Origin of the sequence: Kineococcus halophytocola, assembly GCF_041276425.1 — a bacterium.
GTDB lineage: Bacteria > Actinomycetota > Actinomycetes > Actinomycetales > Kineococcaceae > Kineococcus > Kineococcus halophytocola.
Genome location: NZ_JBGFTU010000006.1, coordinates 171,349 through 223,504 on the forward strand (window position 1 = coordinate 171,349; position 52,156 = coordinate 223,504).

The 52,156-nt window shown below is 74.7% G+C and carries 51 protein-coding genes (1 of these 51 cut by a window edge); 16 read left to right on the top strand and 35 right to left on the bottom strand.

What is annotated here, in order from left to right:
* The 3 genes in view from iolB to iolC are tightly spaced (at most 8 nt apart) and all read right to left on the bottom strand, a layout consistent with a single transcriptional unit that may run on beyond the window.
* Positions 1 to 617 carry the 5' portion of a 5-deoxy-glucuronate isomerase gene (iolB, locus tag AB2L27_RS06990; RefSeq protein ID WP_370440747.1) on the bottom strand. It extends 277 nt beyond the left edge of the window, so the window shows 617 of its 894 coding nt (coding positions 1-617); it begins with the start codon at positions 615 to 617; the stop codon falls past the left edge of the window.
* Positions 618 to 625: 8 nt separating this feature from the next.
* Complete coding sequence (locus AB2L27_RS06995; protein ID WP_370440748.1) at positions 626 to 1,513, bottom strand: Cgl0159 family (beta/alpha)8-fold protein; 888 nt, start codon at positions 1,511 to 1,513, stop codon at positions 626 to 628.
* Complete coding sequence (gene iolC / locus AB2L27_RS07000; protein ID WP_370440804.1) at positions 1,506 to 2,450, bottom strand: 5-dehydro-2-deoxygluconokinase; 945 nt, start codon at positions 2,448 to 2,450, stop codon at positions 1,506 to 1,508. The genes AB2L27_RS06995 and iolC overlap by 8 nt, the downstream gene beginning before the upstream one ends.
* 241 nt (positions 2,451 to 2,691) lie before the next feature.
* On the opposite strand from iolC, the gene AB2L27_RS07005 reads away from it, so the two are divergent.
* The gene (locus tag AB2L27_RS07005; protein WP_370440749.1) at positions 2,692 to 3,429 is read left to right on the top strand and encodes a GntR family transcriptional regulator; all 738 of its coding nucleotides are present in this window, start codon (positions 2,692 to 2,694) and stop codon (positions 3,427 to 3,429) included.
* Positions 3,430 to 3,477: 48 nt separating this feature from the next.
* Here the strand turns inward: AB2L27_RS07005 and AB2L27_RS07010 are convergent, their stop codons facing one another.
* Positions 3,478 to 4,947, bottom strand: coding sequence for a sugar porter family MFS transporter (locus AB2L27_RS07010; RefSeq protein ID WP_370440750.1), 1,470 nt, complete (start codon positions 4,945 to 4,947; stop codon positions 3,478 to 3,480).
* Positions 4,948 to 5,122: 175 nt separating this feature from the next.
* Here AB2L27_RS07010 and AB2L27_RS07015 point away from each other — a divergent pair, with 175 nt between their 5' ends.
* Together AB2L27_RS07015 and AB2L27_RS07020 are read left to right on the top strand one after the other, a co-directional pair.
* A complete protein-coding gene (locus AB2L27_RS07015; protein WP_370440751.1) occupies positions 5,123 to 5,923 on the top strand; it encodes a hypothetical protein in 801 nt (266 codons plus the stop codon).
* Complete coding sequence (locus AB2L27_RS07020; protein ID WP_370440752.1) at positions 5,920 to 6,483, top strand: hypothetical protein; 564 nt, start codon at positions 5,920 to 5,922, stop codon at positions 6,481 to 6,483. The genes AB2L27_RS07015 and AB2L27_RS07020 overlap by 4 nt, the downstream gene beginning before the upstream one ends.
* A gap of 48 nt (positions 6,484 to 6,531) precedes the next feature.
* Here AB2L27_RS07020 and AB2L27_RS07025 read toward each other — a convergent pair whose 3' ends face one another.
* Both AB2L27_RS07025 and AB2L27_RS07030 read right to left on the bottom strand, forming a co-directional pair.
* Complete coding sequence (locus AB2L27_RS07025; RefSeq protein WP_370440753.1) at positions 6,532 to 7,248, bottom strand: copper homeostasis protein CutC; 717 nt, start codon at positions 7,246 to 7,248, stop codon at positions 6,532 to 6,534.
* Positions 7,249 to 7,274: 26 nt separating this feature from the next.
* Entirely contained in the window at positions 7,275 to 8,168 is an 894-nt protein-coding gene (locus AB2L27_RS07030) for an NAD-dependent epimerase/dehydratase family protein (RefSeq protein WP_370440754.1), read from the bottom strand.
* Between the two features lie 81 nt (positions 8,169 to 8,249).
* Here AB2L27_RS07030 and AB2L27_RS07035 point away from each other — a divergent pair, with 81 nt between their 5' ends.
* On the top strand, positions 8,250 to 8,819 hold the full coding sequence (locus AB2L27_RS07035) for a TetR/AcrR family transcriptional regulator (protein WP_370440755.1): 570 nt from the start codon (positions 8,250 to 8,252) through the stop codon (positions 8,817 to 8,819).
* Between the two features lie 46 nt (positions 8,820 to 8,865).
* On the opposite strand, the gene purL is transcribed toward AB2L27_RS07035, so the two are convergent.
* From purL to purS, 3 genes are read right to left on the bottom strand one after another with little or no spacing between them, the layout of a single operon-like run.
* The gene (gene purL / locus AB2L27_RS07040; RefSeq protein WP_370440756.1) at positions 8,866 to 11,169 is read right to left on the bottom strand and encodes a phosphoribosylformylglycinamidine synthase subunit PurL; all 2,304 of its coding nucleotides are present in this window, start codon (positions 11,167 to 11,169) and stop codon (positions 8,866 to 8,868) included.
* Entirely contained in the window at positions 11,166 to 11,843 is a 678-nt protein-coding gene (gene purQ / locus AB2L27_RS07045; protein WP_370440757.1) for a phosphoribosylformylglycinamidine synthase subunit PurQ, read from the bottom strand. Before purQ ends, purL begins: the two co-directional genes overlap by 4 nt.
* Positions 11,840 to 12,124 (bottom strand): phosphoribosylformylglycinamidine synthase subunit PurS, encoded by a 285-nt coding sequence (gene purS / locus AB2L27_RS07050; RefSeq protein ID WP_370440758.1) that lies wholly within the window; start codon positions 12,122 to 12,124, stop codon positions 11,840 to 11,842. The genes purQ and purS overlap by 4 nt, the downstream gene beginning before the upstream one ends.
* 203 nt (positions 12,125 to 12,327) lie before the next feature.
* Between purS and AB2L27_RS07055 the strand changes: the two genes are divergently transcribed.
* The gene (locus tag AB2L27_RS07055; RefSeq protein ID WP_370440759.1) at positions 12,328 to 13,230 is read left to right on the top strand and encodes an alpha/beta hydrolase; all 903 of its coding nucleotides are present in this window, start codon (positions 12,328 to 12,330) and stop codon (positions 13,228 to 13,230) included.
* Between the two features lie 6 nt (positions 13,231 to 13,236).
* On the opposite strand, the gene AB2L27_RS07060 is transcribed toward AB2L27_RS07055, so the two are convergent.
* Genes AB2L27_RS07060 through AB2L27_RS07070 form a run of 3 tightly spaced genes read right to left on the bottom strand, consistent with a single transcriptional unit; the run spans position 13,237 to position 16,521 of the window.
* Positions 13,237 to 14,079: a MurR/RpiR family transcriptional regulator gene (locus AB2L27_RS07060; protein WP_370440760.1), complete on the bottom strand. Its 843-nt coding sequence runs from the start codon at positions 14,077 to 14,079 to the stop codon at positions 13,237 to 13,239.
* 7 nt (positions 14,080 to 14,086) lie between these two features.
* The gene (locus tag AB2L27_RS07065; RefSeq protein WP_370440761.1) at positions 14,087 to 15,343 is read right to left on the bottom strand and encodes an allantoate amidohydrolase; all 1,257 of its coding nucleotides are present in this window, start codon (positions 15,341 to 15,343) and stop codon (positions 14,087 to 14,089) included.
* Entirely contained in the window at positions 15,340 to 16,521 is a 1,182-nt protein-coding gene (locus AB2L27_RS07070) for a pyridoxal-phosphate-dependent aminotransferase family protein (RefSeq protein WP_370440805.1), read from the bottom strand. Before AB2L27_RS07070 ends, AB2L27_RS07065 begins: the two co-directional genes overlap by 4 nt.
* A gap of 154 nt (positions 16,522 to 16,675) precedes the next feature.
* Between AB2L27_RS07070 and AB2L27_RS07075 the strand changes: the two genes are divergently transcribed.
* Positions 16,676 to 17,728 carry an acetamidase/formamidase family protein gene (locus AB2L27_RS07075; protein ID WP_370440762.1) on the top strand — a complete coding sequence of 351 codons (1,053 nt, stop codon included), beginning with the start codon at positions 16,676 to 16,678 and terminating at the stop codon, positions 17,726 to 17,728.
* A 99-nt stretch (positions 17,729 to 17,827) separates the two neighbouring features.
* On the opposite strand, the gene katG is transcribed toward AB2L27_RS07075, so the two are convergent.
* The 3 genes from katG to AB2L27_RS07090 all read right to left on the bottom strand — a co-directional run bounded on the left by katG (position 17,828) and on the right by AB2L27_RS07090 (position 22,021).
* Positions 17,828 to 20,068: a catalase/peroxidase HPI gene (katG, locus tag AB2L27_RS07080; protein ID WP_370440763.1), complete on the bottom strand. Its 2,241-nt coding sequence runs from the start codon at positions 20,066 to 20,068 to the stop codon at positions 17,828 to 17,830.
* A gap of 1 nt (position 20,069) precedes the next feature.
* On the bottom strand, positions 20,070 to 20,555 hold the full coding sequence (locus tag AB2L27_RS07085) for a Fur family transcriptional regulator (protein ID WP_370440764.1): 486 nt from the start codon (positions 20,553 to 20,555) through the stop codon (positions 20,070 to 20,072).
* Positions 20,556 to 20,620: 65 nt separating this feature from the next.
* Positions 20,621 to 22,021, bottom strand: coding sequence for an aspartate aminotransferase family protein (locus AB2L27_RS07090; RefSeq protein ID WP_370440765.1), 1,401 nt, complete (start codon positions 22,019 to 22,021; stop codon positions 20,621 to 20,623).
* Positions 22,022 to 22,181: 160 nt separating this feature from the next.
* Here AB2L27_RS07090 and AB2L27_RS07095 point away from each other — a divergent pair, with 160 nt between their 5' ends.
* The gene (locus AB2L27_RS07095; RefSeq protein WP_370440766.1) at positions 22,182 to 23,738 is read left to right on the top strand and encodes a helix-turn-helix domain-containing protein; all 1,557 of its coding nucleotides are present in this window, start codon (positions 22,182 to 22,184) and stop codon (positions 23,736 to 23,738) included.
* On the opposite strand, the gene allB is transcribed toward AB2L27_RS07095, so the two are convergent.
* From allB to uraD, 7 genes are read right to left on the bottom strand one after another with little or no spacing between them, the layout of a single operon-like run.
* A complete protein-coding gene (allB, locus tag AB2L27_RS07100) occupies positions 23,707 to 25,059 on the bottom strand; it encodes an allantoinase AllB (protein WP_370440806.1) in 1,353 nt (450 codons plus the stop codon). The genes AB2L27_RS07095 and allB overlap by 32 nt on opposite strands.
* A gap of 37 nt (positions 25,060 to 25,096) precedes the next feature.
* Complete coding sequence (locus AB2L27_RS07105; RefSeq protein WP_370440767.1) at positions 25,097 to 27,850, bottom strand: molybdopterin-dependent oxidoreductase; 2,754 nt, start codon at positions 27,848 to 27,850, stop codon at positions 25,097 to 25,099.
* Positions 27,847 to 28,677 (bottom strand): FAD binding domain-containing protein, encoded by an 831-nt coding sequence (locus AB2L27_RS07110; RefSeq protein ID WP_370440768.1) that lies wholly within the window; start codon positions 28,675 to 28,677, stop codon positions 27,847 to 27,849. Before AB2L27_RS07110 ends, AB2L27_RS07105 begins: the two co-directional genes overlap by 4 nt.
* 11 nt (positions 28,678 to 28,688) lie before the next feature.
* Positions 28,689 to 29,174 carry a nucleoside deaminase gene (locus tag AB2L27_RS07115; RefSeq protein WP_370440807.1) on the bottom strand — a complete coding sequence of 162 codons (486 nt, stop codon included), beginning with the start codon at positions 29,172 to 29,174 and terminating at the stop codon, positions 28,689 to 28,691.
* Between the two features lie 5 nt (positions 29,175 to 29,179).
* The gene (gene pucL / locus AB2L27_RS07120) at positions 29,180 to 30,106 is read right to left on the bottom strand and encodes a factor-independent urate hydroxylase (protein ID WP_370440769.1); all 927 of its coding nucleotides are present in this window, start codon (positions 30,104 to 30,106) and stop codon (positions 29,180 to 29,182) included.
* Positions 30,107 to 30,110: 4 nt separating this feature from the next.
* A complete protein-coding gene (uraH, locus tag AB2L27_RS07125; protein WP_370440770.1) occupies positions 30,111 to 30,428 on the bottom strand; it encodes a hydroxyisourate hydrolase in 318 nt (105 codons plus the stop codon).
* Positions 30,425 to 30,913: a 2-oxo-4-hydroxy-4-carboxy-5-ureidoimidazoline decarboxylase gene (gene uraD / locus AB2L27_RS07130; RefSeq protein WP_370440771.1), complete on the bottom strand. Its 489-nt coding sequence runs from the start codon at positions 30,911 to 30,913 to the stop codon at positions 30,425 to 30,427. The genes uraH and uraD overlap by 4 nt, the downstream gene beginning before the upstream one ends.
* A 42-nt stretch (positions 30,914 to 30,955) precedes the next feature.
* Here uraD and AB2L27_RS07135 point away from each other — a divergent pair, with 42 nt between their 5' ends.
* Positions 30,956 to 31,525, top strand: a complete 570-nt coding sequence (locus AB2L27_RS07135) for a nucleotidyltransferase family protein (protein WP_370440772.1) — start codon at positions 30,956 to 30,958, stop codon at positions 31,523 to 31,525.
* A gap of 8 nt (positions 31,526 to 31,533) precedes the next feature.
* Here the strand turns inward: AB2L27_RS07135 and AB2L27_RS07140 are convergent, their stop codons facing one another.
* From AB2L27_RS07140 to AB2L27_RS07160, 5 genes are all read right to left on the bottom strand, one after another.
* Positions 31,534 to 32,673: an XdhC family protein gene (locus AB2L27_RS07140; protein WP_370440773.1), complete on the bottom strand. Its 1,140-nt coding sequence runs from the start codon at positions 32,671 to 32,673 to the stop codon at positions 31,534 to 31,536.
* Positions 32,666 to 33,547, bottom strand: a complete 882-nt coding sequence (locus AB2L27_RS07145) for an ABC transporter permease (protein ID WP_370440774.1) — start codon at positions 33,545 to 33,547, stop codon at positions 32,666 to 32,668. Before AB2L27_RS07145 ends, AB2L27_RS07140 begins: the two co-directional genes overlap by 8 nt.
* Positions 33,547 to 34,362 (bottom strand): ABC transporter permease, encoded by an 816-nt coding sequence (locus tag AB2L27_RS07150; RefSeq protein ID WP_370440775.1) that lies wholly within the window; start codon positions 34,360 to 34,362, stop codon positions 33,547 to 33,549. The genes AB2L27_RS07145 and AB2L27_RS07150 overlap by 1 nt, the downstream gene beginning before the upstream one ends.
* The gene (locus AB2L27_RS07155; RefSeq protein WP_370440808.1) at positions 34,362 to 35,225 is read right to left on the bottom strand and encodes an ABC transporter ATP-binding protein; all 864 of its coding nucleotides are present in this window, start codon (positions 35,223 to 35,225) and stop codon (positions 34,362 to 34,364) included. Before AB2L27_RS07155 ends, AB2L27_RS07150 begins: the two co-directional genes overlap by 1 nt.
* 87 nt (positions 35,226 to 35,312) lie before the next feature.
* A complete protein-coding gene (locus tag AB2L27_RS07160; RefSeq protein WP_370440776.1) occupies positions 35,313 to 36,446 on the bottom strand; it encodes an ABC transporter substrate-binding protein in 1,134 nt (377 codons plus the stop codon).
* Positions 36,447 to 36,703: 257 nt separating this feature from the next.
* Here AB2L27_RS07160 and AB2L27_RS07165 point away from each other — a divergent pair, with 257 nt between their 5' ends.
* A complete protein-coding gene (locus tag AB2L27_RS07165; RefSeq protein WP_370440809.1) occupies positions 36,704 to 38,104 on the top strand; it encodes an NtaA/DmoA family FMN-dependent monooxygenase in 1,401 nt (466 codons plus the stop codon).
* On the opposite strand, the gene AB2L27_RS07170 is transcribed toward AB2L27_RS07165, so the two are convergent.
* Positions 38,077 to 38,664: a TetR/AcrR family transcriptional regulator gene (locus AB2L27_RS07170; RefSeq protein ID WP_370440777.1), complete on the bottom strand. Its 588-nt coding sequence runs from the start codon at positions 38,662 to 38,664 to the stop codon at positions 38,077 to 38,079. The genes AB2L27_RS07165 and AB2L27_RS07170 overlap by 28 nt on opposite strands.
* Before the next feature lie 31 nt (positions 38,665 to 38,695).
* On the opposite strand from AB2L27_RS07170, the gene add reads away from it, so the two are divergent.
* From add to AB2L27_RS07185, 3 genes are read left to right on the top strand one after another with little or no spacing between them, the layout of a single operon-like run.
* On the top strand, positions 38,696 to 39,712 hold the full coding sequence (gene add, locus AB2L27_RS07175; protein WP_370440778.1) for an adenosine deaminase: 1,017 nt from the start codon (positions 38,696 to 38,698) through the stop codon (positions 39,710 to 39,712).
* An 11-nt stretch (positions 39,713 to 39,723) separates the two neighbouring features.
* Positions 39,724 to 40,368 (top strand): MBL fold metallo-hydrolase, encoded by a 645-nt coding sequence (locus AB2L27_RS07180; protein ID WP_370440779.1) that lies wholly within the window; start codon positions 39,724 to 39,726, stop codon positions 40,366 to 40,368.
* A 28-nt stretch (positions 40,369 to 40,396) separates the two neighbouring features.
* A complete protein-coding gene (locus AB2L27_RS07185) occupies positions 40,397 to 41,269 on the top strand; it encodes an aminotransferase class IV (RefSeq protein WP_370440780.1) in 873 nt (290 codons plus the stop codon).
* Positions 41,270 to 41,372: 103 nt separating this feature from the next.
* Here the strand turns inward: AB2L27_RS07185 and AB2L27_RS07190 are convergent, their stop codons facing one another.
* The gene (locus tag AB2L27_RS07190; RefSeq protein ID WP_370440781.1) at positions 41,373 to 42,815 is read right to left on the bottom strand and encodes a dihydrolipoyl dehydrogenase family protein; all 1,443 of its coding nucleotides are present in this window, start codon (positions 42,813 to 42,815) and stop codon (positions 41,373 to 41,375) included.
* Between the two features lie 65 nt (positions 42,816 to 42,880).
* On the opposite strand from AB2L27_RS07190, the gene AB2L27_RS07195 reads away from it, so the two are divergent.
* Entirely contained in the window at positions 42,881 to 44,032 is a 1,152-nt protein-coding gene (locus AB2L27_RS07195) for a glutamate--cysteine ligase (RefSeq protein ID WP_370440782.1), read from the top strand.
* Between the two features lie 195 nt (positions 44,033 to 44,227).
* Here the strand turns inward: AB2L27_RS07195 and ald are convergent, their stop codons facing one another.
* Positions 44,228 to 45,343, bottom strand: coding sequence for an alanine dehydrogenase (ald, locus tag AB2L27_RS07200; protein ID WP_370440783.1), 1,116 nt, complete (start codon positions 45,341 to 45,343; stop codon positions 44,228 to 44,230).
* Between the two features lie 100 nt (positions 45,344 to 45,443).
* Here ald and AB2L27_RS07205 point away from each other — a divergent pair, with 100 nt between their 5' ends.
* Positions 45,444 to 45,953, top strand: coding sequence for an Lrp/AsnC family transcriptional regulator (locus AB2L27_RS07205; protein ID WP_370440784.1), 510 nt, complete (start codon positions 45,444 to 45,446; stop codon positions 45,951 to 45,953).
* Positions 45,954 to 45,977: 24 nt separating this feature from the next.
* Here AB2L27_RS07205 and AB2L27_RS07210 read toward each other — a convergent pair whose 3' ends face one another.
* The 5 genes from AB2L27_RS07210 to purD are packed head-to-tail and all read right to left on the bottom strand — an operon-like array spanning position 45,978 to position 50,322.
* Entirely contained in the window at positions 45,978 to 46,673 is a 696-nt protein-coding gene (locus AB2L27_RS07210; protein ID WP_370440785.1) for an LrgB family protein, read from the bottom strand.
* Positions 46,670 to 47,089 carry a CidA/LrgA family protein gene (locus AB2L27_RS07215; protein WP_370440786.1) on the bottom strand — a complete coding sequence of 140 codons (420 nt, stop codon included), beginning with the start codon at positions 47,087 to 47,089 and terminating at the stop codon, positions 46,670 to 46,672. Before AB2L27_RS07215 ends, AB2L27_RS07210 begins: the two co-directional genes overlap by 4 nt.
* A 52-nt stretch (positions 47,090 to 47,141) precedes the next feature.
* Positions 47,142 to 48,158: a hypothetical protein gene (locus AB2L27_RS07220; protein WP_370440787.1), complete on the bottom strand. Its 1,017-nt coding sequence runs from the start codon at positions 48,156 to 48,158 to the stop codon at positions 47,142 to 47,144.
* Positions 48,155 to 49,045 carry a phosphoribosylaminoimidazolesuccinocarboxamide synthase gene (locus tag AB2L27_RS07225; protein WP_370440788.1) on the bottom strand — a complete coding sequence of 297 codons (891 nt, stop codon included), beginning with the start codon at positions 49,043 to 49,045 and terminating at the stop codon, positions 48,155 to 48,157. Before AB2L27_RS07225 ends, AB2L27_RS07220 begins: the two co-directional genes overlap by 4 nt.
* A complete protein-coding gene (purD, locus tag AB2L27_RS07230) occupies positions 49,042 to 50,322 on the bottom strand; it encodes a phosphoribosylamine--glycine ligase (protein ID WP_370440789.1) in 1,281 nt (426 codons plus the stop codon). The genes AB2L27_RS07225 and purD overlap by 4 nt, the downstream gene beginning before the upstream one ends.
* Positions 50,323 to 50,407: 85 nt before the next feature.
* Between purD and AB2L27_RS07235 the strand changes: the two genes are divergently transcribed.
* Positions 50,408 to 51,499, top strand: a complete 1,092-nt coding sequence (locus AB2L27_RS07235) for an FUSC family protein (protein WP_370440790.1) — start codon at positions 50,408 to 50,410, stop codon at positions 51,497 to 51,499.
* 51 nt (positions 51,500 to 51,550) lie between these two features.
* Entirely contained in the window at positions 51,551 to 52,030 is a 480-nt protein-coding gene (locus tag AB2L27_RS07240) for a DUF4383 domain-containing protein (RefSeq protein ID WP_370440791.1), read from the top strand.
* Positions 52,031 to 52,156 lie beyond the last annotated feature (126 nt).

Below are 52,156 nucleotides of genomic sequence, written 5' to 3' on the forward strand. Positions count from 1 at the left end.
CCGGGGGTCGTGGGAACCCCCTCGGGGGCCAGCGCCCGGAACTCGTAGTAGTAGATCTCCTCCAGCTCGCTCTCCACGTCGCTGGAGCGGTCGTGCCGGTGCGGCGGGTAGGACGACCAGTTCCCACCGGGAGTCAGCACCTCGCAGGCGATGAGCTTGTCGGTCTCGAACGCCGCGGGGGTGGCGAAGTTGTTGACCTGCCGGCTGGCCTGACCGGCGCCCCGCAGTTCCACGGGGACGCCGGTGGCCGGGCCGTAGCGGTGAGGCAGGCGGCGCGCCGCCCGTGCGCCCGGGAACGAGAACACGCCGCCTGCGGCACTGTGGACCGTCAGCTCGCTGTCACGGCCGACGTAGGCGAAGTCGGTGACGCCGTCGAAGACACCCGTCCGCCCGGTGAGCTCGAACTCCTCGTCGTCAGCACGCACGGTGCACGACCCCGACAGGGGCAGGACGAGGACCTCGTCCTGCCCCGTCGCGAACGAGATCGAGCCACCGGGCTCGAGCGTCACGACGCGCAGACTGGAGTACCCCCAGCCCGCGGACTCCGGAGTGACGACGAGGTCGAAACCGTCGGCCGCCGAGGAACCTGCGGGGAGGTACAGGCCCAGATCGCTCACGCCGGCCCTCACCGCACCAGCGAGACGGCGGTCTTGACGGCCGCCTCGACGTCGCCGTCCGGCGGGTACAGCAACGTCCGGCCGACCGTGAGACCGCGCACCGACGGCAGGGCCAACGCCTTGCGCCACGTCGCGAACGTTTCCTCCGGGGAGGTCGTCGGGTCCCCGCCCAGCAGCAGCGTCGGGAACGTCGTGGACTCCATGACGCGTTCCATGTCGTCCACCACGGGGATCTTCAGCCACGTGTACGCGGTCGTGCGGCCGAGGGCCTGCGCGACGTTGATGGACTTCACAACGCCCTCGGCGGTCAGGTCGTGCACGACCTTGCCGCCCTGGTTGCTGGACCAGAACGGCTCGATGAGCGCGACGAGCTTGCGGGCGGCCAGTTCGCTGATCGCGTCGGCCGAGGCCGTCAGCGTGGGCAGCGTGCCGGCGTCGTCGAGGGCGATGCGGGTGAGGAACTTCCCGCCGTCGAGGTTCATGTCCTCGATCGCCTGCGCGTCGTAGCCGGTGAACCGGTCGTCGAGCTCGAAGCTGGCGCCCTGCAGGCCGCCGCGGTTCATCGACCCGAAGACGACCTTGCCCTCCAGGGCCCCGAGGAGCGTGAGGTCCTCGATGATGTCGGCCGAGCCGAGCAGCCCGTCGACACCGGGGACGGCGAGCGCCACCCGGAGCCGTTCGAGCAGCTCGGTGCGGTCGGCCATCGCCATCGGGTTCGACCCGACGCCGTTGGCGCCGCGGGCGGGGTGGTCGGCGGCGACGACCATGAGCCGGCCGTCGCCCTCGAGCAGCGGGCGCCGGCGGCGGGCGCGGGACAGCTCGGCGATCCGTTCGGGCTGGCGGGCCCGGATCTCGGCGACCTCCGCCAGGTCCTTGGCGAACTGGGGCTCAGGCACGGGACGCGACCTCCTCGAGCAGGGCTTCGACCTCGGCGGTGGTCGGCATGGCGGTGGAGCACTCGCGGCGGGTGGCCACGATGGCGCCGGCGGCGTTGGCGAAGCGCAGGATCCGCTCGAGCTCCCAGCCCGAGAGCAGGCCGTGCACGAGGGCCCCGCCGAAGCCGTCCCCGGCGCCGAGGCCGTTGATGACGGACACCGGCGTCGGCGGCACCTCGACGAACTCGGTCGGGCCGCCGTCGGCGCGGGTCGCGCCCAGGACGCCCTTCGGTCCCTGCTTGACGATCGCGATCTCGACGCCGGCGTCCAGCAGCGCCTCGGCGGCGCGGCGGGGTTCGGTCTCGCCGACGGCGACCTCGCACTCCTCCTTGTTGCCGACGGCGACCGTCACGTGCGGCAGGGCCTTGCGGACCTGCTCGGTCGCCAGCTCCGGGGACTCCCAGAACATGGGCCGGTAATCGAGGTCCAGCACCGTGAAGGACTTCCGGGCCCTGGCCTCCCAGGCCGCGAAGTGCGCCCCGCGGCTGGGTTCCTCGGACAGGCCGGTCACGGTCGCCCAGAACACCCCGGCCGCGCGGATCGCGTCGAGGTCGAGCTCGTCGGCGCGGATCTGCAGGTCCGGCGCCGTGGGCAGCCGGTAGAACAGGAGCGGGAAGTGGTCCGGCGGGTACATCTCGCAGAAGGCCAGCGGCGTGTTGAGACCGTCGACCCCGGAGACGAACGCGTCCGAGACGCCGAACTCCGCGAGCGCCTTGTGGATGAACGTGCCGAAGGCGTCGTTGCCGGTGCGGGTGACGACGGCGGCGGACCGGCCGTGCCGGGCGGCGGCCACCGCGACGTTGGTCGCGCTGCCGCCCAGGTACTTCCCGAAGGTCTCGACGTCCTCGAGCCCCACGCCGTCCTGCAGCGGGTACAAGTCGACGCCGACCCTGCCCATGGTCACCACGTCCAGCGCGGCTGTGCTGCTCACGCGAGGTCCTCCCCAGTCAGGTGGTCTGCTCAGCTGATCCGGGCCGCAGCGGCGCGGAGGCTGGTACGAGCGTGCTCCGTGACGGGCGACCCTGTCAAGCTTTGTCAGGACAAATGTACCTCCTGACGTATGACCCTCACCCCGGCTACGATGACCACTCGGCGGAGCAGCGACGTGGCCGGCCCGCCCCCGGACCCCAGGAGCAGCCGTGAACGACCTGTTCGTCGACCTCGACCGGTCGAGCCCCGTCCCCCTGTACTTCCAGGTGGCCCGGCAGATCGAGCAGGCGATTGAGCACGGCGAGCTGACGCCGGGCTCCCGCCTCGACAACGAGATCCACCTCGCCGACCAGCTCGGGCTGTCCCGGCCGACCATGCGCCGCGCGATCCAGCAGCTCGTCGACAAGGGCCTGCTCGTGCGCAAGCGCGGCGTGGGGACGCAGGTCGTCCACGGCCAGGTGACGCGCCCGGTGGAGCTGACGAGCCTGCACGACGACCTCGTGCAGTCCGGGCAGCTGCCCGCCACGCAGGTGCTGCTGCACGAGATCGACGAGGCCGCCGACGACGTCGCCGGGAGCCTCGCGATCAGCCCCGGCACGCCCGTCCTGCACCTGCGCCGCCTGCGGATGTCCGGCGGCGAACCGCTGGCCCTGCTGGAGAACTGGCTGCCGGCCCCCTACACGGACCTGTCCGCGCAGGCGCTCACCGAGCGCGGCATGTACCAGCTGCTGCGCAGCCGGGGCGTGGGGATGCGGGTGGCCCGCCAGCGCATCGGCGCCCGCCGGGGCAGCGGCGAGGAGTGCACGCTGCTCGACGAGCGCCGCGGCGCGCCCCTGCTGACGATGGAGCGGACGACGCACGACGACTCCGGCCGCGTCGTGGAGTACGGCCGCCACGTGTACCGGGCCAGCCGGTACGCCTTCGAGGTCACGCTCGTCGACCGCTGACCCGGCTGACCCCGCACGGAGAGCGGGGTCAGCCGGGGTCAGTCGGGGTCACGCGAAGTCGCGGATCTCCTTGTCGAAGATGCGGCCCGAGGTGACCGCCTCCTCCAGCTCCTCCAGCGTCCGGCCGCGGGTCTCGGGCACCTGCGTCTTCACGAACACCAGGGCCAGCAGGTTGACGCCGGCGAACCCGAAGAAGCACCCGGTGATGCCGATGGCGCTCACCAGCGTCGGGAAGTACAGGCCGAGGAAGGCGTTCGCCAGCCACAGCACGAACACCGACGTGCCCATCCCGAAGGCGCGCATCCTCAGCGGGAAGATCTCCGACAGCGTCACCCAGACGGCGACGTTGAGGAACGTCTGCATGGAGCCCACGAACGCGACGACGAGGGTCAGGATGACCCACGGCCGCAACGGGTTCCCGACGGGAAGCACGAGCGAGCCGATGCCGATGAGCAGGTGGCAGACCGTCGTGAGGCTGAACCCGATGATGAACGTCTTGCGCCGGCTGAGGCTGTCCATCATCCGCAGGGCGATGAACGCCCCGACCACCGCGATGACGCCGGGAGCGATGTTGACGATGAGCGCCATGCTCTGGTCGAACCCGGCCTCGCGGAGGATGGACTGACCGTAGTACATGATCGAGTTGATCCCCGTGAGCTGCTGCGCCACGCCCAGCCCGATGCCCACGAGCAGGATCCGCCGCAGCCACCGGTTCGACAGGACGCTGCGCCAGTCGAGGTCCTGGCGCTTGGACTCGGCGTGCGTCAGGCCGGCGATCTGCCGGGCCTCGATCTCGGCGCGGCCCTCGGGCCGGACCTGGCCCAGGACCGCAACGGCCTCGTCGAAGTGGCCGTGGTCGATGAGCCAGCGCGGCGACTCGGGCACGCGCAGCATGCCGACGAACAGCGCCACCGCGGGCAGCGTCACGACGGCCAGCATGATCCGCCAGACGCCGCCGTACTCGCCCCAGACGTTCCCGACGATCGCGTTGACGACGAACGCCGCGAGCTGGCCGACGACGATCATCATCTCGTTGCGACCCGAGAGCGATCCGCGGATCTCGTACGGGGCCAGTTCGGCCAGGAACACCGGGACGACCGTCGAAGCCGCCCCCACCGCGAGGCCGAGGAGGACGCGACCGACGACCATGACCTCGAAGGCCGGCGCGAAGACGCAGACGAGGGCCCCCAAGAAGAAGAAGCCCGACATGAGCAGGATGGTCTTGCGCCGGCCCCAGGCGTCGGAGAGGCGGCCACCGCTGATGGCGCCGACGGCCGCCCCGAAGAGCAGCGAGCTGGTGACGACGCCCTCGGTGAGGTCCGTGAGGCCGAGCTCGGCCTTCATGGGTTCCAGCGCGCCGTTGATGACGCTGGTGTCGTAGCCGAACAGCAGGCCGCCGAAGGTGGCGACGAGGGCGACGACCCCGAGGCGGGACCGGTAGGGGCCGGGGGTCAGCGGCGGCAGGGCGTCGCGCAGACCGGCACCGGGCGAGCCTGGGTGACCGTGGGAGGTGGACAAGAGAACTCCTTCGTCCGTCCGGGACCACCGCCCGCCCGGGCGGCGGTGACACCCGGGACCGTAGGGTGGCGTGGTAAGCATGTCAAGACAAAGGTGCCGGGGTCGGACCGGCACGCGGACCCGCGCGGCGGCACACCTCCCGGAACCGCAGGGTCCGGACCCCTACGTTCGCAGGGTGGACGCGACTGCGCAGGACCGAGACCGCCCCGGTGACGGACCGGACGGGGCCCGGGCGGTACCGCGGGGGGTCCGGGTCGTCGTCCCGGTCCTGGCCCTCACCGCCCTGGGGGCGGCGCTCACCGCGGCGGCCGCGGTGGTGCTCGTGCTCTCCGGCGGCGTCGACGAGCAGTACTTCGCCTCGTACACCTCCGACGGGGCGGGCAACGAGACGTCCTTCGTCGACCCCGGTGTGGACCTCGCCTACCGGTGGGAGGCGTTGCGGTACATCGTCCCGGCCGACCAGCGACTGCTGGGCCCGGTCCTGCTGGTGGCCGTCCTCGCCGCCCTGCACGTCGCGGGCCACCGGTTCCTCGGCGCGGGCCGGCCCACGGTCCCCCGCGGCGCCCGGGTCGTGGCGGTCGCCGCCGCGGTGGTCTCCACCCTCCTCGTGGTCGCCACGGTGGGGGTCCCGGCGGTCCTGCGGCACAGCGGCGGTTCGGACGTGGTCTTCCCCGACCGGGTGCCGGCCCTCGTCGACGTGGCGGCCCCGGTCGCGTTGAGCGCGGTGCAGGTCCTCCTCGCGGTGGCCTCGGCCGTCCTGCTGCTCGGACGCCCCCTGGCGGGACCGGGCCACGACGAGCCGGACGACGAGCCGGACGAGGGGGTGGACGCCGCCGGCGGGGGCGGCACCGTCCCGGCAGTCGGGACGGCTGCCCGGGCCCCCGAACCCGCCCCCGAGCCCGCCCCCGCCGAGCCCCCACCGGTACCGCGCCTGGCCGAGGAGGACCGGGCCCTGTACCGGCGGCCCACCCCGTGAGGCGCTCGGCGTGGGCGGTGCGGATCGCCCTCCTGGTGGTGCTGGTGCCGCTGCTCGCCTCGGTCGTCGTGACGGCCGGGATCGTCAGCGCGGACGACGTGGTGCGTTCCACCGGTGACCTGCCGGCGACGACGCCGCTGCTGTGGAGGGACCGGTGGCAGGCCGTCCTCCTGTTCGGCCCGCAGTTCAGCGATCCGAGCCTGCCGTCGCTGACGGCCCTCGGCTGCCTGGCGCTGGCCCTGGTCACGTCCGGACCCCGGGTCGCGCCCCCGGTCCGCGAGCTGCGGGCCGCGCTGCCACCGGTGGCCGTCGCCGGGGCGACCTGGGCCGCGGCCACCGTCGCGGTCACCGTCTGGTTCCAGCTCAGCGCGAGCCGGGCCGACGAGGACCCCGCGAGCGGTTTCCGGCTCGTGGGTCAGCCGTCGCTGGGGTGGCCCGGCGGGCTGCTCGGCGTCTCCGAGACCGTCCTGTGCGTCGGGGTCGCCGTGGCCGTCACCCTCTGGTGCCGCCGGGCCCGCTCGTCCGAGCGGGACGCGCGCACGGGGGTGCGAGCCGGCTGACCCCGTCCGCGGGCGGTCGGCCGCGGGGCACCCGACGGCGCCGCCGGCTCACGACGGCACCTCCGGCGCCGCGGCCACCGCAGCCACCGCGGCCCGGACGAGGGCGGGGTCCACGACGTGACGGGCCCCGAACCCGGTGTCGGGCACCGCGAGCCGGCGGGCCGAGAGGTGCACGCCGTTCACCCCGGTCCGCGCCAGGAACTCCGGGACCCGGCCGGGTCGCACTCCCCCGCCGGCGGTGATGGTGAGCCGGCCGCCCGCCGCCGCGACGGTGCGGGCGAGGCGGGCGGTCCCGTCGTGCGCGCACGCGGCCCCACCGGAGCTGAGGACCCCGTCCACGCCCGCCGCGACGAGCGTCTCCACGTTCCCCTCGACGTCCGGGTGCACGTCGACACCCCGGTGCGCGGTGAGCTGCGCGGAGCCGGCGACCTCGCGCAGCGCCCGCAGCGCGAGGTCGTCGAAACGCCCGTCGGGTCGCAACGGCCCGGCGACGAGACCGGCCGCCCCGGCCTCCAGGGCGCACCGCGCGTCCCGCAGGACCGCGGCCAGGTCGTCCTCGTCGTGGACGAAGTCCCCCGGCCGGGGCCGCAGCAGGACGTGGACCCCGAGCGGGCCGGCGGCCGCCACGACCCGTTCGACGAGGCCGGTCGAGGGGGTCAGACCGCCCACGTCCAGGGCGACGCACAGTTCGAGGCGGTGGGCGCCGGCCGCGGCGGCGACGCGCGCCCCCTCGGGGTCGGTGACGGCGATCTCGACGGTGGGCACGGCCCCAGCCTGTCTGAGGAGACCCGTCAGGCGAAGTAGCTGCCCCCGGCGAGATCGTCGGCCAGGGTCGGACCGGTGGGTTCCCACCCCAGCAGGGCGCGGGTGCGGTCGTTCGTGGCGGAGACGTCCTGCCCGAAGAAGGAGCCGATCCAGCCGAGTTCCGCGGCGTACCGGGCCGGGTCGACCGCGTCGACCGGCAGGTCGAGCCCACGGCCGATGGCGGCCGCGATGTCGCGGGTCGGCACGCCCTCCTCGGCGACGACGTGCAGGACGCTGCCCGCCGGGGCGCCCTCGACCGCCAGGCGGACGGCGCGCGCGGCGTCGGTGACGTGCACCGCGGCCCACCGGTGGCTGCCGTCACCCACGTACCCCGCGGCGCCGCGGGCGCGGGCCGTGGCGACGAGGGCGGCCACGAACCCGCGGTCCCCCGCTCCGTGGACGGTGGGGGCGAACCGCGCGACCAGGGGCCGGACCCCGCGCCCGGCGAGGCCGAGGACGAGACGCTCGGCCCCACCGCGCGGCGAGTCGGGGCCGACCGCCGGGTTGACGTCCGTCTCGGTGACGGGGCGCTCGAGCCCGAACCCGGCGAGGCCGCCGGCGATGAGCAGGGGCCGGTCGGAACCGACCAGCACGTCGCCGATGGCCTGCACCGCAGCCCGTTCGGCGGCGTTGCTGACCTCGGGGTGGGCGAAGTCGTGCTTGTTGGCGAGGTGGACGGTGCCGTCGGTCGACTCCGCGCCGCGGCGCAGCACGTCGAGGTCGTCGAGGTCGCCGCGCAGGACCTCGGCCCCCTCGGCCGCGAGCGCCGCGGCGGAGGCGTCGGAGCGGGCGAGGCCGAGGACCTGGTGGCCGGCGGCGAGGAGCTCGTCGACGGCGTGGGAGCCGATCCAGCCGGACGCACCGGTGACGAAGACGCGCATGGGGAACCTCCAGTAGTGATGTCAGGATGTGACATCACAGTAGACCCGATGTCAGGATCTGTCATCACCTAGGATGGCCCCATGACGAGGTGGGCACCGGGAGCACGGGAACGGCTGCAGGCCGCCGCCCTCGACCTCTTCGTCGAGCAGGGCTACGACGAGACGACCGTCTCCCAGATCGCCGCCCGCGCCGGGGTCACCGACCGCACGTTCTTCCGGCACTTCGCCGACAAGCGCGAATCGCTCTTCGCCGGCAGCGACCGGCTCGTGGACCTGTTCACCGGCGCCGTCGAACGGTCCACCGCGCACGACCCCCTCGACCTGGCGTCCGAGGCGCTGGCCGCGAGCGCGGAGTTCTTCCCGCCGGAGCGCCTCGCGTGGTCCCGGACGCGGACGGCCGTCGTCCTGGCGAACCCGGCTCTCGCCGAACGCGAGCAGCTGAAGATGGTGACGATCGCCCAGGCCCTCGCGCGGTCGCTGCGCGAGCGGGGTGTCCCCGAGCCGGCGGCCACCCTGCTCGGGCGGTCGACGGTCACGGTGTTCCAGGTCGCCTTCGACCGGTGGATCTCCGAGGGCGAGGACCGCCCGGTGCTGGACCTGCTGCAGGACACGCTGTCCCAGCTGCGGACGACGCTGGCGCCCTCGGCGTGACCCGTGCGGGGGAAGGTCCCTCCGCACGGGTCACCGCCGATCGACGTCAGCCGAAGTGCCGCGGCAGCGTCGCCGCGTGCGCTTCCCGCAGCTCGGCGACGGGCACGGAGAACCGGCCCTGCACGTCGAGCGAGGCCTGCCCGTCGTCACCGGTGTCGGTGACGCCGATGCGCAGGTGCGCCAGGCCGCGGGCGGTGCACATGTCGGTGAACCGCACCTCCTCCTCGCGCGGCACGGACACGATGGCCCGCCCCGCCGACTCGGAGAACAGCGCCGTGAACGCGTCGATGCCGTCCCGGTCGAGGAGTTCGTCCAGGCCGACCCGCACGCCGACGCCGTAGCGCAGGACGGACTCGGTGAGCGCCTGCGCCAGCCCGCCGTCGGACAGGTCGTGCGCGGCGTCGACGAGACCGTCGCGCGAGCACTGCACGAGCACGTCGGCCAGCAGCTTCTCGTGCTGCAGGTCCAGCGCCGGGGGCAGACCCCCGAGGTGGCCGTGCTCGGCCCACGCCCACTCCGAGCCGCCGAGCTCGTCGCGCGTGGTCCCGAGCAGGAACACGCTCTGCCCGGCCTCCCGCCACCCCGAGGGGGTGCGGCGGCGGACGTCGTCCAGCACGCCGAGGACGCCGATGACCGGCGTCGGCAGCACGGCGGAGTTCAGGCCGTCGTCGCCGGTCTGGTTGTAGAGCGAGACGTTCCCGCCGGTGACGGGGACCCCGAGTTCCTCGCAGGCCACGGCCAGGCCCTGCACGGCCTCGGCGAACTGCCACATGACGCCGGGGTCCTCGGGCGAGCCGAAGTTCAGGCAGTCGGTGACGGCGAGGGGCCTCGCCCCGGCCGCGGCGACGTTGCGGTACGCCTCGGCCAGCGACAGCGCGGCCCCCGTGCGCGGGTCGAGCCGGGTGAACCGGCCGTTGCCGTCCAGGGACAGCGCCACGCCGAGGTTCGTCTCCTCGTCGACGCGCACGACGCCCGCGTCGTCGGGAGTCGCCAGCGCCGTGCCGCCCATGACGTAGCGGTCGTACTGGTCGGTGACCCAGGCGCGCGAGGACAGGTTCGGCGAACCGGCCATGCGCAGCAGGGTCGCGCGCAGTTCCTCGTCCGTCCCCGGCCGCGGGAGGCGGTCGGGGGTGTCGGCCTGCAGCGCGTCCTGGGACTCCGGCCGCGCGTACGGGCGCTGGTAGACGGGGCCGTCGTGGGCGACGGTGCGCGGCGGCACGTCGACGACGGTCTCGCCGTGCCACTGCACGACGAGGTGCTCGCCGTCGGTGACCTCACCGAGCACGGCGGCCTCGACGTCCCACTTCGCGGTGACCGCGAGGAACGCCTCGACGTTCGCCGGGGTGACGACGGCCATCATGCGTTCCTGCGACTCGCTCATGAGGATCTCCTCGGGCGAGAGCGAGGGGTCGCGCAGCGGGACGCGGTCGAGGTGGATGAGCATGCCGCCGTCACCGGCCGAGGCCAGTTCGCTGGTGGCGCAGGACAACCCGGCGCCGCCAAGGTCCTGGATGCCCTCGACCAGCCCGGCGTGGAACAGTTCCAGGCAGCACTCGATGAGCACCTTCTCCTGGAACGGGTCCCCCACCTGCACGGCCGGTCGCTTGGAGGGGCCGGTCGCGTCGAACGTCTCGCTGGCCAGCACCGAGACCCCGCCGATGCCGTCCCCGCCGGTGCGGGCCCCGAACAGCACGACGAGGTTGCCGACCCCGCGGGCGTTGGCCAGGTGCAGGTCCTCGTGCTTGAGCGCACCGACGCACAGCGCGTTGACGAGCGGGTTGCCCTGGTACGTCGGGTCGAACACGACCTCGCCGCCGATGTTCGGCAGGCCGATGCAGTTGCCGTACCCACCGACGCCGGAGACGACCCCGGGCACGACGCGGGCGGTGTCGGGGTGGTCGATCGCCCCGAACCGCAGCGAGTCCATGACCGCGATCGGCCGGGCGCCCATGGCCATGATGTCGCGGATGATCCCGCCGACCCCGGTGGCCGCGCCCTGGTAGGGCTCGATGTAGCTGGGGTGGTTGTGCGACTCGACCTTGAACGTCACGGCCCAGCCCTGGCCGATGTCGACGACGCCGGCGTTCTCGCCGATGCCCACCATGAGGTGCTCCTGCATGGCCTCGGTGACGTGGTCGCCGAAGGTGCGCAGGTGGACCTTGGAACTCTTGTAGGAGCAGTGCTCGCTCCACATGACCGAGTACATGGCCAGTTCCGCGCCCGTGGGCCGGCGGTCGAGGATCTCGCGGATCCGCTCGTACTCGTCGGCCTTGAGCCCCAGGTCCTTCCAGGGCTGCGGGTGGTCCGGCGTGTCCGCGGCGCGGGTGACGGTGTCCAGCGCGGTGCTCACGCGATCGCCCCCAGCCCGGCGCTCAGCACGGAGGTGAACAGGCCCAGGCCGTCCAGCCCGGGACCGAACAACTCCTCCACGGCGTGCTCGGGGTGCGGCATGAGCCCGACGACGTTCCCGCGCTCGTTGCTGATCCCGGCGATGTCGCGCAGGGAGCCGTTCGGGTTGCCGTCGAGGTAGCGGAAGACCACGCGGCCCTCCCCCTCCAGGCGGTCCAGCGTCGCGGCGTCGGCGACGAACCCGCCCTCGCCGTTCTTCAGCGGGATCGTGATCTCCTGGCCGGCGGTGAAGGACGACGTCCACGCCGTGCCGGTCTGCTCGACCCGCAGCCGCTGGTCGGTGCAGACGAACTTCTGGTGGTCGTTGCGCACGAGCGCGCCGGGCAGCAGGTGCGACTCGCACAGCACCTGGAACCCGTTGCAGATGCCCAGCACGGGCATCCCGCCCTCGGCCGCGCGCACGACCTCGGACATGACGGGCGCGAAGCGGGCGATGGCGCCGCAGCGCAGGTAGTCCCCGTAGGAGAAGCCCCCGGGCAGGACGACCGCGTCGACACCGCGCAGGTCGGCGTCGGCGTGCCACAGCGCGACGGCCTCACCGCCGGCCAGCGTCACGGCGCGACGGGCGTCGCCGTCGTCCAGGGAACCGGGGAAGGTGACGACGCCGACCTTCACGCGTCCGCCCCCGCGCCGGCGTCGTCGCGCCCGCCCGAGGCCTCGCGGACGCTCACCACGTCCTCGATGACCGGGTTGGACAGCAGGGTCTCGGCGGCCCTGCGGGCCTGCTCCAGGACTTCGGGGGTGACCTCCCCCTCGACCTCCAGCTCGAACCGCTTGCCCTGGCGGACTCCGGTGAACCGGTCGAACCCCAGGCGTGGGAGGGCGCCGACGACGGCCTTCCCCTGCGGGTCGAGGATCTCGGGTTTCGGCATGACGTCGATGACGACGCGGCCCATGCGCGGCGCTCCTTCGGGGAGGGGGATCGGCGACCCCCAGGCTACCGCCGCCGGAGGTGGCCCCCGTCCGCCGCCGCCCCGGGCGGGGACCACCCGGGCGCACCGTCCCCCGCAGGAGACGGTCGTGCGCGTCACGGGGAGAGCCGGTGCAGGTCGCGGCGCCGGGGTCGTGCGCGGCCCGTGGAGCGGGCAGTCTCACCGAGGTGTCCAGGACGTCACGACGTGCGCTGCTGGCCGGGACCGCGGGAGTCCTCGTGGTCGGGGGCGCTGGGGCGCTCGCGGTCGGGGACCCGCTGCGCGCCGGCCTGCGCCGTCGCCTGGGCATCGGTCAGGTCGACGTCACCGCGCCCGCGGCCGGGGCACCGGCCCCCGTCTACACCACCTCCGCCTCCACGGCCCGGGGCCGGGACGTGACGTGGGGCTGGGCGGGTCCACCCGGGCACGGCCCCCGCGACCTGCCCGTCCTGCTGACCCTGCACGGGCGCGGCGCCGACGCGCACGCCGCGTTCGAGCAGTTGGGGATGCACGAGTTCCTCGCCGCACACGTCGCCGCGGGCGGGCCACCGCTGGCCGTGGTGAGCGTCGACGGCGGCTCGACCTACTGGCACCCCCGCGCCGACGGTGACGACCCGCTCGCCATGCTGGCCACGGAACTGTGGCCGGCGCTCGCCGCCACGGGCTTCGACCTGTCGCGGTGGGCCGTGGCGGGCTGGTCGATGGGCGGGTTCGGCGCGCTGCTGCTGGCCCGGGAGGCCGCGGCGGGTCGGTTCGCCCCGGGCGGGACGCTCGTGGCCGCGGCCGCCGGCAGCCCCGCGCTCTTCGCCTCGCCCGGCGCCACCTCCGCCGGGTCCTTCGACGGCCCCGACGACTGGCACCGGTACGGCGACCTCGTCACGGCCCCGGGCACCGGTGACGGTCCGCGGGCGGTGGTGCTGTCGGTCTCGTGCGGGCGGGACGACCCCTTCCGTGAGCAGACGCAGCGGTACCGGGACGCCTGCCACCCCACCCCGGCGGGCGGGATCGGTGACGGCGCCCACACGACGGGGTACTGGCGCAGCCTCGTACCGGACTGGCTGCGCCTGGCGGGGGCCGCGCTGACCGCGTGAGCGGGCTCAGCGCACGTCGAGCTCACCGCTCTCGCCCAGGGCGGCGCTCACGGCGTTCACCCGCTCCCGGCCGGCGGCACCGCGAGCCGCCAGCACCCCCTCGGCCAGGACCGCGGCCGCCGTCATGGCGGCGGCGTAGCTGTCGAAGGCCCCGGGCCCCTCGACCGGGACCTCGAACCGGTGCGCCACCGGCACCGGCGGCGGCCCGGCCGCCGGGTCGGTGAACAGCACGCACGGCACCCCCTGCGCGTGCGCCAGCCGCAGGGCCGCGGCCGCGTGCGGGGTCCGGCGGCGGAAGGCGACGAGCACGACCGCGTCCCGCGGCCCCAGGCCGGTGAACTCCTCGGCCACCGTCTGCCCCGGCTGCGGGGCCAGCACCACGTCCGCCCGGGCCTGCAGCAGCTGCTCGCGCAGGTGCAGGGCCACCGGGAAGCTGTTGCGCCAGCCCGCGACCAGGACGCGACGGGCCCGGGCGAGGAGCCGCGTGCACGCGGTCAGGTCGACCCGGGCCAGCGCGTCGGCCGTGCGGGCCAGGTTCGCGGTGTCGTGCTCGACGTGCAGCGCCACCGGTCCCGCCGCGCTCGGGGGCAACCCCCCGGTCGGGACGCCGCGCGCCCGCGCCGAGCGCGCCGCCGTGCGCGCCTGGGCGAACGAGCCGAACCCCAGCCGCCGCACGAACCGGCTCACCGACGCCTTGGAGGCCCCGGCCGCCGCGGCCAGCTCCGCCGTCGTCCACGCCGCGAGGTCGTCGTCGGCCCGGTCCAGCAGCAGTTCGGCGATGCGGCGCTCGGCGGGGCTGAGACCGGCCCAGGCCCGTTCGATGCGCTCGCGGACCCCGTCCTCGCCCACGGCCGCCTCACCCGTCCCGGTGGGCCCGCGCCACGTCCAGGACGGCCGCCTCGAAGGCGTCCAGGCCCACCGCGACGTCGGCCAGGGTCACCCGTTCGTCCGGGGCGTGGCTCACCCCGTCCTCGCAGCGCACGAAGAGCATCGCCACGCCCGTCACGGCGGCCAGCGCCATCGCGTCGTGACCCGCCCGCGACCACAGGCGCAGCGGTTCGGCGTCCCCCGTCGCCGCGATGCCCGCGCTCACCGACCGCTGCAGCCCCTCGTCGCAGTAGACCCCGCGCGCGGAGTGGACCTCGGTCAGCTCCAGCCCCAGGCCCCGGGCCGTGCAGGCCCGCTCGGCGGCCGAACGGATCTCCTCCACCAGCGCGTCCCGGTCGGCGTCGTGCTCGTCGCGGACGTCGAGGGAGAACTCCACGAGGCCGGGCACCACGTTCACGCCGCCGGGGAAGGCCTGCAGCCGTCCGACGGTGGCGATCCCGTCGCGCTCGCGGGCCAGCCGCTCCACGGCCAGCACCACCTCACCGGCCCCGACGAGGGCGTCGCGCCGCCGCGGGTAGGGGGTGCCGCCGGCGTGCCGGGCCTGGCCCACGACCCGGCCGGTGAAGCGGCGGGCGCCCGCGATCGAGGTGACGACCCCGAGCGCGCGGTCGGCGGCCTCCAGGTGCGGGCCCTGCTCGATGTGCAGTTCCAGGTAGCCGACGAGGTCCTCGGGGCGGCGGGCGGCCTCGGCGATCCGCGCCGGGTCCAGGCCGAACGCCCGCGCCGCCTCGCGCACGGTCGTCCCGGCGGCGTCGGTGCGCTCCCACCAGTCCTCGCACCAGGACCCCGCGACGGCCGAACTGCCCATGAGCGCCGTCGCGAACCGGGTGCCCTCCTCGTCGGAGAACGCCACGACCTCCAGGGCGAAGGGCAGCTCACCGGCCCGATCGTGCAGCCGTCGCGCGACCTCGACGGCGGACAGGACCCCGAGGATCCCGTCGTAGCGGCCGGCGTCGGGCACGGTGTCCAGGTGCGACCCGAGGACCAGGGCGGGCAGGCCCGGTTCCCGCCCCTCGAAGCGGCCCCAGAGGTTGCCCGCCTGGTCGACGCGGGTCCGCAGGCCGGCGTGCGCCATCCACGTCGCGACGATCTCGTTGACCCGGGCGTGCTCGGGCGACAGGTGCACCCGCTCGATGCCGTCGGGGGAGGCGGACACGGCCGCCAGGTCGTCGCAGCGGTCCAGGACGCGCTGGGCGTCGATCGCGGTCACGGCGGTGGGGCTCACGCGTAGACCTCCTGCGCCGCGACGCACCCGGCCCCGGCCGGGACCCGGGCGCCGTGCCGGCGCAGCACCTGTTCCAGGGCTGCGAGGGTGAGGAGCACGGCGTCCTTGCGGGCGTTGTAGCCCATCGACCCGATCCGCCAGACGCGCCCGGCCAGGGGGCCGAAGCTCGTGCCGATCTCGATGCCGTAGTCGTGCAGGAGCTCGGCGCGGACGGCCTCGCCGTCCACGCCGTCCGGGACCTGCACGGCCACGACGTTGTGCATCTTGTGCGCGACGTCGCCGAACACCTCCAGGCCCAGGGCCCGGACGCCGGCGAGGACGGCCTCCCCGTGCAGGCGGTGCCGCGCGATCGAGTTCCCGATCCCCTCCTCCAGCAGGAGCCGGGCGCACTCGCGCGCGCCGTAGAGCATCGTCGTGGCCTCGGTGTGGTGGTTCAGGCGCTTCTCGCCCCAGTAGTCCAGGACCATCCCGAGGTCGAAGTAGTTCGAGCGGATCCGCGCGGGTGCGGGGGCCGCGTCCTCGTCCTCGGAACGCAGACCGGCCTCCACGCTGCGGCGGGCGTCGACGACGGCCACGGCCCGCGGCGACAGCGACAGCGGGGCGCTGCCGGAAGGACCGCCGAGGCACTTCTGCAACCCCGCCGTCGTGGCGTCGACCTCCCACGCGTCCATCTCGAACGCGTTGCCGCCCAGGGAGGCCGTGCAGTCGACGTAGAGCAGGGCGCCGTGCCGGTGGCACACCTCCCCCACGCCCTCCAGCGGCTGGTTCATCGTCGTCGACGTGTCGCCCTGGACCACCGCGACGAGGTGGGGGCGGACCTCGCGGACGGCCTGCTCGATCGCCTCGAGCGTGAACACCTCGCCCCACGGCACCTCGCGGACGTGGACCTCGGCACCGCACCGCTCGGCGATCTCGCGCAGCAGGTGCCCGAACCGGCCGAACACCGGGACCAGGACGCGGTCGCCGGGGTGGACGAGCGAGACCAGCGCCGCCTCGATCCCGGCCCGGCTCGTGCCGTCGACGAGGACGGTGGCGTCGTTGCGGGTGCGGAACACCTCGCGGTACAGCGCCTGGGTCTCGTTCATGTAGGCCGTCATGGCCGGGTCGTACTGCCCGACGAGCTGGGCGGACATGGCCCGCAGGACGCGCGGGTCGACCGTGATGGGCCCAGGGCCCATGAGCAGGCGCGGCGGGGGTGCCACGGGGGCCCCCACACCCGTCCGCAGCAGCGCCGGGTCCACCGTCGTCGTCGTCACGTCACGAACCGTCTGTTCCACGACGAAGAGTTTATGCAACGATTGTTCCATTCCGCCAGACCCCCCGGAGGCCCGCGTGACCGTCCACCTGCTCCCCTCCACGCCAGGCACCGTGCGCTGGGGGGACCTGCCCCGCGCCGGCGACCGTTCCGTCCTGACGGTCGACCCCGGCGACGTGGTCGTCGTCGACACCGTCAGCCACGAGGGGATCCTGGAGGACCAGGGCCGGGACCCGCTGGCGTTCTTCACCGCCCGCGGCATCGCCGCCGGCGCCGTCCTGCCCGACGCCGTCGAGATCGCCCGCACGGTCGCGCACGACCCGCTGCGGCAGGGCCCGCACATCGTCACCGGCCCCGTCCACGTGCGCGGCGCCCGCCCCGGCGACGTGCTGTCGGTGACGGTCGAGGAGCTCGTCCTGCGCGCCGACTTCGGCGTGGTCAGCAACCGCCACGGCCGCGGCGCCCTGCCCGGGGAGTTCCCCCGCGACGGGGGCGACGTCGTCTCGGTGCTCGCCCGCGTCGAGACCGACCCCCGCAGCGGTGCGCGGTGCGGGGCGATGCCCGTGGCGCCGGGCTCGGGGGCCCGGGTCCGGTTCCCGCTGCGCCCCTTCCTCGGCCTCGTCGGGGTCGGGACCCTCGGCCCGGAGCACCTGCACTCCGTCCCGCCGGGGATGCACGGCGGCAACCTCGACGTGTCCGTCCTCGGCGCCGGGTCGACCCTGCACCTGCCGGTGCAGGTGGACGGCGCCCTGTTCCACGCCGGTGACCCGCACTACGCCCAGGGCGACGGCGAGGTCGCGCTGACGGCGTTCGAGGCCCCGCTGCGCGCCCGCCTCCGGCTCGACCTCGTCCCCGAGGCCGCCGTCCGCGTCCGCGACGTGCTGTGGGGCGAGACCCCGGAGTTCCTCGTCCCCATCGGCCTGGACGTCGACCTCGCCGAGGCCGCCCGGCGGGCCGTGCGCACCGCCGTCGCCCTGCTCGCCGACCTCGGGATGGACCCGGCCCACGCCCTCGCGTACCTGTCCGCCGCCGGAGACTTCGCCGTCTCCCAGGTCGTCGACCGCGTCAGCGGGGTGCACGGGCTCATCCGCAAGGCCGACCTCGCCGACCTCACCGACCTCACCGACTGAGCGCCCACCGGCGCCCACCGGACCGTCGCGGACGGCAGAACACCCCGGTCCGCGCGGTGCGGGCCGGGGCGTCCTGTGGTGCAGGTGGTGCGAGGTGACTCAGCGCAGGTCGAAGCGGTCCAGCTCCATGACCTTCTGCCACGCGGCGGCGAAGTGCCGCACGAACAGCTCCTTGGCGTCCTCGGCCGAGTAGACCTCGACGATGCCGCGCAGGATGGAGTTGGAGTTGAACACCAGGTCGACGGCGGTGGCGGTGCGGGTGACGTTGCCGTCCGCGTCCAGGCCCTCGTAGACGCCCTCGCCCTCCGTGGCCGTCCGCCACTGCACGCCCAGGTCCAGGAGGTTCGTGAAGAAGTCCTGGGACAGGACGCCCGGGGTGTCGGTGAACACGCCGTGCTGCACGCCGCCGGTGTTCGCCCCCAGCACGCGCAGGCCGCCGACGAGGACGGTCATCTCCTTGGCGGTCAGGTCGAGCATCGAGGCGCGGTCCAGCAGCAGGGTCTCGGGCTGCAGCTTGCTGCCGGGGGAGATCCAGTTGCGGAACCCGTCGGCGCGCGGCTCGAGCCAGCGGAAGTTCTCGACGTCCGTCTGCTCCTGGGTGGCGTCGGTGCGACCGGGCGAGAACGGCACGGTGATCGAGACGCCGGCGTCGGCCGCCGCCTTCTCCACCGCGGCGGTCCCGCCGAGGACGATGAGGTCGGCGAGGGAGACCTTGCCGCCCGTGGCCGACTCGAACTCGCCCTTGACGCGCTCCAGCACGGGCAGCACGTCGCGCACGCCCTCGTTGACGGCCCAGCCGAGCTGCGGCTCCAGCCGCAGACGGGCACCGTTGGCGCCGCCGCGCTTGTCCGTGCTGCGGAAGGAAGCCGCCGACGACCACGCGGTGTGCACGAGCTGGGAGACGCTCAGCCCGGAGTCCAGCAGACGCTGCTTGAGGTCGGCGATCTCCGCCTCGCCCACGAGCTCGTGGTCGACGGCCGGGGTCGGGTCCTGCCAGATCAGTTCCTCGGCCGGGACGTCCGGACCCAGGTAACGGCTGCGCGGGCCCATGTCGCGGTGCAGCAGCTTGAACCAGGCACGGGCGTACTGGTCGGCGAAGTATTCGGGGTTCTCGTAGAACCGCTTCGAGATCTCGTGGTAGACGGGGTCGGCCATGAGCGCCAGGTCGCTCGTGAGCATCATGGGCGCGTTGCGCTTGCCCTCGATGTGCGCGTCGGGCACGAGGTCACCGGCGGCCGGGTCCTTCGGCTTCCACTGCTTGGCGCCGGCGGGGCTCGTGGTGAGTTCCCACTCGTGGGCGAACATCGTCTCGAAGTAGGTGTTGTCCCACTGCGTCGGCGTGGGGGTCCACGCACCCTCGAGACCGCTGGTGATGGCGTCCGCGCCCTTGCCGGTGCCGTGCTGGTTCTTCCAGCCCAGGCCGTTGCCGTGGACCGGGCAGCCCTCGGGCTCGGGGCCGACGAGCTCGGCGTTCCCGGCGCCGTGGGTCTTGCCGAACGTGTGACCACCGGCGACGAGCGCGACGGTCTCCTCGTCGTTCATGCCCATGCGGCCGAACGTCACGCGGATGTCGTGGGCCGAGCCCAGCGGGTCGGGCTGACCCTTCGGGCCCTCGGGGTTGACGTAGATGAGGCCCATGGTGACCGCGGCGAGGTTCCCCTCGTCGAGGTCGAGGGGGTTGTCCTCGGCGTAGCGCTCGTCACCGAGCCAGGTGTCCTCCGGACCCCAGAACACCTCGGTGGGCTGCCAGGAGTCGGGGCGCCCGAAGGCGAACCCGAAGGTCTTCAGGCCCATGTCGTCGTGGGCGACGTTGCCGGCCAGGACGAGCAGGTCGGCCCAGGAGATCTTCCGGCCGTACTTCTGCTTGACCGGCAGGAGCAGGCGGCGCGCCTTGTCGAGGTTGGCGTTGTCCGGCCAGCTGTTCAGCGGCGCGAAGCGCTGGCCGCCCTCGCCACCGCCACCGCGGCCGTCGGCGATGCGGTAGGTGCCCGCGGCGTGCCAGGACATGCGGATGAACAGGGGCCCGTAGTGGCCCCAGTCCGCCGGCCACCAGTCCTGGGAGGTGTGCATGACCTCGACGATGTCGTGCTTGAGGGCCTCGACGTCGAGCGAGGCGAACTCGGCGGCGTAGTCGAAGTCCTCACCCAGCGGGTCGGAGTCCTTCGACGGCTTGTTCAGCACCGACAGGTCGATCTGGTTGGGCCACCAGTCCTGGACGGTGCGGGGCCGGCCGTCGGTGGCCGGCGTCGGCGACTTGATCGCCGGGTTCTCGCTCTCGGTGGTGGACGCGGTCTGCGCCTTGTCCTGGGTCTTGTCTCGGGCGTTGTCGAGTTCGGTCACGTCACGCTTCTCTCTGCTGGAGGACGACCGGGTCTGAGGGGGCTGAGGGCTCGGTGGAGGACGCCGCGGCCGTCGCGCAGGACCGGCACCGGCCCCAGTAGATGACCTCGGCCTCGTCGACGTCGAAACCGTCGACGACCGGAGGGTGCAGGCACGGCGCCTGCGCCGTGGCGCAGTCGACGTCGCTGATGGAACCGCACACGCGGCACACCAGGTGGTGGTGGTTGTCGTGCACCCGCGCCTCGTAGCGCGCCACCGACCCCTGCGGCTGGATGCGTCGCACCAGACCGTGGTCGGTCAGGACGCGCAGCACGTCGTAGACAGCCTGGTGCGAGACGCCCTCGGCACGGGAGCGGGCGGCGGCGATGAGCGCCTCCGTGTCCCCGTGCGGCAGGGCGTGCACGGCGTCGAGGACGGCCAGGCGCGGCCGCGTGACCCGCAGACCGGCGGCGCGCAGCACCCGCTGCAGGTCCTGGGTCGATGGCACGCCGTCATCCTGACCCCTGGACTTGAACGAGTCAAGACCAGGGGGTGTCCTCCTCGTGCCGGGCGTCACACGAGCCGCATCGCCTCGGTCAGCGTCGTGCGCAGGACCTGCTCGATCTCGTCGAACTCGGCCTGACCGCACGTCAGCGGCGGCGCGACCTGGATGACCGGCTCACCGCGGTCGTCGGGGCGGCAGTACAGGCCGTTGCGGAACAGGGCCCCGGGCAGGAACCGCTTGATGAGCGTCTCGCGCTCGGCCGGCCCGAAGGTCTCCTTCGTCGCCTTGTCCTTGACCAGCTCCACGGCCCAGAAGTACCCGTCGCCGCGGACGTCGCCGACGATGTCGAGGTCCAGCAGCCTGCGCATCGTGTCCCCGAGGGCCTGCTCGTTGTCCAGGACGTTCTGGTTCAGGCCCTCGCGCTCGAAGATGTCGAGGTTGGCCAGCGACACGGCCGCGGAGACGGGGTGACCGGCGAACGTGTAGCCGTGCGGGAAGAAGTTCTCGCCCTTCAGGAAGGGTTCCATGATGCGGTCGGTGGCGATCATCGCCCCGATGGGGCCGTAGCCCGAGCTCATGCCCTTGGCGCACGTGATGATGTCGGGCTGGTAGCCGAACTTCTCCGCGGCGAACATCGTCCCGTGCCGGCCGAAGCCGCAGATCACCTCGTCGGAGACGAGCAGCACGTCGTGCCGGTCGCAGATCTCCCGCACCCGCTGGAAGTACCCCGGCGGCGGGGTGAAACAGCCGCCGGAGTTCTGCACGGGTTCGAGCACGACGGCCGCCACGGTGTCGGGCCCCTCGAAGAGGATGGCCTCCTCGATGCGGTCAGCGGCCCAGCGCCCGAACTCGACGGGATCGGTCGGCGCCCCCATCCGCTCGGCCCGGTAGACGTTCGTGTTCGGCACCCGGAACCCGCCGGGCGTCAGCGGTTCGAAGGCCTGCTTCATGGCCGGCAGCCCGGTGATGGCGAGCGCCCCCTGCGGGGTCCCGTGGTAGGCCGTCGCCCGCGAGATGACCTTGTGCTTCAAGGGCTTGCCCGTCAGCTTGAAGAACTGCTTGGCGACCTTCCAGGCGCTCTCGACGGCCTCACCGCCGCCGGTGGTGAAGAACACGCGGTTCAGGTCGCCCGGGGCGTAGCCGGCGAGGCGGTCGGCGAGTTCGATCGCGGGTTCGGTCGCGTACCCCCAGACGGGGAAGAACGCCAGGTCGCGGGCCTGCTTCGCCATGACCTCGGCGAGCTCCTCGCGGCCGTGGCCGACCTGGACGACGAACAGCCCCGAGAGGCCGTCGAGGACCTCGTGCCCCCGGTCGTCCCAGATCCGCGCCCCCCGGCCCCGCACGATGACGGGCGCCGGCTCCTGCTGGTACGTGCCCATGCGGGCGAAGTGCATCCACAGGTGGTCGCGCGCGGCCTGCGTGAGGTCGGAGGCCCCGGTCCCCACCACGGTCTGCTCGGTCACGGTCATGTCCGGTCCTCCTCGGCTGCCCTGCCCGCCTCGCGGCGCCCACCGCCCGGACGGGTGTCCGGGCGATCCTCCCACCCTGAGCCCCGCGGGCGGCCGGGAACCAGCGACGGAACGTCGGTGCCGGACCCCTGCGACCGACGCTCCGTCGTAGGCTCCGCGGGTGCTCACCGTGGCCGACGTCCTCGCCCTGCCCGTGCTCGCGGCCGGTGACCCGCAGGTCCGCACCGGTCAGGACCGGCTCGACGTCCCGGTCCGCTGGGTCCACGTCACCGAGCAGGTCGACGTCGCGGGGCTGCTGGGGGGCGGGGAACTGCTGCTGACCACCGGGATGGGCTGGGCCACCGCGGGTTTCGACGTCGTCGCCTACGTCGCCTCGCTCGTCGAGGCCGGGGTCGTCGCCGTCGTGGTGGAACCGGCCGGGCACCTCGGGCAGGTGCCCCCCGACCTCGTGCGCGCGGCCCGCGCCGCGCACCTGCCCCTGGTGGAGCTGCACCGCGTGGTCCGCTTCGTCGAGGTGACCGAGCAGGTGCACGGGCGGCTGCTGCACGAGCAGTACGCCCGGTTGCGCTTCGCCGACCGGGTGCACGCGACGTTCGCCTCCCTCGGCCTCGTGGGGACACGGGTGGCGGAGGTGCTGGACCGCACCGCCGGGCTGCTCGGCGGGCCCGTCGTCCTGGAGGACCTGGCTCACCGCGTCGTCGCGCACGTGGCGCAGCCGGTCGGGACGGCGGACCTGCTCGTGGACTGGTCCCGACGCTCCCGGCGCGACCCGCAGCCGCAGGGGTGGGTCGTCGTCCCGGCCGGTCCCCCCGGCCAGCCCTGGGGCCGGCTCGTCGCCCCCGGGCCGCACACCGCCCCCGACCCGCTGCTCGTGCTGGACCGGGCCGCCGAGGCGCTCACCGTCGTGCGGCTGCTCGCGGGCGGACCGGCCGACGGGGAGGACCTGGCCCACCGCGCCCACGACGACCTGGTCGGTGACCTCCTGAACGCGCGCCGGGACGACGAACCGGCGCTGCGGCAACGGGTGCGGGCCCTGGGGCTGAACCCGCGCACCGGGTTCGCGGCGGCCGCGGTCGTCGGGGCCGAGCGGCCGGGGGTCTCGGCGGCCCTCACCCGGACCCGGTCGGCCGGGCTGACGGGGATGGTCGGCCACGAGGCCGGGTCCGGGGTCGTCGGCGTGCTGCTCGTGGGGACGGCCCGGGTGGTGGGCACCGCGCTGGACCGGCTGGCCGCCGCGCTGCCCGAGACCGCCACGCTCGGGGCGGCCGGGCACGTCGCGGAGCTGCACGCCACCCGTGAGGGGTTCGCCGAGGCCCGGCACGTCGCCGAGGTCGCGGCCGCCTCCCCGCACCGCACGCCCGGCCGGGTCCACCGGACCACCGACCTCGGCGTGCGCGGCCTGCTGTGGCGCCTGCGCGGGGACGCCCGCCTCACCGGGTTCGCCGAGACCCAGCTCGCCCCGCTGTTCGAGACCCCCGAGGACCTGGCGCTGCTCACGGACTACCTGCAGGTCAACGGGTCGATGACGCGGCTGGCCGGGCGGCTGCACCTGTCCCGGCCCGCGGCGTACGGCCGCGTCGAGCGCCTCACCCGGCGGCTGGGCCTGGACCTGGGGGACGCCGAGGTGCGCCTGGGGCTGCACCTGGCGCTGCTCAGCCTGCCGACACCGACACCGGGACCGGCACCTACACCGGCGCGGGCACCCCGGGACGGGTGAGCAGTTCCCCCGCCGGGACCTGCGGGTCGACCGGCGCGCCGCGGCGCCACGTCGAGCGGACCACGCCGCTCAGGGTCCGCCCGGCGTACGGGGAGACGGGGTTGCGGTGCTGCAGCGCGGCCGGGTCCACGACCCACGTCTCCTCCGGGGCGAAGACGGCGAGGTCGGCGACGCACCCGGAGGCGAGGCGGCCACGGTCGCCGAGCCCGACGAGGTCGGCCGTGGCCCTCGCCATCCAGCCCACCACCGTCGCCAGCGCCACCCCGCGCTCGCGGGCGGCGGTCCACACGACGGGCAACCCGAGCTGCACCGAGGCGATGCCGCCCCAGGCCGCGCCGAAGTCGCCCTCCCCCCGCCGCTTCAGCTCCGCCGTGCACGGCGAGTGGTCCGAGACCACGCAGTCCACGGTGCCGTCGAGCAGCCCGCGCCACAGGGCGTCCTGCTCGGCCCGGCTCCGGATGGGCGGGCAGCACTTGAACGTCGTGTCCCCGTCGGGGACCTCCTCGGCGGCCAGGGCCAGGTAGTGCGGGCACGTCTCGACCGTGATGCGGGTGCCGGCGGCCTTCGCGGCGCGCACCTCGGCCAGCCCCGCCGCGGAGGACAGGTGCACGACGTGCACGCGGGCCCCGGTGAGCGCGGCGGCCTCGGCGACCGTGCGGATCGCCGAGGCCTCCGCCGACGGGGGCCGCGAGGCGAGGAAGTGCGCGAAGGACGGGCCGCCCTCGTGCGGGTCGAGCTCGTCACCGTCCTCGGCGTGCACGAGCAGCAGACCGTCGATGCGCGCGAGCTCGGTCAGCGCCTCCCGCAGGCCCGCTGCGTCCAGCGGGGGGAACTCCGGGACACCGGAGTCCAGCAGGAAGCACTTCACCCCGAACACGCCCGCCGCGTGCAGCGGGGCGAGCTGGTCGGTGTTCCCAGGGACCGCGCCACCCCAGAACCCCACGTCGACCACGCACTGCCCCTGCGCCGCAGCGCGCTTGGCGGCCAGGGCGTCGGGGTCGACGGTGGCGGGGATGCTGTTGAGGGGCATGTCGACGATGGTCGTGACCCCGCCGGCCGCGGCGGCCCGCGTCGCGGAGGCGAACCCCTCCCACTCCGTGCGGCCGGGTTCGTTGACGTGCACGTGCGGGTCCACCAGACCGGGCAGCAGCACCTCGTCGGCCCCCAGCACGACCTCGCGGGCCGCGGGGGAACCCCAGTCGTGGTCCCGGTCGCGCACGGCGACGATCCGGCCGCCCGCGATCCCCAGCGACACCGCCCGTTCGGTCCCGTCCACCACGGCGCGCCCGGCGCGCACCACCAGGTCCAGTTCGACGCCCATCTCCAGGTCCACCTCCAGGTCCATCTCCAGGTCCGCGTCAGCCACGGGTCGTTCCCTCCTCGTCGTCTCGAACAGCTCGCCACACCCGGTCCGCGGACATCGGCAGCGCGCGGAACCGCACCCCGACGGCGTCCCGGACGGCGTTCGCCAGGGCCGCGGCGACGGGGTTGTACGGCGCCTCGCTCATCGACTTCGCCCCCAGCGGCCCGACCGCGTCGCAGGTGCCGGCGAACAGCACCTCGGTGTCGGGGACGTCGTCGAGGCGGGGCACGTAGTACTCGCGCAACGACCCCGTCGGGCTGGACCCGTCGGGGTCGACGCGGACCTCCTCGAACAGGGCCGACCCGAGCGCCTGGGCGACACCGCCTTCGACCTGGCCGCGCAACTGACCGGGGTTCAGCACCGTGCCGGCGTCCACGGCCTGCACCGACCGCAGGACGCGGACGAGCCCGGTCCCCGGGTCGACCGCCACCCGGAAACCCTGGACGGTGAACGCGACCGACCGCACCGCGGCGTCGTCACCGGCCTCGGCCGACGGTGCGGAACCGCTGCGGCGCACCGCCTCCGCGTGGACGGCCGCCAGGGGGACCCGCGCGTCCCCGGCCACCGCCTCGCCCGGGCGCAGCTCCACCGCCGCGACCTCGACCCCGAGCAGACCCGCGGCGACGGTGCGGACCTGGCCCGCCACGTCCCGGCACGCCAGGTGCAGCGCCTTGCCCGCCACGACCGACCCGGCCGAGCCGAACGCGCCGGTGTCGTGCCGGACGGCGTCGGTGTCGCTCTGGCGCAGGTGGATCCGCTCCACGCTCGTGCCCAGGGCCGTCACCGCGAGCTGGTGGTGGACGGTCGTGGTGCCGTTGCCGAACTCCGCGGTGCCCACGTCCAGGTCCCAGTCCCCGTCGGCGCGCAGGCTCACGCGGGCGTCGGCGAAGTGCCCGCGCGGGGGCGTCGTGGCGATCATCGCCAGCGCCATCCCCTGCCCCGTCCGCCACGCCGGGCCGGGCGCGGCCTCGCCCGCGTCGCGGGCCAGGGCGTCCTGCACGAGGTCCAGGCACTGGTCCAGACCGTAGCTGCCGTAGCGCAACCCGTCGTCGCCCTCGGAACCGTCGGCCGGCAGCGAGGTCGCCACGAACGGGTCCCCCGGCACGACGACGTTGCGCCGGCGCAGGTCGAACGGGTCCATCCCGAGCTCGCGGGCGAGATCGTCGAGCGCGGACTCCAGCGCGAACACCACCTGCCCGAGGCCGTACCCGCGGAACGCCCCGGACGGCACGGTGTTCGTGTAGACGGCCCGGGCGTCCACGCGCTTGGTCGCGCAGCGGTACGTCGCCACGCTCTCGTGGCAGGAGTGGAACATGACCCCGGGCGAGTGGTTGCCGTACGCGCCCGCGTCGGACAGGACGTCCACGGCCAGCGCCGTGAGGGTCCCGTCGCGACGGGCCCCCAGGCGCACCCCCACCCGGAAGGGGTGCCGGGTCGGCAGGTGCCGCAGCGTGTCCTCGCGCGTGGTCTCGTGCACGACGGGCCGGCCCAGGCGCAGGACCGCCAGCCCCACGAGGTCCTCGACGAGCATCTCCTGCTTGCCGCCGAAACCCCCGCCGACGCGGGCGGTCAGCACGCGCACCCGGTCCCGCCCCAGGCCCAGGACGCGCGCCAGCTCGTCGCGGACGAGGAACGGCACCTGGGTGCTGCTGCGCACGACGAGCCGGCCGTCCTCGTCGGGCCACCCGACCGCGGCGTGCGTCTCCAGGGCCACGTGCGAGACGCGCTGGGTCCGCCACGTCCCCGACACCGTGACGTCGGCCGCGGCCAGGGCGGCCTCGACGTCGCCGACCCCGCCGTGCAGCTCCGCGACGAGGTTGCGCCGGGGGTCGGCGATGCGCGACGTCGCGGCGTCCTTGTCGCCGTGCACGAGGGGCGCGCCGGGTTCCAGGGCGGCCACGGGGTCCAGCACCGCGGGCAGCACCTCGTACTCCACGACGAGGCGGCGCACCCCCTCCTGCGCGGTCGCCGGGTCGTCGGCGACGACCGCAGCCACCCGCTGGCCGTGGTGCCGCAGCACCGGGTCCAGGACGAGCGTGTCGTCGGGGTCGTCCAGGCGGTTCTCGTGCCGGCCGGTGGAGAACAGGGTGGCGGGGGCGTCCTCGTGGGTCAGGACGAGCCGCACCCCCGGCAGGGCCCGCGCGGCCGCGGTGTCGACGCGCCGGACGCGGGCGTGCGCGTGCGGGCTGCGCAGGACGGCCAGGTGCAGGGTGCCCGGCGGCAGCTCGTCGAGGGTGAAGGGTTCGGTGCCGGTGACGATCCGGCGCGCCGCCGGGGCCGCGACCGTGCGCCCCACGGCCCCCGTCGCGGCGGCCTTGTCCACCGTCGTGCCGGTCACCGCCTCGCGGATCGCGCGGTACCCCGTGCAGCGGCACAGGTTCCCCTTGAGGTGCTCGGCCAGGTCCTCGTGCTGGTCGGGCGTCAGCGCCGAGGCCGTGACGACCATCCCCGCGGTGCAGAACCCGCACTGGAACCCCGCGGCGTCGACGAACCGCTGCTGGACGTCGCTGAGCTCCTCCGGGGTCCCCAGGCCCGCGACCGTCGTCACCTCCCGTCCGCCCGCCCGCAGCGCCGGGTACAGGCAGGAGTGCACCGGGGCCGCGTCGACGAGCACGGTGCACGCGCCGCAGTCCCCGGAGTCGCACCCCTTCTTGACCTCCACGTGCGCGTGCTCGCGCAACAGCGTCCGCAGGCACTGCCCCGGCCGGGGTTCGACCTCGGCCGGGGTCCCGTTCACGGTGAGCTTCACGACGGTCCCCCGCTCAGTTCCCGCGCGACGTCCGCCGCGAACCGCACCGTCGTCGCGCGCCGCCAGTCCGGGGCCCCGTGCACGTCGTCGACCCAGCGACCGGCCACGACCTCCTCGACGTCGGCGGCGACCCGCGCCGGGGCCGGGACCTCGCGGTAGCGCAGCACGTGCGGGCGCGGGGTGGAGGCGGTGACGGCCAGGACGAAACCCCCGCCGGGGTCGCGGCGGCCCACGACGAGGGTCGCCGACCGGCCGAGCCGGGCCAGGGAGGCCCGGCGGAACGCGGTGGTCCCGTGCAGGGCCGCCGCGGGCAGGTGCAGCGAGCGCAGCACCTCCCCCGGGGCCAGGGCGGTCCGCCGGTCCCCCGTCACGAACTCCTCCACCGCCAGCCGCCGCACCCCGCCGTCGGCGGCCCACAGCTCGGCGACCCCGTCGAGGGCGACGGCCAGGGACGTCACCGCACCGGCGGGCAGGGCGGCGCAGACGTTCCCGCCGACCGTCGCCACCGACCGCACCTTGAACGAGGCCAGCAGCGCGCGCACGCACTGCCGCACCAGCGGTCGCGCCCGCCACTCGGACCGGAACGGCACGGACTCCAGCGTCCCCACGGGGCAGGTCGCGGCCAGGTCGATCCCCGCGTCGGAGACGGCGAAGGGTTCCCAGCCCAGCGTCGTGAGGTCGACGAGGGTGCGCAGGTGAGGTTGCGGGACCGAGAACAGCCACGTCCCCCCGGCGACCACGGCCGTCGCCGGGTTCCCGTCGTGGGCGCGCCGCAGCGCGGCGGCGTCGGTGACGGGCAGGAACTCCCGCACGGTGGTCAGGTCCACGCCGGCACCCCTCAGTAGTCGATCCGCGCGGCGCTCGCGAGCCAGGCGTCGAACGGGGCGGGCGAGCCTGCGTTCGGCTGCTGCTGCACGGGCACGGACCACTCGGTGCGCGGGGTGTCGAACACCTCGTAGAAGGCGCGGTCGTCGAACCCGCCGCGCGCGGCGTCGTGCCGGTCGGCGGCGTACAGCACCCGGTCCACCCGGGCCCACAACGACGACGCCAGGCACATGGGGCACGGTTCGCAACTGGAGTACAGCGTCGTCCCCGCCAGGCTGAACGTGCCCAGCGCGGTGCACGCCGCGCGGATCGCCTGGACCTCCGCGTGCGCGGTGGGGTCGTTCTGCGCCGTCACGCGGTTCACCCCCGTCGCCACGACGAACCCGTCGCGGACGACGACGGCGCCGAACGGCCCGCCGCCGGCGGCCACGTTCTCCACGGCCAGCCGGACCGCGTGGTCGAGGTGGTCGGCGTCGGTGCGCCGGGCGGTCAGGTCCACGGCGCTCACCGCTCCCACGCCAGCGGGGCGGCCGGGGCGTCCTCGTCCGCGACGACGGCCTGGATGAGCCCGTAGGGCCGGTCGTCGGCGTGGAACACCTCACCGGCGTTCTCGACGCCGAACCGCTGCAGGTCGTAGAGGAAGTGGTGCTTGTTCGGCGCCGCCAGCCGCACCTCGACGACCCCGGGCACGGACTCCACCGCGGCCCTGCCCATGTGCCACAACGTCTGCTGCAGCGCCAGGGAGTGCACTGTGGCGAACTGCGCGACGAGCACCGCGCGCACCGCGTCGTGGGCGGCGTCGAAGTCGAAACCGTCGGTGAGGCAGGTCGCGTCGTAGCGCCACTGCGCGACCAGCGAGGTGGCCATGACGCGGTCCTGCGCCGGTTCCAGCGTCGTGTACCCGTCGACGAGGAAACCCTCGAACGCGGACCCGGTGGACTTCAGCAGCGTGAGGTCCTTCAGGCCCGCCACGACGTGGGTCTGCCGGTCGGGTCCGTCGCCGGAGACGGTGACCGCCGCGGTCCGCACCTCGCCGCCGGCGCGCACCCACGTGTGGTCGTGCCCGCGGCCGCCGACGACGGCGCGTTCCCAGCGGTAGGAGTCCACGTCGATGCGCGCTCCCGTCACCGGACCGGTCTCCTCGACGAAGTGCCGGGCGAGGTCGAGGGCGTAGGCCTCGACCGCGACGATCCCCTTCGCCATCCCCTGCCCGGCAGGGCCCTCCTTGGCGAACGCGTAGATCGTGTTCTTCTGCGAGTCGGTCGGCAGGACCTTGCCCTGGTCCCCGGACAGGTAGGCGTCGGCGAAGTCCCCGCGCAGCGTCGAGGTGACGTTCAGGTCGACGATCTCGTGCCGCGGGGTGTCGCGCTGGAACCGCACGACGCGGTTCTCCGCCTTCCCGTACTGGTGACCCGCCAGGACGACGGCCATGTTCTCAGCTCCCTCGGTAGGTGGAGTAGGCGAAGGGGGACAGCAGGAGGGGGACGTGCAGGTGCCCCTCCCCGGTGGCGGTGAAGGCGACCACCACCTCGGGGTGGAACGTCTCGCGGCCGGCCGCGGCGAACCACTCCCCCGTGGCGAACCGCACCCGGTACGTCCCCGGAGCCAGGTCCTCGGCGAGGCGGGCCCGGCCGTCGGCGTCCGTCCGGCCGGAGGTGAGGAGTGCCCCGCCGGCGTCCGTCACCGCCAGCCCGACCCCGGAGGCGGGGGTTCCCGTGACGGCGTCCAGGACGTGGGTGGACAGGCTGGTCACGGGGCCTGCTCCAGCAACCGGCGCAACCGCAGGTCGGTGATGGCGGCCAGTTCCCGGCGCAGCACCCGCCGCTCCGTGGCCGGGTCGTTGCCCAGCCGGGCCTGGAGCAGGTCGAGGAGTTCGGCCGCGCTGCGGCCGGAGGCGAACACCAGGTACACGTGGCCGAAGCGCTCCTCGTAGCGGCGGTTCCCCTCGGCCAGGCGGCGCAGCACGTCCTCGTCGGCGGACAGGGCGCCGGCCTGCTCCCGGCGGGAGGTGGCGCTGTCGCTGCGCTCCCCGATGCGCGGGTGCGCGGCGAGAGCGACGTCGACGTCCTCCTCGGGTGTCACCGCGAGTTCGCGGGCCGCGGTCTCCCGCAACGCCTCGACCGATGCGAACGGGCGCGCGGCGGTGACCCGCACGGCCCAGGCGGGGGCGTCGCAGCAGGTGCGCAGGAGTTCCTCGCACCGCGGGGCGTCGAGCGCCTGGAGTTCCGTGAGCTGCACTGTCGTCCCGTCGTCGTGGTTCCGGTGTGCTGTGCTGGCCCCGTGCGCGTGACGGGGGTGGTGCTGGCGGCCGGGGCGGGCCGGCGGATGGGGACGCCCAAGGGGTTGCTGCGCCACCCCGACGGGACGTCGTGGGCCGCGGCGGCCGCCGGTCTGCTGACCGCCGCGGGGTGTGAGCCCGTGCTCGTCACCGTGGGCGCGCAGGCCGACCGCGTCCGCGCCACGCTCCCGCCGGGGGTGCGGGCGGTGGAGGTGCCGGACTGGTCGCGCGGTCCGGGGGCCGGGATGGCCCGGGTGCTGGCCGAGCCCGCGGTCCGGGCCGGTGACGCCGTCCTGCTGCTGCTCGTCGACCTGCCGCACGTCGACCTCGCCGGGGTGCGCACGGTGCTCGCGCACGCCCGCCCCGGTGCCCTCGTGCGGGCGGTGGACCGCGGCCGGCCGGGGCACCCGGTCCTGCTGGGACGCGACCACCTCGACGCCGCCGCCGCGGCCTGCGCGGGCGGTGCCGGGCTGCGGGGGTTCCTGGCCGGGACGGACGTCGTCGCGGTCCCCGTCGCGGGCGCCGTCGACGACGTGGACGTGCCGGGTGACCTGCCGCAGGACCTGCCCTGAACCCGCCGTCACGCGCAGACCCCCGCGACCACGGCGGCGAACTGCTCGTGGTGGATGCGCCCGCGCGTCTCGCGCAAAGGCCGTCCCGTGCCCCCGCCGCGGGCGGCGACGACCTCCGCCGCGATGGACACGGCGGTCTCCTCCGGGGTGCGGGCCCCGAGGTCCAGGCCCACGGGTGAGCGCAGCCGCGCCAGGTCGTCCTCGGTGACACCGACCTCCCGCAACCGCTCCAGCCGGTCCGCGTGGGTGCGGCGCGACCCCATCGCCCCCACGAGCCCCGCCCGGCCGCGCAGGGCGACCTGCAGCAGCGGCACGTCGAACTTCGGGTCGTGGGTCAGGACGGTCAGCACCGTCGAGGCGTCGACGGTGGTCCGCTCCAGGTACCGGTGCGGCCAGTCGACGACGACCTCGTGGGCGTCGGGGAACCGCGCGGCCGTCGCGAACGCCGGGCGGGCGTCGCACAGGGTGACGTGGAACCCGAGGAACGCCGCGAGGCGGGTCAGGGCCGCGGCGACGTCGACGGCTCCGACCACGATCCAGCGCGGGGCGGGGGCGAACACCTCCACCAGCACCTCCAGGTCGTCGGCGCGCTGCCCGCCGTCCGCGCCGAGGCGGACGAGACCGGAGGTCCCGGCGCGCAGCCGGCCGCGGGCCGCGTCGAGGACCGCGGCGTCCAGGCGGGCCGAGCCGAGGGACCCGCTGTGCCGCACCGCGTCCAGCACCACCTGCCGGGCGGGACCGGGGGTCAGCGCGGTGGCGACCGCCACCGGCCGCCGGTCGGCCACGGCCGTCAGCACCTCCCCCAGGACGTCCCCGTCGGCGAGGGCGACGTGCACCTCGATCGTCCCGCCGCACGTCAACCCCGGGGCGAAGGGGTCGTCCCGGGCCGTCCCGTACACGGCCCGCCGGGCCCGGCCGTCGGCCAGCACCTCGCCGGCGAGCTCGTGGACGGCGGACTCCACGCAGCCACCGGAGACGCTGCCGAGGACCTCACCGGGGGTGCCGTCGGGTCCGGCGACCAGGGCCAGGCACGCGCCCACCGCCCGCGGGGCGGACCCGTCGGTGCGCACGACCGCGGCCACGGCCACCCGACGTCCCCGCCGCAGCCGGTCGTGCACCGCACCCAGGACGGCTGCTCCCTCAGCCACGGCCGCGCCCCGATCCGGCCGCCGGGCCCCAGGTCGCGAGCACGAGCGTCTCGACGATGCTGACGAGGGTGTAGAGCAGGATCGAGGTGAACGTGACGACGACGACGATCGACCAGACGAGGTTGTACTGGACCTGGCTGTTGGCCCGGAAGATCTCCGCGCCCATCCCCGTCCCGGAGAACAACCACTCGTAGAGCATCGCTCCGATGACCGCGCCCGGCACCGAGATGCGCAACGCCGCGAACAGGTTCGGCAGCGCGCTGGGGATCGCCACCTTGCGCAGGGCCGTCCACGTCGTACCGCCGTTGACGCGCACGACGTCGACCGCCTGCGGCGAGGCCGACCGCAACCCGGTGGCGACGTTGACGAGCACGGGGAAGAACACGACGACCCCGCCGATGGCGGCCTGCCCGCCGAGGCCGCGTCCGAAGACGATCCCGATGAGCGGGGCCATCGCGACCAGCGGCACCGAACGCAGCAGCATGGCCAGGGGCATGAAGACGAACTCCAGCGGCCGGAACACCGTGAAGGCGGCGGCGACCGCGACGGCGGCCACCACGCCGGTGACGAAACCCGTGACGGAGTCGGTGAGCGTGATGAGCAGGGCGTCCAGGATCGCGGCCCGGTTCTCCGCGGCCCGCGGGGCGCTCGCGAGGTAGGCGTAGACGTCCAGGGGCCGCTTGCCAACGAAGGCGTCCACGTCGAACAGGGCGAGCAGCGCGTACCAGGCGGCGACGAGCACGACGGCCGAGACGACGAGGGTGAGGACGGAGGCGCCGACGCGCCGGCCGACGGCGACGGCCAGGGACGCGCCGCTGCGGTTCTCGTGGACCTCGCCCGCGGGGCGGGCCGGGGCCGGGGCGGTGGTGGCCATCAGAGGTCCCCTCCCTTCACACCGGTCGACGACCACGGGGTCACGAGCCGGGCCAGCAGTCCGATGAGCAGGTACCCGGCGCCGGCGACGGCGCCGCTGAGCAGGGCCAGCCCCCAGATCTGGGCGTACTGCAGGTTCGTCTGAGCAGCGACGATCATGATGCCGAGGCCGGAGTCGACACCGCCGAAGTACTCCCCGAGCACGGCGCCGAGGAACGCGGCCGGCGCGGCCAGCTTGAGGGCGGCGAAGACGTCGGGCAGGGCGGCGATGAGCCGCACCTTGACCAGGGCCGTCCAGCGGCTGCCGCCGTAGGCGTGCACGACGTCGAGGGCGGAACGATCCGCGGCCCGCAGGCCCAGCAGGCACCCGACGACGGAGGTGAAGACGACGCTCATCGCGGCGAGGAACACCGACGTGATGCGCGAGCCCGGCGGGGACACGATGAGGACGATGGGCCCGATCGCCGTCAGCGGGATGCAGTAGGAGATGACGGCGACCTGGTTCGCCGCCCCCTCCAGCGGCGGGACGAGCAGGACGACCACCGCGATGGCGATCGCGACGAGGTTCCCCCACACCCAGCCCTGCGCGGCCGAGGCGGTGGTGATCGAGAGGTTGTCCCAGTAGGTGGCGAACCCGTTCTCCTGGAGCTGCTGCAGCACCGCCCACGGGGTCGGGACGATGCCCCCGGCGGAGGAGAAGACCCCGACCAGGCTCCACGCGGCCACGACGAGCACCGCACCGGTGACGCCTCCGACCCACGGGGGGAGGTCGCGCAGGGACCGTCCTGCGGGCCCGCCGACCGCCGCGGGAGCCATCAGTGGTCCTCCCCTGACCCCTGCGCGCCCACGCGCCCGCCGCCGAAGAGGATCTCCGAGAGCCGGTCGTGGTAGGCGTGGAACTCCGGTGTGCGCATCATCTCCGGTGTCCGCGGCCGCGGCAGGTCGATCTCGACGACCTCCACGACCCGGCCCGGACGGGGGCTCATGACGGCGACGACGTCGGACAGGAAGATCGCCTCCCCGATGCCGTGCGTCACCATGAGCGTCGTGGCCGGCTTCTCGGTCCAAATGCGCAGGAGCTCCACGTTCAGCCGCTGCCGCGTCATGTCGTCCAGGGCCCCGAACGGCTCGTCGAGCAGCATGACGCTGGGCTGCACGACGAGGCAGCGGGCGATGGACACGCGCTGGCGCATCCCGCCGGAGAGCTGGGCCGGCTTGGCCTTCTCGAAACCCGTGAGCCCCACCAGCCCGATGAGGTCCTCGACCAGCCCCGGTTCGGGCCGGACCCCGGCGACCTCCAGGGGCAGCCGGATGTTCTGCGCGACCGTCCGCCAGGGCAGCAGCGCCGAGTCCTGGAAGGCGACGCCCAGCTCGTGCCCGCGTTGCAGTTCCCGGGTGGTCCGGCCGTTGACGAGGGCCTGCCCGTCCGTCGGCGTCTCCAGCCCGGCAAGGATCCGCAGGATCGTCGACTTCCCGCAGCCCGAGGGGCCCAGCAGGGACAGGAACGTGTCCTTGCGGGTGCCCAGGTCGGTCTGCTCCAGGGCCAGCACGCTCTTGCGGCCCAGGTCGAACCGCTTGGTCAGCCCCCGCAGGTTGAAGCCGGTGGCCGCCGCGGGGTGCCGGCCGGGGTCGGTGGTCGCGGCCGGCGGGCCGGGGGCCCGGGTCGTGGACACCGTCAGCGCGGGCGGGGCGGCCAGGTCGGTGGGAGGTTCCTGGGGCACGGGTCAGCCTTCCGGGAGCGGGACGGGGCGGGGCCGGGCGAGGCGTCAGCCGGTGATCAGGTCGGGGTTCTCCTCGTACACCTCCGCCAGCAGGGACAGGTCGAAGAGGTCGTCCGCCGCGATGGTCGTGCCCATCTGGGCCAGGGCCTCGATGTTCTCCCCGATGAGGTCGTCGGTCATCGTGAACAGCCCGTTGGCCCGGGTGTCCTCGGACACGATCAGCTCGTTCTGCGCCTCGGCCTCCTTCGTCTGCTCCTCCAGGTCGAGGTTCTGGTCCTTGCCGTAGGTGGTGACGGCCAGTTCGGCCGCCCCCCGCGGGTCGGCGACGGCGTCGTTCCAGCCACGGATCTCGGCCACGAGGAACGCCTTGAGGAGGTCCCGCTGGTCGTCGACGGTCGACTGCAGGACGGTGAACGTCTCGGCGACGACGGGCAGGCCGTTGTCGGCGAACCCGAGGGTCACCGGGACGATGGGCTGGCCGTCGACCTCGCGGGCGGCGAGCAGGATCGGCTCGTTGGTGAGGTAGGCCATGAACGCGTCGACCTCCCGGGAGACGACGACCGAGGGGTCGTACTGCACCGGGACGATCTCGAAGGAGTCCTTGTCGACGCCGTTGGCCTCGCAGAACCCGTCGAAGATCGTCTCGTTGCCGCCGGTCTGGACGCCGATCCGCTTGCCGGCCAGGTCGGCGACGGTGCGGACGGGCCGGCCCTGCTCCATGGAGACGAGGCAGAACGGGTTCTTCTGGAAGGTCGCCCCGATGATCTTCAACGGTGCCTGCTCGTTGACGATCGCCGGCGCGGTCAGGGTCGGGGCGGACAGGCCGACGTGCGCCTTGCGCGAGAGGACCATGGCCTCGGCCGCCGTCCCGGCGCTGCCGCCGGCCAGGAGGTTGACCGTGGAGAACCCGGCCTCGCCGTAGTAGCCCCGGCTGTCGGCGAAGTACTCCCCCGCGAACTCGATGTTCTTGATCCAGGACAGCTGGACGGTCAGCTCGCCGAAACCCTCGGAGCCGGCCGCCGCCGACCCGGTCGAGGACTCGGCCTCGTCCCCGCCGCAGGCCGCGAGCGTGCCGAGACCGGCCGCACCGAGGAGACCGAGACCGGAGCCGCGCAGGAACGCGCGGCGCTGCAGGGCAGCGGCCCGGCCGGCGGGACGCGGGCGAGGGAGGAGGTTCATGCGCAGCTCCGGGGGTGAGGGACCGTCGAGTCGAGCGGACGGCCGGGGAACGGGTCGACCGCGGCGGGAGGCGGCCTGCCCAGGTACTGAAGCACCCGCGCGCGGCGCTCTCGTCACGTCCGTGTGAACCCCGTGTTACGGGACCCCGGGCGTGTGACGTTCACGTGACCAGGGCCGCGGCGGGCCCCGCAGCGGCGGTGGGCGTGGTCTCATGTGAACCACTCGGTTCAACGGAGGGAGTTCACACCGTGCGCAGGATGCACCTGGGGGTCTTCGAGGTGGCCGCACCGCAGGTCGGCGGCACCCTCTCGTGGTCGCACCCCTACAGCGGTTCCGAACGGCACCGCGAGCAGCAGCACTGGATCGACGTGGCCCAGCTCCTGGAGGCGGCGGGTTTCGACTTCCTGTTCTTCGCCGACGGCTACGGCTACCCCACCGTCGGGGGTGACCTGCCCGCCGCCGCCGCCCGGGGCGGGCTGAACTTCTCCGGCCTGGACCCGATGCTCCTCATCCCGACCCTGGCCCACCACACCTCGCGCCTGGGTTTCGTCGTCACCAGTTCCACCGGGGTCGACCACCCCGTCGCCACGGCCCGCCGGTTCGCGACGCTGGACCACCTCACCGGGGGCCGCGTCGGTTGGAACGTCGTCACCGGGGCTTCGCAGGACACCGTCGCGGCGTTGTTCGGGCACGAGCGGATGACGGCCCACGACACGCGCTACGAGATCGCCCGCGAGTACGTCGACCTCTGCCTGCAGCTGTGGGAGGGCTGCTGGGAGGACGGGGCGCTGGTGGAGGACAAGGCCTCCGGCGTCTTCGCCGACCGAGACCGGCTGCACCGGGTCGAGCACGTGGGCAGGCACTTCCGCTCCTCCGGGTTCTTCACGGTGCCCCCCTCCCCGCAGCGCACCCCGGTGCTGTTCCAGGCCGGGACGTCCACCGCCGGGCGGGAGTTCGCGGCCGGTCAGGCCGAGTGCGTGTTCCTGCAGGGCACGACGGTGCCGCACGCGGCGGCGAACGTCGCCGACATCCGCGCCCGGGCCGCCGCGCACGGCCGTGACCCGGAGTCGGTGAAGGTCCTCGTGGGGGCCACCGTGACCGTCGCCTCGACCCACCGGGAGGCGCTGGCCCGCCGGGCGGAGTTCGAGGCGTTGCAGACCGACGAGGTGGCCGCCGTGATCTACGCGGGCAACACCGGCATCGACCTGACGGCGCTGGACCCGGACCGTCCCCTCTCGCAGGTGCTGGAGGGTGCGGACGGGAGGGTCGGGCAGATGGGACAGAGCAACATCGACCGGTTCCGGCGGCCCGACGGCACCTGGCCCCTCGTCCGGGAGGTCCTGGAGGAGCTGCGGGGCCGCGGGACGCGCGGGTTCACCGTCGTCGGGGACCCCCTGGAGGTGGCCGACCAGCTCGAGGAGCTCATGGACGTCACGGGCGTCGACGGGTTCCTCCTGGAGGCGATCTTCTCCCCCGGCGACCACGCCCTGTTCTGCGACCTCGTGGTCCCGGAGCTGCGGCGCCGCGGGCGGCTGCCCGCCGCGGCCGACCGGGCCCCGGGCACCGGGACGTTGCGCGAACGACTGGGGGCCGAGGCCCCGCGCCTGCCGGGCGACCACCCGGGCAGCCGCTACGCGCGGGAGTCCACCCCGGCCTGATCCAGGGCGCGGGCGCAGAACGCGTCCAGGGCCTGCCCCTGGGCGCGGTCGACGGCCCGCAGGTCCTGGGTGAGGATCAGGGTCATCTGCAACCCGCGCCACACCGCGACGAGTTCGGTGGCCAGCGTCTCGGCGGCCGCGCGCGGCAGGCCCTCGCGGCGCAGCCGGGTGGCGGCCGGCCGGTGCCAGGCCGCCATGTCGCCCATCAGCTCGGAGTAGCCGGGCTGTCGCGTGACCTGTCCGAACACCTCGAAGAACAACCGGAGGAAGGGCAGGTTGCGCGGCGCCGCGATCTCGTCCCACACGGTCTGCAGGTCCTGCCGCAGCGTTCCCGACCCGTGCTCCAGAGCGGACCAGGCGTGCTCGAGACCCGGGAAGTGGTCGCGGGCCACGGCCTGCAGGGCCTCCCCCACGAGCTGCTCCCGGCTGCCGAAGTAGTACAACAGCATCCGGTTGTTCGACCCGGCCGCGCGGGCCAGCCCGCGCAGCGTCGAGGACGTCACCCCGTGGGCGAGCAGGTGCCCGGCCACCAGGTGCAGCAACCGGTCCCGTTCGCTCACCGCGCCAGCGTAACCACAGGAGAGATGCACCGTGCGTGACCTCGCGACCCTGCCCAAGGCCCACCTGCACCTGCACCTGGAGGGGGCGATGCGCCCCGCGACCCTGGCCGAGTTCGCCCGCGAGGCCGGCGAGGCCGCGCCCCCCGTCCGCGGGTACGCGACGTTCCCCGAGTTCGTGCGGATGTACGACGGGGCCGTGGCGTTCATCCGCACCCGCGACCAGCTCGCCCGCGTCGTCCGTGAGGTCGTCCAGGACGCCGCGGCCTCCGGCGCGGTGTGGATCGAGGCCCAGGCCAACCCGATGTTCTACGTCCCGCAGTTCGGCACGCCGCAGGAGGTGACGGAGTTCATGGTCCGCACCGGCCGCGAGGAGGCCGGGCGGCTCGGGGTCGGGTTCGGGCTCATGCTCGTGGCCATCCGGAACCTGCCCCCGGCCGAGGCCGAGGCCCTGGCGCGGCTCGCGGCGGGTTTCGCCGGTCGCGGCGTCGTGTCCTTCGGGCTGGCCGCCGACGAGGCGCTGTTCGGCCCGGCGCCGTTCGAGCGCGCCTTCGCGATCGCCCGCGAGGCCGGTCTGCTCGCGGCCCCGCACGCCGGGGAGCTGCGCGGCCCCGACAGCGTCCGCGAGGCCCTCGACCTGCTCGGCGCCCGGCGGGTCCAGCACGGTGTGCGGGCCGTGGAGGACCCCGAGCTCGTGCGCCGGCTCGCGGACGAGGGGACCGTCCTGGACGTGTGCCCGTCCTCGAACGTCGCGTTGCGGGTCGTCCCGGAGATGGGGGCGCACCCGCTGCCGGCGCTGCTGGAGGCCGGCGTCCGGTGCTCGCTCAACGGCGACGACCCGCTGCTGTTCGGGCCCGGCCTGCTGGAGGAGTACGAGACCGCCCGCACGGCCCTGGGCCTGAGCGACGACCAGCTCGCGGAGGTCGCCCGCGCGTCGCTGGAGGGCGCGGCGGCCCCGGCGGAGTTCGTCGGCGCGCAGCTGGCCGCGGTCGAGGCCTGGCTGGCCGGGCCGGCGGCGTCCGCCCCTGCGCGGGCCGCCGCCCGGGAGTAGGTTCGGCGACCATGCGGATCACGCACTACGGCCACTCGTGCCTGCTCGTGGAGACCGGGGCGGCGCGCGTCCTGCTGGACCCGGGGACGTTCAGCCACGGCTTCGAGGAGCTCGAAGGGCTCGACGCGGTCGTCCTGACCCACGCTCACCCCGACCACGTCGACGTGGAACGGCTGCCGGCGCTGCTGGAGGCCAACGACGGGGCCGTGCTGCGGGCCGAACCGGAGACCGCGGCCTCCCTGCGCGAGTCCGGCATCGAGGCGACCGCGCTGCACGCCGGTGACGCGTTCGACGTCGCCGGGGTGCGCGTGGCCGGCGCGGGGGGCCGGCACGCCGTCATCCACGCCGACGTCCCCCGCATCGGCAACGTCGGCGTGCTCCTCGCGGCCGAGGGCGAGCCGACGCTGTTCCACCCCGGCGACTCCTACGAGGCGGTCCCCGCGGGCGTGGACGTCCTGGCCGTGCCGCTCAACGCGCCGTGGGCGGCGCTGAAGGAGACCGTCGACTTCGTCCGCGCCGTCGGGGCGTCGGCCGGGCTCGTCATCCACGACGGGCTGCTGGCCGCCCCCGGTCACGCGGTCTACGGCAACCAGGTGCGCTCCCTCGGCGGGCTCGACGTGCGCGAGAGCGAGGGGCCGACCCCGCTGGAGTTCTAGGGCGCCCGCGGGGGGGCAGGATGTCCCGGTGCCCGACAGCCCCGTCCTCTTCCTCGCCGACACCGCCCCCGACGGCGCCACGACGTTCACCCGGGCCGACCCGGGGGCGGCGCACGTCCGCGTCGACGACCTCGGGGTGACGCGCGGGGACGGGATCTTCGAGTCGGTGGCCGTCGTGGCCGGGACCCCGCAGAGCCTGCGGCACCACCTCGACCGGTTCACGCGGTCCGCGGCCCTGCTCGACCTGCCGATTCCCGACACCGCGGCCTGGGCCCGGGCCGTCACCGACGCCGCCGCGGCCCACCCGCCGGCCCCGGAACTGCTGGCCAAGCTCGTCCTGACCCGCGGGGTGGAGGGCGGGGACGCCCCGACCGGGTGGGTGCACGTCTTCCCCGCCCCCGACCACGGTCCTCAGCGCACGGCCGGGATCGACGTGCTCGTCCTGGAACGCGCCTACCCCAGCGACGTCGTGACGCGCGCGCCGTGGCTGCTGCAGGGCGCCAAGACGTTGTCCTACGCCCTGAACACCGCCTCGCTGCGGTACGCCCGCAGCCACGGGGCGCACGACGTCGTGTTCGTCTCCAGCGACGGCGACGTCCTGGAGGGCCCGAACTCGACCGTCCTCGCGCGGTTCGCCGACCGGTGGGTCACCCCGCCGCCGGAGCTGGGGATCCTCGACGGCACGACGGCCGGGCGGGCGCTGGCCTGGGCGGCCGGGCGCGGGGACCGCACCGAGGTCGCGCGCCTGAGCGCCGACGACCTGCGGGTGGCCGACGCGGTGTGGCTGCTGTCCAGCGGACGGCTGTCCGCCCCCGTCCGCAGCCTCGACGGCGTCCCCCGCCCGACCGACGCGGCCCTGCAGGCCGAGCTGCTGCACCACCTGCTCACCGTCCACGACTGACGCTGCGTGACCGGCGCGGGCGCGGAGGTGGGGGTCGTTGACGCGAAGCGCCGAACCTAGCGGCCCTTCGCGTCAACGCCCCCCCAGCGGCGAGCCGCGGCGACTACAGCCCGTAGGTCTCCAGCAGGCGGAGCCAGACCTCGCTGACCGTCGGGTAGCTGGGGACGGCGTGCCACAGGCGCTCCAGCGGGACCTCCCCGACGACCGCGATCGTCGCGGCGTGCAGGAGTTCGGCGACGTCCTGGCCGACGAAGGTCACGCCGACGACGACGCGGCGCTGCTCGTCGACGACCATCCGGGCCCTGCCGGTGTACCCGTCGGCGGCCAGGGAGGCACCGGCGACCCCGCCGAGGTCGTAGTCGACGACCTTTACGTCGATCCCGGCCTCGCGGGCCTGCGCGGCGGTGAGCCCGACCTGGGCGACCTCGGGGTCGGTGAACACGACCTGCGGGACGGCGCGGTGGTCGGCGGTGGCGGTGTACTTCGACCACGGCGGGGTCTGGACGGGCCCGGTGGCGCGGGCCGAGATGACGTCGCCGGTGGCGCGGGCGGCGTACTTGCCCTGGTGGGTGAGCGGCGCGCGCCCGGAGACGTCGCCCGTGGCGTACAGCCACGACCCCTCGACCCCGGCGACCAGGCCGGTGTCGTCGACCTCCAGCGCGCCGCCGTCCTGCAGCCCGACGGTCTCCAGCCCGATCCCGGAGGTCGCGGGCCGGCGGCCGGTCGCGACGAGGAACTCGTCGGCCTCCACGACCGAGGAGTCCGACAGCTCCACGCGCACCGCGCCGTCGCGGCTCACGCGGGTGGGTGAGACCCCGAGCCGGACGTCGACCCCGTCGGCGCGCAGGGCCTCGGCCACGAGCTCGCCGGCGAAGTCCTCCTGCCCGCCGAGCAGGCCGCTGCGCGCGAGCAGCGTGACGCTCGACCCGAGCCGGGCCCACGCCTGGGCCAGCTCCACCCCGACGACCCCGCCGCCGAGGACGACGAGCCGGCCGGGGACCTCCCGCGCGCTCGTCGCCTCGCGCGAGGTCCACGGTGAGGCGCCCGCCAGCCCGGGCACGTCGGGCAGCACGGGCACCGACCCGGTCGCGAGGACGACGGCCTGCCGCGCGGTGAGCGCGGTCGTCGTGCCGTCGGTCCCGGTGACCTCGACGCGGCGGGGACCGGTCAGCCGGGCGGTGCCGCGCAGCAGCGTCAGCCCCGCCGAGTCCAGCCACTGCGCCTGGGAGGAGTCGTCCCACCCGCTGGTGAACGAGGTGCGCCGCTGCAGCACCTGCGCCGCGTCGATCCCGCCGGTGACGGCCTGCGCCGCACCGGGCAGGCGTCGCGCCGCGGCCAGGGCGTGCCCGGGCAGCAGCAGGGCCTTGCTGGGCATGCACGCCCAGTAGGAGCACTCACCCCCGACGAGCTCGCTCTCCACGACCACGACGTCCAGCCCGGTGCGGCCCGCGCGGTCGGCGACGTTCTCCCCGACCGCCCCCGCCCCCACGACGACGACGTCCACCTCGCGCGCGGCCTGCCCCGGCCCGTCCTGTCCCGTGCTCACCCCGGCGACGCTACGGCCCCGCCGGTGGTGCGGCGAGTGCGGCGGCGGTGTGGTGTGATCCTCGGGTGGGCCGACGCACGGTGGAGTTCAACGCCTCGCCCCGCCCGACGCTGGGCGTGGAGTGGGAAGTGGTCCTGGTGGACCGCGACTCGCGCGACCTCGCGTCCCGGGCCGCGGAGGTCCTGGAGGCGGTGGACCGGGAGGCGTCACCGACCGGGCCGCGGGTGACGAAGGAACTGCTCCGCAACACCCTGGAGGTCGTCACCGGGGTCTGCGACACCGTGGGCGAGATCGCCGAGGACCTGACGGCGACCCTCGACGCCGTCCGGCGCGTCACCGACCCGCTGGGCCTGGACCTCATGTGCGCGGGCACCCACCCCTTCGCCCGCTGGGACGAGCAGCTCGTCACCCCCGACGACCGCTACGCCGAACTGCTGGAACGCACGCAGTGGTGGGGGCGGCAGATGCTCATCTGGGGCGTGCACGTGCACGTGGGGGTGAACTCGGTCCACAAGGTGCTGCCGATCCTCAACACGTTGCTCAACCACTACCCGCACCTGCAGGCGCTGTCCGCCAGCTCCCCCTACTGGACGGGTTTCGACACCGGGTTCGCGAGCAACCGCGCGCAGGTGTTCCAGCAGCTGCCGACGGCCGGTCTGCCGTTCCAGTTCGGGGGGTGGACGGAGTTCGAGCGGTACGTGGACGACATGTTCGTCACGGGGGTCATCGACGGCCTGTCCGACGTGCGCTGGGACATCCGCCCCTCCCCCGCCATCGGCACGATCGAGGTGCGGGTGTGCGACGGCATCCCCTCGCTGCGCGAGCTGCGCGCCGTCGTGGCCTTCGTCCACGCCCTCGTGGTGCACCTGGACGAGCGGCTCGAGGCCGGTGAGGACCTGCCGACGCTGCCGCCGTGGCACGTGCAGGAGAACAAGTGGCGCGCGGCGCGCTACGGCCTGGACGCCGAGATCATCGTCGACGCCGCCGGCCGCGAGCGCCTCGTCACCGACGACCTCGACGACTGGCTGACCCGGCTGGAACCGGTCGCCCGCCGGCTGGACTGCGCCGAGGACCTGGCCCAGGTCGCGCAGATCCCGCGCCGGGGGGCCAGCTACCAGCGTCAGCGGGCGACGTTCGAGGCCGCGCGTGCGCGGGGCGCGGACAAACCCCTGCACGACGTCGTCGACTCCCTCGTCGCCGAGCTGCGCGAGGGCTGATCCCGCTCAGCGCGGGCCCAGCGCCGCCTCCACCGCGGCCTCGGCGTGCAGCCGGGGCGTGGGGAACACCGGGACGAGGGCGCGCCGAGTGCAGGTCACCCAGCCGTTCATCCACCAGGTCGTCGGCCAGGCGGTGGTGGCCAGGCGGCAGCGGTCAGCGCAGGTCGAACCGGCCGGGGGCGGGTCGGGGGCGGGTCAGGCCAGGACGTCCTGCAGCGTGGTGCTCGACAGCCCGTGCGCGGCCGCCACTTCCGGGCTGAGGAGTTTCCCGGCGTGGGTGGACAGCCCGTGCGCGAGCGCGGCGTCGGCGCCGAGCGCGGCCTTCCACCCGGAGTTCGCGAGCTTGGCGACGTAGGGCAGGGTCGCGTTCGTCAGGGCGTAGGTGGAGGTGTGCGGGACGGCGCCGGGCATGTTCGCGACGCAGTAGAACACCGAGCCGTGGACGGTGAACGTCGGGTCGTCGTGCGTGGTGGGCCGGGAGTCCTCGAAGCAGCCGCCCTGGTCGATGGCGATGTCGACGAGGACGGAGCCCGGGCGCATCTGCGCGACGAGCTCGTTGCTGACGAGCTTGGGGGCGCGGGCCCCGGGGACGAGGACGGCGCCGACGACGAGGTCGGCGCGGCGGACGGCGTGCTGGAGTTCGTAGGAGTTCGAGACGATGGTGCGCACGGCGCCGCCGAACCGGGCGTCGACCTCGCGCAGCTTGGGGATCGACAGGTCCAGGACGGTCACCTCGGCCCCCATGCCGAGGGCGATCTGCGCGGCGTTCTGGCCGGAGACCCCGGCCCCGACGACGACGACGTCGGCACCGCGGACGCCGGGCACACCACCCATGAGGACCCCGCGCCCGCCGGCGGCGCGCATGAGGGAGTACGCACCGACCTGCGGGGCCAGGCGCCCGGCGACCTCGCTCATGGGGGCCAGCAGCGGCAGGGACCGGTCCGGGAGCTGGACGGTCTCGTAGGCGATGGCCGTCGTGCCGGAGGCCAGCAGGGCGTCGGTGCACTCGCGGGAGGCGGCCAGGTGCAGGTAGGTGAACAGGACCTGGCCGCGGCGCAGGCGGTGGTGCTCGGAGGCGATCGGTTCCTTGACCTTGAGCAGGAGGTCGGCCGAGCCCCAGACCTCCTCGACGTCCTCGAGCACCTTGGCCCCGGCGGCCTCGTACTCGGCGTCGGGCAGGGAACTGCCGGCGCCGGCACCGGCCTGGACGAGCACCTCGTGACCGTGCCCGACGAGTTCGTGCACGCCGGCGGGGGTCAGGGCGACGCGGTACTCGCGGTTCTTCACCTCGGTGGGGACGCCGATGCGCATGGTGCTCACTCCTCGTGGACGCGGGCCATCTCCCCCCAGCGTGAACACGGTTCGAGAGCAGGGCAAGGAGACCGCAGGAGATTCGTGTCAAGCTGGGCTCGTGGAAGATCCTTCGACAGCGACCGCCGGTGGTCCGGCCCGGCCGAAGAAGCTGCGCCGGGTCGTGGACCCCGTCGACCGGGAGGTCCTGCACGTGCTGGCCGAGGACGCCCGCACCACCAACGCCGCCCTGGCCCAGCGCGTCGGCATCGCCGCCTCGACCTGTCTGCTGCGGGTGCGCGCCCTGCGCGAGTCGGGGGTCATCCGGGGTTTCCACGCCGACGTGGACCCGGCCGCCCTCGGCCTGGACCTGCAGGCGATGATCGCCGTGAAGCTCGCCGCGCACGCGCGCGGCAGCATGGGGCCCTTCGTGGCGCGGATGCGACGCCGGCCCGAGGTGCTGGACGTGTACTTCGTGGCGGGGGCGGACGACTACCTGCTGCACGTGGCCGTCGAGAGCACCGCCGCCCTGCGCGACTTCGTGGCCGAGCACCTCTCGCGCGCCCCCGACGTCGGGCTCACCGAGACCAGCCTGATCTTCGAGCACACCCGGGCCGCGGGCCGGTCCTGACCCGGCAGGCTCACGACGGGCGGTTCAGGAGAACGCGCGGGCCACCACGGGCAGGGCGACGGTCATGGCCAGGGCGTTGAGGACCATCGCCGCGCTCGACCAGCCGCCGGCCGTGTCCGACTCGGCCAGCGCCCGCGAGGTCCCGATCCCGTGCGAGACCATGCCGATCGCGAAACCGCGGGCGCGCGGGTCCACGACCCGCACGCGGTCCAGCAGCCAGGGCCCGACGGTCGCGCCCAGGACCCCCGAGACGAGCGTGAGCACGACCGCCAGGGTCGTGGCGGCCCCGATGGTCTCCCCCAGGGTCAGGGCCACCGGCGTCGTCACCGACCGGGGCAGCGTCGTCAGCACCAGCGCGTCGGGCGCCCCCGACACCTCCAGCGCGGCCACCGTGACGGCGACGCTGACGGTGCCGGTGACCAGCAGCGTGAGGAGGACGGCCCCGCGGTCGGCCAGCAGCGCCCGGCCGGACCGCAGCAGCGGGAGCGCGAGGGCCACCGTGGCGGGACCGAGCAGGAGCGTCAGCACCGACACCGACGCGAGGTACTCCTCGTAGCCGATGCCCAGGAGCTCCAGGGCGAGGGCCACGAGCACCATCGCCACGAGCACGGGCGCCAGCAGCGCGGGGCGCCCCAGCCGCCGGTGCAGCTCGCTCGCCCCGAGGTAGGCGGCGAGGGTGAGGAACAGCCCGAACCCCGGCGCGTGGACGAGGGCGTTCACGCGGGCGCCCGGCGGCGCAACGCCGCCTGCAGCACCGTGCCGGCGACGACCAGCCCCGCGGCGAAGGACCCCACGACGGCCAGGGCCAGCGGCCCGGCGTTCTGCACCAGCGTCGAGACCTGCGTCAGCGCCCCCACCCCCGGCGGCACGAACAGCAGTTGCAGGTGCTTCAGCAGCGGCGCCCCGGCCGGCTCGACCCGGGCCACCACCCCGCGCCACCGGACCCCCAGGACGAGCAGCACGACGAGGCCGACGACGGCCCCGGGCACGGGCAGCCCGGTGAGGTCGACGAGCACCGTGCCGGCGAGCTGGAGCCCCAGGAGGAGGGCCAGGCCCGTCAGGACGGCGGGGACGGGCGGGACGGGCGAGGCACCCCCGCGGGGCGGTTCGGACTCCGGGACGGGGTTGGCCGGCACCGCCCCAGGGTGCCAGCCCCGGCACGGTGGGCCCCCGGCGCACCGGCCGCGGTCAGCGGTCCGCGCGGCGCATCCGGGCCAGGTCGGCGTTGACCAGCCCCAGCAGCGCCAGGTCCACGACCAGCCCCGCCGTCGCGGCGAACTGCGAGACGGCGAAGAGGAACACCTGGGTCAGCAGCAGCGACGTGAGCACCGAGCGCTGGAACGACTCCACCGCCGCGCGCCGGCCCCGCCGCCGGGCCTGCCACAGACCGGTCGCGGTGAACACGACCGAGGCCCCGGTGCCCACCAGCACCCCGACGACCGCGACCCCGTGCGGGGCCCGGCTCAGCACCAGTCCCACCAGCACGACCAGTGCCCAGGCGGTCTGCGCGAGCAGCAGGACCCCCATGACCGGCAGGGCGTACCGGGAGGAGGACAGCCGGGTGAAGAACTCCCCGACGCGGTGCCAGAGCTCCTCGACCCGGTGCGGCAGGCTCGGTGGGCGCGTCTGCACGTCCTCCAGCAGGCCCCGCACCTGCGCGGCGCCCTGCACGTCCCCGGGCCGGGCCAGGCCGTCCAGGGAGTGCAGGACCTCGGCCCGGCGCCGGGCGGACAGGCGCCCGGCCAGGCCGTCGACCAGGACGTGCGCCGCGTTCGCGACCCGTTCGGCGTCCGAGAGGGGGACGCGGCGACGCCAGAAGTGGGCGCCGACGACGAAACCCGTGAACACCACGTACATGATGGCCGCGGACGGGGCGAAGAAGTAGTCGTTGTCGGACGTGACGAACTTGCCGACCTCGTCGATGAACAACCCGAAACCCACCCCGCCGAGCAGGGCCGCCAGGGGCCGCGGGCCGGGCCCGACGTAGGAGAACTGCAACCCCATCGCCACCAGCATGAGCAGGCCGCCGGGCAGCACGTGCGCGACGTGCAGCCCGGTGTCGCCACCGATCTGCGGGTACCCGGTCAGGGCGAGGTAGAGCCGCGTCAGCAGGATGGTCGAGACCCCCGCCACGACGAACGTCGTCAGGTGCTGGACCGCCTTGGTGCTGCGGACGAGGCGCAGCACCCGCGTCGGGTCGCTCACCCGGTGAACGTCCGCCCGGTGAGGCGTTCGTACGCCTCCACGTAGCGCGACCGCGTCCGCTCGACGACGTCGGCGGGCAGTTCCGGCGGCGCCTCGGGCCCACCGCGGTCCCACCCCGAGTCCGGGGAGGTCAGCCAGTCGCGGACGAACTGCTTGTCGAAACTGGGCTGGGCCCGGCCCGGTTCCCACGTCTCGGCGGGCCAGAACCGCGAGGAGTCCGGCGTCAGGACCTCATCGCCCAGGACCGTCACGCCGCCCGCGCGGCCGAACTCCAGCTTGGTGTCGGCCAGGACGATCCCGCGCTCGCGGGCCACGCCCTCGGCCCGCCGGTACACCGCGAGGGTGAGGTCGCGCAGCTCGGCGGCCGCCTCGGCCCCGACGGTCGTCGCGACGTGCTCGAACGTGACGTTCTCGTCGTGCTCGCCCAGCTCGGCCTTCGTCGCCGGGGTGAACACCGGCTCGTCCAGCCGCGACCCGTCGAGGAGGCCGGGGGGCAGCGCGATCCCGCACACCGAGGAGTTCTGCCGGTACTCCACGAGGCCGGAGCCGGTGAGGTACCCGCGGGCGACGCACTCCACGGGGAACATCTCCAGCCGCCGGCACACCATCGCCCGGCCGGCGACGGCGGCCGGGACGTCGGTGGAGACGACGTGGTGCGGCACGAGGTCGACCAGCTGCTCGAACCACCACAGCGACAGGGCGGTCAGGACCTTGCCCTTGTCCGGGATCGGGGTGGGCAGGACGTGGTCGTAGGCGGAGATGCGGTCGCTGGCGACGACGAGGACCGTCCCGTCCCCGGCCCGGTCCGAACCCTCCGCGGGTTCGTACAGGTCGCGGACCTTCCCGGAGTACCGGTGGGTCCAGCCCGGCAGTTCCACGGCGTTCACGCCCGCACCTCCGCCACGGCCCCGTTCGCGGCGGCCAGGGCGATGTCGCGGCGGAACCGGCCGCCGTCGAGGTCGAGCAGTTCCACGGCCTCGTAGGCGCTGGCGCGCGCGGCGTGCAGGTCGGCGCCGGTCCCCACGACGGACAGCACCCGCCCGCCGGAGCTGACGATGCCCGACCCGTCGGGGGCGGGCGAGGTGCCCGCGTGCAGGACGGCGGCCCCGCCGACGGCCTCGGCCGCCTCCAGCCCGCGCAGCGTGCCGCCGGTGACGGGCGCCTCGGGGTAGCCGGGAGCGGCCAGGACGACGGTGACGGCCGCCTCCTCGCGCCAGCGCAGGTCCGGCTGGGTGTCGAGGGTGCCGGTGGCGCAGGCGGTCAGGACGGTGCTCAGCGGCGTGGCCAGCCGGGCCAGGACGACCTGCGTCTCCGGGTCGCCGAAGCGGGCGTTGAACTCGATGACGCGGGTGCCGCGCGAGGTCAGCGCGAGCCCGCAGTAGAGGACGCCGGAGAACGGCGTCCCGCGGCGGGCCATCTCCACCACGACCGGCCGCGCGACGCGCTCGACGACCTCCTCGGCCAGCCCGGCCGGTGCCCACGGCAGCGGCGAGTAGGCGCCCATGCCGCCGGTGTTGGGGCCCTCGTCACCGTCGAGGGCCCGCTTGAAGTCCTGCGCCGGGGCCAGCGCGACCACCGAGGTGCCGTCGGTCAGGCAGAAGACGCTCACCTCCGGGCCGTCGAGGAACTCCTCCACGACGACCGGCCCGTGGGCCAGGCACGCGCGGGCGTGGGCGAGGGCGGCCTCGCGGTCGGACGTCACGACGACGCCCTTGCCCGCGGCCAGGCCGTCGTCCTTGACGACGTGCGGGGCGCCGAACGCGTCGAGCGCGGCGGCGACCTCCTCCTCCGTGGTGCACAGGTGCGCCATCGCCGTCGGCACCCCGGCCGCGGCCATCACGTCCTTGGCGAAGGCCTTGGACCCCTCCAGCCGGGCCGCCTCCGCCGAGGGCCCGAAGACCGGGACGCCCGCGGCGCGCACCGCGTCGGCGACCCCCGCCACGAGGGGGGCTTCCGGTCCCACGACGACGAGGTCGGCCCCCAGGCGCGTCGCGAGCGCCGCGACCGCCTCGGGGTCGGTCGCGTCGACGGGTTCGACGGGGGCGACGAGCGCGATGCCGGCGTTGCCCGGGGCCGCGACGACGCGATCGACCCCCGGGTCGTCGAGCAGGGCGCGGACGAGGGCGTGCTCACGGGCACCGGAGCCGATGACGAGGACCTCCACGGGCACCGAGGGTAGAGGTTGCCCGGGGCCGACCCGACCGTCCGCCCCGCCGCGCGGGGCGGCGCGGGTGCGGCAGGATCGGTCCGTGCCCCGCACGATCCCCTTCGCGCTCAGCGCCCGCCGCCGGCTCCGCACCGGCTGGCAGCGCTGGCAGGGCTCGTGGTGGCAGATCATGCAGTGCGGGCTGGGGGCGGGCATCGCGTGGTCGCTGGCCCGGGCGCTGTGGGACCAGCGCTACCCCGTCTTCGCCTGCGTCGCCGTCGTCGTGTGCCTGGGTGTGCAGAACAACCAGCGGCTGCGGCGGGTCGGTGAGCTGGGTGTCGGGGTGACCATCGGGGTCCTGTTCGGCACGCTCATCGTGCACCTCGTCGGCCGCGGGCCCCTGCAGATCACGGGGATCGTGGTGGCCGCGATGTTCGTCGCCCGCTTCCTGGACTCCGGCATCCTGCTGGTGAACCAGGCGGCGCTGCAGGCGTGCTTCATCGTCGCCTACCCCCCGATGCCCGGCAGCACCGGCGGGGCGCGCTGGCTGGACGCGATGACGGGCGTCGTCGTCGCCCTCGGGGTGGCGGCCCTGCTGCCGCCGGACCCGCGCCGGGACGTGCGCGGCCGGGCGCGGGCCTACGCCGGGCAGCTCGCGGACCTGCTGGAGGACGCGGCCGGTGCCGTGCGGGCCCGGGACCCCGCGAAGGCCGAGGAGGTGCTGTCCCGCGCCCGCGGCACGCAGAGCGAGCTCGACGGCTGGTCGCAGTCGGTGACCGCCGGGTGGGAGGTGCACCGGCTGTCCCCGCTGCGGCGGCGCGGGCGCAGCGAGATCGTGCAGCAGAGGAAGCTGCAGGCCGGGATGGACCGCGCGACCCGCAACGTGCGCGTCGCGCTGCGCCGGGTGAGCACGGCGTTGAAGTACGACGAGCAGCTGCCGGACTCCCTGGCCGGGGCGCTGGAGCAGCTCGCGGCCGCCGTGCGCTCCACGGGTGAGCCGGCCTACCCCGGGGAGACCCTGCCGCCGTCGGTGGCGGGGCTGCAGGAGCTCGCGGTGACGCTGGGGCCGCGCACGCTGGGGGCGCAGTCGCTGTCGGCGACGGTCGTCGTGGCGCAGCTGCGTTCGACGGTGGTGGACCTGCTGCAGGCCCAGGGCGTCGGGGCGGCCGAGGCGCACCGCCTGCTGCCGCACTGAGCGTCACCGTCGGGGATGGTGCCGGGGGTGGTGTCGGGGATGATGGGGACCATGAACGCTCCCGCCGCGCACTCCCCCGCCGCGATCGAAGCCGCGAACCCCGCCGAGGCCGGTGGCCCGGTCTGCGGGTACGCCCGCGCGATCGCCGTCCTCGTCCTCGCCCTCGGAGTCCTGGGGGCGATCCCGGGGATCACGTCGAACTACTCCCAGCTGGGCTTCTACCACTCCGAGGCCAACCTGTTCGGGCTGTTCCGCACCTCGGCCGTGGTCATCGGCGTGCAGGTGCTGTTCGGCCTGACCGTCCTGTCGTTCTCCGGTTCGCCGCGTCAGGCGCACAAGACCGTCGTCTGGGTGGCCCTGGCCTACCTGGCCGCCGGGCTCGGCGGGGCCGGTCTCGTGGTCAACGCCTCACGCACCGACCTGCCCGTCAACGTCGCGAGCAACTGGCTGCACCTGGCCCTGTTCGTCGTGATCCTCGCCGGTGCGGTGGTGACGCGGAAGAAGCACGTCGAGAAGCTGGGCGTGTTCTGAGAGACTGTTTCAGATGTGGGTATGAGGGTGGGATCCTGCTCGGGTGAGTGGCGTGCAGCGTGAGGCTTACCCGTCGGACTTGAGTAATGCGGAGTGGGAGCTCATCGAGCCACTGCTGCCCAAGCA

Excerpts from the sequence above, each read along its gene's own strand:
- iolC (WP_370440804.1), bottom strand. The coding sequence starts at position 2,450 with ATGGGCAGGGTCGGCGTCGACTTGTACCCGCTGCAGGACGGCGTGGGG.
- AB2L27_RS07030 (WP_370440754.1), bottom strand. The coding sequence starts at position 8,168 with ATGCGCGTCTTCGTCACCGGTGCGTCCGGCTGGATCGGCTCCCACGCC.
- AB2L27_RS07035 (WP_370440755.1), top strand. The coding sequence starts at position 8,250 with ATGACGAGGTGGGCACCGGGAGCACGGGAACGGCTGCAGGCCGCCGCC.
- purS (WP_370440758.1), bottom strand. The coding sequence starts at position 12,124 with ATGGGCCGCGTCGTCATCGACGTCATGCCGAAACCCGAGATCCTCGAC.
- AB2L27_RS07070 (WP_370440805.1), bottom strand. The coding sequence starts at position 16,521 with ATGGGCCCTGGGCCCATCACGGTCGACCCGCGCGTCCTGCGGGCCATG.
- AB2L27_RS07090 (WP_370440765.1), bottom strand. The coding sequence starts at position 22,021 with ATGACCGTGACCGAGCAGACCGTGGTGGGGACCGGGGCCTCCGACCTC.
- allB (WP_370440806.1), bottom strand. The coding sequence starts at position 25,059 with ATGGGCGTCGAACTGGACCTGGTGGTGCGCGCCGGGCGCGCCGTGGTG.
- pucL (WP_370440769.1), bottom strand. The coding sequence starts at position 30,106 with ATGGCCGTCGTCCTGGCGGGTCACCAGTACGGGAAGGCGGAGAACCGC.
- AB2L27_RS07145 (WP_370440774.1), bottom strand. The coding sequence starts at position 33,547 with ATGGCCACCACCGCCCCGGCCCCGGCCCGCCCCGCGGGCGAGGTCCAC.
- AB2L27_RS07150 (WP_370440775.1), bottom strand. The coding sequence starts at position 34,362 with ATGGCTCCCGCGGCGGTCGGCGGGCCCGCAGGACGGTCCCTGCGCGAC.
- AB2L27_RS07160 (WP_370440776.1), bottom strand. The coding sequence starts at position 36,446 with ATGAACCTCCTCCCTCGCCCGCGTCCCGCCGGCCGGGCCGCTGCCCTG.
- AB2L27_RS07165 (WP_370440809.1), top strand. The coding sequence starts at position 36,704 with ATGCACCTGGGGGTCTTCGAGGTGGCCGCACCGCAGGTCGGCGGCACC.
- AB2L27_RS07180 (WP_370440779.1), top strand. The coding sequence starts at position 39,724 with ATGCGGATCACGCACTACGGCCACTCGTGCCTGCTCGTGGAGACCGGG.
- ald (WP_370440783.1), bottom strand. The coding sequence starts at position 45,343 with ATGCGCATCGGCGTCCCCACCGAGGTGAAGAACCGCGAGTACCGCGTC.
- AB2L27_RS07240 (WP_370440791.1), top strand. The coding sequence starts at position 51,551 with ATGAACGCTCCCGCCGCGCACTCCCCCGCCGCGATCGAAGCCGCGAAC.